This window comes from Pseudoalteromonas prydzensis, from assembly GCF_011050055.1.
Lineage (GTDB): Bacteria > Pseudomonadota > Gammaproteobacteria > Enterobacterales > Alteromonadaceae > Pseudoalteromonas > Pseudoalteromonas prydzensis_A.
In genome coordinates this window covers 1-57,671 of record NZ_DRGM01000210.1, presented here as the reverse complement: position 1 = coordinate 57,671, position 57,671 = coordinate 1, and the positions used below count along the sequence as shown (strand labels likewise).

Annotated in this window: 55 protein-coding genes, 2 tRNA genes and 1 pseudogene (1 of these 58 running past the window's edge); 28 read left to right on the top strand and 30 right to left on the bottom strand. The window is 40.8% G+C overall.

Annotated elements, in window-relative coordinates:
- Positions 1-574: the 3' portion of an AI-2E family transporter gene (locus ENH88_RS21615; RefSeq protein ID WP_304185511.1), read on the top strand. Its footprint begins 467 nt before the window's first position; only the last 574 of its 1,041 coding nucleotides appear in the window; its start codon lies off the left edge, out of view; it ends in the stop codon at positions 572-574.
- 9 nt (positions 575-583) lie between these two features.
- Here the strand turns inward: ENH88_RS21615 and ENH88_RS21610 are convergent, their stop codons facing one another.
- From ENH88_RS21610 to ENH88_RS21590, 5 genes are all read right to left on the bottom strand, one after another.
- Positions 584-991, bottom strand: a complete 408-nt coding sequence (locus tag ENH88_RS21610) for a hypothetical protein (protein WP_304185509.1) — start codon at positions 989-991, stop codon at positions 584-586.
- Positions 978-2,315: an ATP-binding protein gene (locus tag ENH88_RS21605; RefSeq protein ID WP_304185507.1), complete on the bottom strand. Its 1,338-nt coding sequence runs from the start codon at positions 2,313-2,315 to the stop codon at positions 978-980. Before ENH88_RS21605 ends, ENH88_RS21610 begins: the two co-directional genes overlap by 14 nt.
- Positions 2,309-2,983, bottom strand: a complete 675-nt coding sequence (locus tag ENH88_RS21600; protein ID WP_304185505.1) for a response regulator transcription factor — start codon at positions 2,981-2,983, stop codon at positions 2,309-2,311. The genes ENH88_RS21605 and ENH88_RS21600 overlap by 7 nt, the downstream gene beginning before the upstream one ends.
- A 3-nt stretch (positions 2,984-2,986) precedes the next feature.
- The gene (locus ENH88_RS21595; protein ID WP_304185504.1) at positions 2,987-3,250 is read right to left on the bottom strand and encodes a PepSY domain-containing protein; all 264 of its coding nucleotides are present in this window, start codon (positions 3,248-3,250) and stop codon (positions 2,987-2,989) included.
- 217 nt (positions 3,251-3,467) lie between these two features.
- A complete protein-coding gene (locus ENH88_RS21590) occupies positions 3,468-3,770 on the bottom strand; it encodes a YciI family protein (protein WP_304185502.1) in 303 nt (100 codons plus the stop codon).
- A 212-nt stretch (positions 3,771-3,982) separates the two neighbouring features.
- Between ENH88_RS21590 and ENH88_RS21585 the strand changes: the two genes are divergently transcribed.
- Complete coding sequence (locus ENH88_RS21585; RefSeq protein WP_304185500.1) at positions 3,983-5,407, top strand: sodium-dependent transporter; 1,425 nt, start codon at positions 3,983-3,985, stop codon at positions 5,405-5,407.
- Positions 5,408-5,469: 62 nt separating this feature from the next.
- Here the strand turns inward: ENH88_RS21585 and ENH88_RS21580 are convergent, their stop codons facing one another.
- Entirely contained in the window at positions 5,470-6,111 is a 642-nt protein-coding gene (locus ENH88_RS21580; RefSeq protein ID WP_304185498.1) for a CPBP family intramembrane glutamic endopeptidase, read from the bottom strand.
- A 60-nt stretch (positions 6,112-6,171) separates the two neighbouring features.
- Complete coding sequence (locus tag ENH88_RS21575; protein ID WP_304185495.1) at positions 6,172-6,765, bottom strand: inner membrane-spanning protein YciB; 594 nt, start codon at positions 6,763-6,765, stop codon at positions 6,172-6,174.
- A 173-nt stretch (positions 6,766-6,938) separates the two neighbouring features.
- Here ENH88_RS21575 and ENH88_RS21570 point away from each other — a divergent pair, with 173 nt between their 5' ends.
- Positions 6,939-7,208, top strand: coding sequence for an HU family DNA-binding protein (locus ENH88_RS21570; RefSeq protein ID WP_304185493.1), 270 nt, complete (start codon positions 6,939-6,941; stop codon positions 7,206-7,208).
- Positions 7,209-7,267: 59 nt separating this feature from the next.
- On the opposite strand, the gene trpA is transcribed toward ENH88_RS21570, so the two are convergent.
- The 6 genes from trpA to ENH88_RS21540 are packed head-to-tail and all read right to left on the bottom strand — an operon-like array spanning position 7,268 to position 13,913.
- Positions 7,268-8,098, bottom strand: coding sequence for a tryptophan synthase subunit alpha (gene trpA, locus ENH88_RS21565; protein ID WP_304185491.1), 831 nt, complete (start codon positions 8,096-8,098; stop codon positions 7,268-7,270).
- Positions 8,095-9,279, bottom strand: coding sequence for a tryptophan synthase subunit beta (gene trpB, locus ENH88_RS21560; RefSeq protein ID WP_304185489.1), 1,185 nt, complete (start codon positions 9,277-9,279; stop codon positions 8,095-8,097). Before trpB ends, trpA begins: the two co-directional genes overlap by 4 nt.
- Before the next feature lie 7 nt (positions 9,280-9,286).
- Positions 9,287-10,651, bottom strand: coding sequence for a bifunctional indole-3-glycerol-phosphate synthase TrpC/phosphoribosylanthranilate isomerase TrpF (gene trpCF / locus ENH88_RS21555; protein WP_304185488.1), 1,365 nt, complete (start codon positions 10,649-10,651; stop codon positions 9,287-9,289).
- The gene (trpD, locus tag ENH88_RS21550; RefSeq protein WP_304185641.1) at positions 10,644-11,672 is read right to left on the bottom strand and encodes an anthranilate phosphoribosyltransferase; all 1,029 of its coding nucleotides are present in this window, start codon (positions 11,670-11,672) and stop codon (positions 10,644-10,646) included. Before trpD ends, trpCF begins: the two co-directional genes overlap by 8 nt.
- Positions 11,673-11,728: 56 nt before the next feature.
- Positions 11,729-12,343: an aminodeoxychorismate/anthranilate synthase component II gene (locus ENH88_RS21545; RefSeq protein WP_414704877.1), complete on the bottom strand. Its 615-nt coding sequence runs from the start codon at positions 12,341-12,343 to the stop codon at positions 11,729-11,731.
- Position 12,344: 1 nt separating this feature from the next.
- On the bottom strand, positions 12,345-13,913 hold the full coding sequence (locus tag ENH88_RS21540) for an anthranilate synthase component 1 (RefSeq protein ID WP_304185486.1): 1,569 nt from the start codon (positions 13,911-13,913) through the stop codon (positions 12,345-12,347).
- A gap of 426 nt (positions 13,914-14,339) precedes the next feature.
- Here ENH88_RS21540 and rnm point away from each other — a divergent pair, with 426 nt between their 5' ends.
- The 5 genes from rnm (at position 14,340) to ENH88_RS21515 (ending at position 17,945) form a co-directional block, all read left to right on the top strand.
- Complete coding sequence (rnm, locus tag ENH88_RS21535; RefSeq protein WP_304185484.1) at positions 14,340-15,197, top strand: RNase RNM; 858 nt, start codon at positions 14,340-14,342, stop codon at positions 15,195-15,197.
- On the top strand, positions 15,190-15,810 hold the full coding sequence (locus ENH88_RS21530) for an L-threonylcarbamoyladenylate synthase (RefSeq protein ID WP_304185482.1): 621 nt from the start codon (positions 15,190-15,192) through the stop codon (positions 15,808-15,810). The genes rnm and ENH88_RS21530 overlap by 8 nt, the downstream gene beginning before the upstream one ends.
- A gap of 9 nt (positions 15,811-15,819) precedes the next feature.
- Complete coding sequence (locus ENH88_RS21525) at positions 15,820-16,647, top strand: segregation and condensation protein A (protein ID WP_304185480.1); 828 nt, start codon at positions 15,820-15,822, stop codon at positions 16,645-16,647.
- 161 nt (positions 16,648-16,808) lie between these two features.
- On the top strand, positions 16,809-17,363 hold the full coding sequence (locus tag ENH88_RS21520) for a cytochrome b (protein WP_304185478.1): 555 nt from the start codon (positions 16,809-16,811) through the stop codon (positions 17,361-17,363).
- 3 nt (positions 17,364-17,366) lie between these two features.
- Entirely contained in the window at positions 17,367-17,945 is a 579-nt protein-coding gene (locus ENH88_RS21515) for a YceI family protein (protein ID WP_304185476.1), read from the top strand.
- 37 nt (positions 17,946-17,982) lie between these two features.
- On the opposite strand, the gene ENH88_RS21510 is transcribed toward ENH88_RS21515, so the two are convergent.
- Complete coding sequence (locus ENH88_RS21510; RefSeq protein ID WP_304185475.1) at positions 17,983-18,828, bottom strand: TIGR02285 family protein; 846 nt, start codon at positions 18,826-18,828, stop codon at positions 17,983-17,985.
- Positions 18,829-18,955: 127 nt separating this feature from the next.
- Positions 18,956-19,099 carry a hypothetical protein gene (locus tag ENH88_RS21505; protein WP_167542961.1) on the bottom strand — a complete coding sequence of 48 codons (144 nt, stop codon included), beginning with the start codon at positions 19,097-19,099 and terminating at the stop codon, positions 18,956-18,958.
- Between the two features lie 443 nt (positions 19,100-19,542).
- Between ENH88_RS21505 and ENH88_RS21500 the strand changes: the two genes are divergently transcribed.
- From ENH88_RS21500 to icd, 6 genes are all read left to right on the top strand, one after another.
- Positions 19,543-20,094: a dienelactone hydrolase family protein gene (locus tag ENH88_RS21500; protein ID WP_304185474.1), complete on the top strand. Its 552-nt coding sequence runs from the start codon at positions 19,543-19,545 to the stop codon at positions 20,092-20,094.
- Positions 20,095-20,229: 135 nt separating this feature from the next.
- Entirely contained in the window at positions 20,230-21,120 is an 891-nt protein-coding gene (locus tag ENH88_RS21495; protein ID WP_349768660.1) for an acetoacetate decarboxylase, read from the top strand.
- 10 nt (positions 21,121-21,130) lie between these two features.
- Entirely contained in the window at positions 21,131-23,374 is a 2,244-nt protein-coding gene (locus ENH88_RS21490; RefSeq protein WP_304185469.1) for an NAD(P)-binding protein, read from the top strand.
- Between the two features lie 109 nt (positions 23,375-23,483).
- Positions 23,484-25,748, top strand: coding sequence for a TonB-dependent receptor (locus tag ENH88_RS21485; RefSeq protein ID WP_304185467.1), 2,265 nt, complete (start codon positions 23,484-23,486; stop codon positions 25,746-25,748).
- A gap of 30 nt (positions 25,749-25,778) precedes the next feature.
- On the top strand, positions 25,779-28,481 hold the full coding sequence (locus tag ENH88_RS21480; RefSeq protein ID WP_304185466.1) for a 7TM diverse intracellular signaling domain-containing protein: 2,703 nt from the start codon (positions 25,779-25,781) through the stop codon (positions 28,479-28,481).
- A 133-nt stretch (positions 28,482-28,614) separates the two neighbouring features.
- The gene (gene icd, locus ENH88_RS21475) at positions 28,615-29,874 is read left to right on the top strand and encodes an NADP-dependent isocitrate dehydrogenase (protein ID WP_304185464.1); all 1,260 of its coding nucleotides are present in this window, start codon (positions 28,615-28,617) and stop codon (positions 29,872-29,874) included.
- 1 nt (position 29,875) lies between these two features.
- On the opposite strand, the gene ENH88_RS21470 is transcribed toward icd, so the two are convergent.
- Positions 29,876-30,325, bottom strand: coding sequence for a hypothetical protein (locus tag ENH88_RS21470; RefSeq protein ID WP_304185638.1), 450 nt, complete (start codon positions 30,323-30,325; stop codon positions 29,876-29,878).
- A gap of 280 nt (positions 30,326-30,605) precedes the next feature.
- The gene (locus ENH88_RS21465) at positions 30,606-31,349 is read right to left on the bottom strand and encodes a YciK family oxidoreductase (RefSeq protein ID WP_304185462.1); all 744 of its coding nucleotides are present in this window, start codon (positions 31,347-31,349) and stop codon (positions 30,606-30,608) included.
- A gap of 250 nt (positions 31,350-31,599) precedes the next feature.
- On the opposite strand from ENH88_RS21465, the gene ENH88_RS21460 reads away from it, so the two are divergent.
- Complete coding sequence (locus tag ENH88_RS21460; RefSeq protein ID WP_304185461.1) at positions 31,600-34,068, top strand: VolA/Pla-1 family phospholipase; 2,469 nt, start codon at positions 31,600-31,602, stop codon at positions 34,066-34,068.
- 96 nt (positions 34,069-34,164) lie between these two features.
- Positions 34,165-35,181 carry a protease SohB gene (gene sohB / locus ENH88_RS21455; protein WP_304185460.1) on the top strand — a complete coding sequence of 339 codons (1,017 nt, stop codon included), beginning with the start codon at positions 34,165-34,167 and terminating at the stop codon, positions 35,179-35,181.
- 77 nt (positions 35,182-35,258) lie between these two features.
- On the opposite strand, the gene ENH88_RS21450 is transcribed toward sohB, so the two are convergent.
- Positions 35,259-36,590 carry a dicarboxylate/amino acid:cation symporter gene (locus ENH88_RS21450; protein ID WP_304185458.1) on the bottom strand — a complete coding sequence of 444 codons (1,332 nt, stop codon included), beginning with the start codon at positions 36,588-36,590 and terminating at the stop codon, positions 35,259-35,261.
- 205 nt (positions 36,591-36,795) lie between these two features.
- Between ENH88_RS21450 and ENH88_RS21445 the strand changes: the two genes are divergently transcribed.
- A complete protein-coding gene (locus ENH88_RS21445) occupies positions 36,796-40,221 on the top strand; it encodes a hypothetical protein (protein WP_304185457.1) in 3,426 nt (1,141 codons plus the stop codon).
- 259 nt (positions 40,222-40,480) lie between these two features.
- Entirely contained in the window at positions 40,481-43,183 is a 2,703-nt protein-coding gene (gene topA / locus ENH88_RS21440; RefSeq protein ID WP_304185456.1) for a type I DNA topoisomerase, read from the top strand.
- 127 nt (positions 43,184-43,310) lie between these two features.
- Here topA and ENH88_RS21435 read toward each other — a convergent pair whose 3' ends face one another.
- From ENH88_RS21435 to ENH88_RS21425, 3 genes are all read right to left on the bottom strand, one after another.
- Entirely contained in the window at positions 43,311-43,553 is a 243-nt protein-coding gene (locus ENH88_RS21435) for a hypothetical protein (RefSeq protein ID WP_304185455.1), read from the bottom strand.
- Between the two features lie 177 nt (positions 43,554-43,730).
- Positions 43,731-44,246 carry an ABC transporter permease gene (locus tag ENH88_RS21430; protein ID WP_304185454.1) on the bottom strand — a complete coding sequence of 172 codons (516 nt, stop codon included), beginning with the start codon at positions 44,244-44,246 and terminating at the stop codon, positions 43,731-43,733.
- Between the two features lie 16 nt (positions 44,247-44,262).
- Positions 44,263-44,586: an ATP-binding cassette domain-containing protein gene (locus tag ENH88_RS21425; protein WP_304185452.1), complete on the bottom strand. Its 324-nt coding sequence runs from the start codon at positions 44,584-44,586 to the stop codon at positions 44,263-44,265.
- A gap of 145 nt (positions 44,587-44,731) precedes the next feature.
- Here ENH88_RS21425 and ENH88_RS21420 point away from each other — a divergent pair, with 145 nt between their 5' ends.
- Together ENH88_RS21420 and ccoG are read left to right on the top strand one after the other, a co-directional pair.
- Complete coding sequence (locus ENH88_RS21420; RefSeq protein ID WP_304185450.1) at positions 44,732-46,150, top strand: sigma-54 interaction domain-containing protein; 1,419 nt, start codon at positions 44,732-44,734, stop codon at positions 46,148-46,150.
- A 144-nt stretch (positions 46,151-46,294) separates the two neighbouring features.
- The gene (gene ccoG, locus ENH88_RS21415) at positions 46,295-47,677 is read left to right on the top strand and encodes a cytochrome c oxidase accessory protein CcoG (RefSeq protein ID WP_304185447.1); all 1,383 of its coding nucleotides are present in this window, start codon (positions 46,295-46,297) and stop codon (positions 47,675-47,677) included.
- A 1-nt stretch (position 47,678) separates the two neighbouring features.
- Here the strand turns inward: ccoG and ENH88_RS21410 are convergent, their stop codons facing one another.
- The 3 genes from ENH88_RS21410 to ENH88_RS21400 form a co-directional block, all read right to left on the bottom strand.
- On the bottom strand, positions 47,679-48,104 hold the full coding sequence (locus tag ENH88_RS21410; RefSeq protein WP_304185445.1) for a hypothetical protein: 426 nt from the start codon (positions 48,102-48,104) through the stop codon (positions 47,679-47,681).
- Positions 48,105-48,279: 175 nt separating this feature from the next.
- Positions 48,280-49,194 carry a M14 family metallopeptidase gene (locus tag ENH88_RS21405; protein ID WP_304185443.1) on the bottom strand — a complete coding sequence of 305 codons (915 nt, stop codon included), beginning with the start codon at positions 49,192-49,194 and terminating at the stop codon, positions 48,280-48,282.
- A 112-nt stretch (positions 49,195-49,306) separates the two neighbouring features.
- A complete protein-coding gene (locus tag ENH88_RS21400) occupies positions 49,307-49,873 on the bottom strand; it encodes a hypothetical protein (protein ID WP_304185441.1) in 567 nt (188 codons plus the stop codon).
- A 520-nt stretch (positions 49,874-50,393) separates the two neighbouring features.
- Between ENH88_RS21400 and ENH88_RS21395 the strand changes: the two genes are divergently transcribed.
- Positions 50,394-51,677: a sensor domain-containing diguanylate cyclase gene (locus ENH88_RS21395; RefSeq protein WP_304185440.1), complete on the top strand. Its 1,284-nt coding sequence runs from the start codon at positions 50,394-50,396 to the stop codon at positions 51,675-51,677.
- Between the two features lie 62 nt (positions 51,678-51,739).
- Here the strand turns inward: ENH88_RS21395 and ENH88_RS21390 are convergent, their stop codons facing one another.
- The 6 genes from ENH88_RS21390 to ENH88_RS21365 are packed head-to-tail and all read right to left on the bottom strand — an operon-like array spanning position 51,740 to position 54,443.
- Complete coding sequence (locus tag ENH88_RS21390; protein WP_304185439.1) at positions 51,740-52,417, bottom strand: pseudouridine synthase; 678 nt, start codon at positions 52,415-52,417, stop codon at positions 51,740-51,742.
- A 2-nt stretch (positions 52,418-52,419) separates the two neighbouring features.
- Entirely contained in the window at positions 52,420-52,749 is a 330-nt protein-coding gene (locus ENH88_RS21385) for a TusE/DsrC/DsvC family sulfur relay protein (RefSeq protein ID WP_304185438.1), read from the bottom strand.
- A 3-nt stretch (positions 52,750-52,752) separates the two neighbouring features.
- Complete coding sequence (locus tag ENH88_RS21380; RefSeq protein ID WP_304185436.1) at positions 52,753-53,019, bottom strand: DsrH/TusB family sulfur metabolism protein; 267 nt, start codon at positions 53,017-53,019, stop codon at positions 52,753-52,755.
- Entirely contained in the window at positions 53,016-53,372 is a 357-nt protein-coding gene (tusC, locus tag ENH88_RS21375; protein WP_304185434.1) for a sulfurtransferase complex subunit TusC, read from the bottom strand. Before tusC ends, ENH88_RS21380 begins: the two co-directional genes overlap by 4 nt.
- Positions 53,369-53,722 (bottom strand): sulfurtransferase complex subunit TusD, encoded by a 354-nt coding sequence (gene tusD / locus ENH88_RS21370; protein ID WP_304185433.1) that lies wholly within the window; start codon positions 53,720-53,722, stop codon positions 53,369-53,371. The genes tusC and tusD overlap by 4 nt, the downstream gene beginning before the upstream one ends.
- A 55-nt stretch (positions 53,723-53,777) precedes the next feature.
- Positions 53,778-54,443, bottom strand: a complete 666-nt coding sequence (locus ENH88_RS21365) for a Bax inhibitor-1/YccA family protein (RefSeq protein ID WP_304185431.1) — start codon at positions 54,441-54,443, stop codon at positions 53,778-53,780.
- A 253-nt stretch (positions 54,444-54,696) separates the two neighbouring features.
- On the opposite strand from ENH88_RS21365, the gene ENH88_RS21360 reads away from it, so the two are divergent.
- The 7 genes and pseudogenes from ENH88_RS21360 to ENH88_RS21330 all read left to right on the top strand — a co-directional run.
- Positions 54,697-54,787 (top strand) — tRNA-Ser (locus ENH88_RS21360).
- A 53-nt stretch (positions 54,788-54,840) separates the two neighbouring features.
- Positions 54,841-54,931, top strand: a tRNA-Ser gene (locus ENH88_RS21355).
- Between the two features lie 143 nt (positions 54,932-55,074).
- Positions 55,075-55,470 carry a hypothetical protein gene (locus ENH88_RS21350; protein WP_304185429.1) on the top strand — a complete coding sequence of 132 codons (396 nt, stop codon included), beginning with the start codon at positions 55,075-55,077 and terminating at the stop codon, positions 55,468-55,470.
- Between the two features lie 125 nt (positions 55,471-55,595).
- The gene (locus ENH88_RS21345) at positions 55,596-56,057 is read left to right on the top strand and encodes a GAF domain-containing protein (RefSeq protein ID WP_304185427.1); all 462 of its coding nucleotides are present in this window, start codon (positions 55,596-55,598) and stop codon (positions 56,055-56,057) included.
- Positions 56,054-56,332, top strand: coding sequence for a hypothetical protein (locus ENH88_RS21340; RefSeq protein WP_064666123.1), 279 nt, complete (start codon positions 56,054-56,056; stop codon positions 56,330-56,332). The genes ENH88_RS21345 and ENH88_RS21340 overlap by 4 nt, the downstream gene beginning before the upstream one ends.
- A gap of 15 nt (positions 56,333-56,347) precedes the next feature.
- Positions 56,348-56,998 carry an RNA chaperone ProQ gene (gene proQ, locus ENH88_RS21335; RefSeq protein ID WP_304185424.1) on the top strand — a complete coding sequence of 217 codons (651 nt, stop codon included), beginning with the start codon at positions 56,348-56,350 and terminating at the stop codon, positions 56,996-56,998.
- Between the two features lie 46 nt (positions 56,999-57,044).
- A pseudogene (locus tag ENH88_RS21330) lies at positions 57,045-57,671 on the top strand (tail-specific protease); the annotation flags it as partial.

Genomic DNA, 57,671 nt, shown 5'->3' with positions numbered 1-57,671 from the left:
GTTTATGTTGTTTGAAGGGCCAATGCTCAGCCATAAAATACACATGGCGTTAGATGATCCTGATCGTAAGATGCAACAAATTGACCGCTTTTTGGAGTCAATTAATTCCTATCTAGCAATTAAAACGGTCGTCAGTTTAGGCACTGGCGTGCTTGCTGGTAGCTTGCTGTGGTTGTTAGATGTTGATTACTTTGTATTATGGGCTGTGATGGCCTTTATGTTTAATTATATTCCTAATATTGGTTCTATCATCGCCGCAGTGCCTGCGGTATTGCTGGCGTTGATCACGCAAGGACCGTTTGTTGCAAGTATGGTGGGGCTTGGTTATTTAACTATCAATACAGTAATGGGCAATATTGTTGAGCCTAAATACATGGGCAAAGGCTTAGGACTGTCAACATTGGTGGTATTTTTATCATTAATATTCTGGGGCTGGCTGATGGGCACGGTTGGTATGTTGTTATCAGTGCCGTTGACTATGATCGTTAAAATAGCGCTTGAAACCAGTGAAGAAGGGCGCTGGCTGGCAACTTTATTAGGTAATGGTGAAGAATTAGAGGAACAGCCTAAATAGCCATTTAGGTTAAATGGGCTGCTTTAATACCGCTATGTGCTGTTCTAAAATACGTAATTCACAGCGCTTATAGACAATTGCAGCTTGGGTTCCGTTGGGGATCTTTTGTAAATAGCGCCACTTACAGCTATCTTCTAAATATTTGCTTTGGCTTGCCATGCTGCGTTTGAAAATCGGTAACAACTGTGTGTTACCGGTTTCTGCTTCAATGTTATTTAGATCTAAGGTGATCTTATTTACCCACGTTTGCTGGATGCGCGTTAAGTTTGCTATTTGTTTATCTAAACATTGCAGATAGCTTTTGGCTTCATCAGGGGTTGCTTGATCAACTAAACTGCATGGCTCATCTGCCTGTGTTGTAGCACTAAGCAGTAAAAGCAGTGTGCAGCTTACCAAACGCCGATTATTTTTTATCATTATAATTAAACTCTAAAATAAATTTTGCGCCACCTAACGTATCAGCATCTAAAATAGTCAGGGTGCCGTGATACGACTTTACTAAGTCTGACACAATTGCCATTCCCACGCCGTGACCGCTTTCGTAGGTATCTAAGCGAGTACCTCGGGTGAGTAATGACTGGCGTTTATCAACGGGGACACCTGGACCATCATCACTGATTATAAGTGTAAGAGTGCGCTTTTGAACTACTTGTATATCGACCTGTGAACGGCAAGCTTTACAGGCATTATCAATTAAATTACCCAACAGCTCGAGTAGATCTGTTTTATCCCCTAAAAAGTAATTTTTTTCTGTTACAGCACAGGTAAAAATAATATCTTTGTCTCGGTACACTTTGCCCATTGCATTAATAATTGAATCGAGCACTGGCTTAATAGCCGTTTGTTTTTTCCAAGTATCGGAAGCACCGCTTGCTGCGCGCTTTAATTGATGTTCGATCATCACATTAATACGATCAAGCTGTTCTTGTGCGTCAGCATCATTTGCCAAAGGACTTGATTTAAGTACCGCAAGGGGCGTTTTTAAAGCATGCGCTAAGTCACTTAGTGAGGCACGGTAGCGTTCTTTTTGACGTTGTTGAGTTTCGAGCAGTAAATTTAAATCGGCTTTTATTGTTTGCAGTTCAACAGGGTACAACCCTTTAATTTCTTGAATATCACCAGATTCAATGGCTTTTATTTCTTTATCCAAGCGTTGTAATGGTCGCGCACTCCACACAAAACCTATCGCCATTAATGCTGCAATGGCAACACCCATGACATACATCCAGTTTACTAGGGTTTGTTTAAAACCATCCATTAACCGTAGTAAGGCATCATTGCGTCTTAATAAAATAAACCGGGCCTGTTCGGATTGATCAATATTATTTAAAATAACAGTTAAGCTGAGTTGCCAGTACACGTTATTTCTATATTCCACGCGACGAAAATCGGCAGCACCGGCTTTGGTTTCTATCTCGTCAGGCACAAAGTTTACATTTACCGCGGATTCAGAGTGCCAAACAGGCTGTTCATCACGATAAATCATTGCATAGGTATCAGAGTTTAAACGATTTAGCTCAGGCGCTAAAATCGTGCTTGGCATAATAATACCGCGCTCAGTAAAATCGACTTCTGAAATTAATGAATATAAATGGGCTTCGAGGGTTTTTTCGGTGGCTTCTACTAATGATGCATAGTACGCCTTGCCAATCGAAAAAAACAAAATAGGTAAGGCGACTAATAAAACAAAGACAAGGATAAATCCTTGCCTTACTTTTAACGGTATTTGTGATGCTACCACTGACTTTTAAGCCTGTAACCGCGTCCGCGCAGTGTTTCTACAGGGTTAAGTGTGCCATCAGGATCTAGCTTTTTACGTAAGCGCAATACGAATACTTCGATTACGTTTGAATCTAAATCAAAATCTTGGTCATAAATATGCTCTGTCAACTCAGATTTAGAGATCACTTTTTGTGGATTAACCATTAAATACTCAAGTACTTTGTATTCGTAGGCGGTCAGGCTTAACTCTCTATCATCAACCCACACTTGTTGTGAACGGGTGTGAATTTTAATTGGTCCGGCCGTCATTTCTGGGTTTGCTTTACCTGCACTGCGACGAATAAGCGCGTTACAACGAGCGATTAACTCTTCAACATGAAATGGTTTTGTTAAATAGTCATCAGCACCGGAATCAAGCCCTTCAACCTTGTCTTGCCAACGATCTCGTGCTGTTAAAATAAGGATTGGAATGGTGATCCCTTGGGCTCGGGCTTTATTGATAAGCTCAATACCGTCTATTTTTGGTAAACCTAAATCAACCACAGCCATATCAAGAGGGTATTCTGTGATGTGGAATAAACCCGCTTCGCCATCATGACAAAGGTCAACACTGTAGCGTTCTTTTTCCAATGCATTACGCAAGTTATCTGCTAAGTGTAAATCATCTTCAATTACTAAAATTCGCATTTATTAATCCTTTTTCACTTCGCCGGTCTTTTTATTGACATGAACGTCGACGACATGGCCGTCCGATTTTAAAATTCTTACGGTATAAATATCGTTAAGTACGGTAATTTTAAGAGTTTTACCATCTTCGGTTTTTTTAGCAAGCTCAACAGCTTGTTTTTTATTTATCTCAGTTTTGTTACCTTGAGGTGCAGCTTGGCTATTAGTCGAACAGACACTCAAAAATAGCACAATGATGGCGACGCTGAGAGCTAACACAGTACGCATGATGGGAGACTCCTAAACCAGACCTGAATAGTGTAATGAACCAAGTAGCTAAAATTCAAGTAAAACCACTAAATTCTATGATTCAATACAACGGATCTTAATTAACAACCCGTGAACAAACACTGAATTATTGTGATTTGGTGCAAAGTGATTATAGCAATTGAATTAATATCTTGGTCAAATAAAGACTAATATTCTATCTGGTTGTTGGTTTTATTTAGCTAGGGAACACTTTTTTAAACGGTTTTACTACTGAATTATCATAAACGCCACCGCTTACGTATGGATCTGCAGCAGCCCATTCACGCGCGGCTTCCAAAGAGTCAAACTCAGCAATCACTAAAGAACCAGTAAAACCAGCTTCACCTGGATCCGCACTATCAATCGCTGGTAACGGGCCTGCTGTAAATAATCGGCCTTGTTCATCTAATGCTTGTAAGCGTGCTAAATGAGCCGGACGGGCGGCTTTTCTGTGTTCTAAACTATTTTCAACATCAGTTGAGTAAATCATATACAACATGGCGTATTCTCTAATATTAATAGTATGAAATTGCTCTGATACTAGCACAGCAGATTTAATAGGCGAATAAATTACGATTAGTTTTCGCTTTATGGTCAATCAATAAGCGGGTTTACAGCACTAAACTATTTTTAAACGGAATCTGCTTGAAAACCTCACTGCAACACTGGTAGAGTCGCTTGAATGATAGAAAATAATAATAAGGTTTTTAAATGAGCGATACTCGTGAGCATTTTAGCTCCCGCCTCGGATTCATATTAGCGGCTGCTGGTTCAGCGGTAGGTATTGGTAATTTGGTTGGGTTTCCTGTCTCAGCTACAAAAAATGGCGGCGGTGCATTTTTACTCGTTTATGCGTTATTTGTGGTGTTTATTTGTTTACCGGTGATGATGGCCGAAATGGCGATGGGTCGCCAAGCGCAAAAAGATCCACTTGGCTCGTATAAATTATTATCGGGTAATGATAAAAAGTGGAGCTTTGCTGGTTTTTTAGCGGTATTAACACCGTTTATGATAGCCGTTTTCTATATGGTAATAACGGTCTGGATTTTTGGTTATTTGAGCCAAGTTGCCATTGGTAACTTAGATGTGTTGGCTGATCCAAAAAGCTTTGGGGTGTTTATTAACAGCTCTAGCGTGTTTGGTTATATGGCGGCAGTGGCTATCATAGTGAACTTAATTTTAGTTGGTGGTGTTAAACAAGGCATTGAAAAAGCTGCTAAATTCTTAATGCCTGCGCTGTTTGTTTTGCTAATTGCATTGGTGGTTTATGTGTTGACACTGGATAATGCGATGGCGGGTGTAAAGTATTATATTATTCCTGACTTTACCAAAATGAATGCCAGTGTATTGAACGGTGCATTAGCGCAAGCGTTTTTCTCGCTATCATTAGGTATGGGTATTTTGATGACATACGCATCATATATCTCGAAACAAGATGACATTGTGGGCAGTGCTAAAATGGTCGCATTAACGGATTCATTGGTGGCGTTTATTGCAGGCTTAATGGTGCTACCGGCGATTTTTAGTTTCAACCCCGATACTGACCCGGCTAAGTTATCAGATTCTTCAGTGTCGATGATTTTTGAATTCTTGCCGAAAATCTTACTCGCGTTACAAACCGATATTGGTTATATCGGTGCCTCGATAGTGGCATTTATATTTTTCTTATTAGTATTTTTTGCCGCCATTACATCGTTGGTATCGATTGTTGAAGTACCAACCGCAACACTAAGTGACCGTAAAGGCATTAGCCGTAAAATGGCATTATTGATTTTAACGGGCAGCATTGGCTTGCTTACCGTACTTTGTACCATGTCATTTGGTATGGTCGAGAGCTTAACGTCATTCACTAATTATGGCAGTGGTTCGAAAAGTTTGTTTGATATCGTTTATGATGTTTTTTACGACACTATATTACCGCTGAATGGGTTGATGGTGTGTTTATTTGTGATGTATCGCTGGAAAAAAGTACGTTTAAGTGAAGAGCTAAGCCAAGGGTGTCCAGGGTATGCGGGCAGTTTTACTGAAAAATACGTTAATTTTTCACTCTCAACTTTTATTCCAGTCATTTTACTGCTGATATTTGTAAATACCGTAGCCACTAAGTTTTTTGCGATGAGTATTTTCGGCTTTTAACGCAGTTGTGACTGTTTATCAAGAAAACCGTGCTGAGCAGCACGGTTTTTTATTAGCTAACGTTAGGCCATTGCGGCAGAATCTAAATACTGGCCTATGCCTAAGGTAAACATCCACAGTCCCCATAAACTATGCTCAATCACACACACAAAGGTAGAGCGACTTTGTGCGTAGGTAAATGAAAACAATAAGCCACCAATAAATGCCAGTAGAATTGCCACCCAGTTAGCATAAACAATATGCGCTAATGCAAACACAGTGGCGCTGATCACGATGCGTACGCTCTTCTTTGGCATGATGCGTTTATAGCGATGAAAAAAGTAGGTTCGAAATATTAATTCTTGCGGCAGCACCGATAATAACGGATATAACGCTAGCAACATCAGCCAGTCGTGGAACGAGTTACGCGGCAACAAAAACCAATTACCTTGATTGATGATCCCGTAAAATACTCCTGAGAAGAGCGCGCCAATAAAAAAGAAACTAAATAATCGGCGTTTCACGGCAGAAAATTCACCAAAGCTGGTGAGCCTAAAGCGCTTAAAGTGAGGATCGCCAAGTAGCAACATGCCACAGACGCTCATTAATACAATGAGTGCGGGGATCAACCAATTAGCAAGGTGAGCGCGAAGGTAAAAACCCAACAAAGGCAGGCAAACAAAGATCAGTGTAAATTCAAACCAGCGGTATTGATTGGCGTTCAAGGTCGTCTCAGCGTGATTTTGTATAATAGACTATCAAGCTCAGACGACAGATTTATGACATTAAGAAGCCTTGCTATCGTCGCTGTTAGGCTCGTCTTCATCAGGTAAATATTTATACAACATGATGATAGTGGCAAAAATACTGATAAAGGTAATAGCCATCAGCCCAAATACTTTAAAGTTAACCCAAAAATCGAGAGAGAAATTATAGGCGATATAAATATTTAGCGCTGCTATTGCTGCTGTGATCGCTATCCAAAGTAGGTTGAGTTTGTCCCACAGTGGTTCAGGTACGCTAATGGCTTGCTCTGTCTCTGTGGTATTATTTAACACCGCACTCAGTGCTTGTTTGACTAGATTTTTACCCATAAAGTAGCGGCTGATTAATAATGTTAAAGACAACACCGCATAAATGATTGTGGCTTTCCATTTTACAAATTGTTCATCATGAAATACGAGTGTTAACGTGCCCAAAATGACGGCGATGGCAAAAAATAACCACTGCCGTGTTGGTACCTTGCCTGTTTTAAAATAACAATAAGCAACTTGAATAAGCGTGGTGCCCATCAAAAGCGCTGTTGCCCAGTAAATATCAACTAACTTGAAGACCGCAAAAAATAAAACTAACGGAATAAACTCGATTAATGCATGCATATACTGCTCAAAATGTGATGCTAAAAAATAATTGCACAGGTTGTATCAACTTATTGTGTTATTTACAAGGTTGACTTAGTGGTTACTAACCCTTAGCCTGCGTGCCTTTGTATCAATCATTACCAAGATCCACTGAACAGTCACAGAGTAAGTGGTATTTTTAGGAGCATTTTATGAATAAAGCAGACCTTATCAATGCTATGTCAGCGCACAGTGAATTAACCAAGAAAGATTCTCAAGCGGCTTTGTCAAGCATGCTAGCTGTTATTACAAAATCATTGTCAGAAGGCGATCAAGTACAAATTAATGGTTTTGGTACATTTGCCTTGAGTTATTACCCAGCACGCACAGGGCGCAACCCACAAACCGGCGCGGTGATTGAAATTGCAGGGGCTAATAAGCCGGTGTTTAAAGCCGCTAAAGCATTGAAAGACAGAGTGTGAAGCGTTTATCTTAACCAACAAAAAGGGCCTGAATAGGCCCTTTGTATTTTTACAATAACTTACAGTGCTGTTGCAGCTTTCATACTCGCTACAAACGCTGTTAAACCGCTGAGCATCGCGTCTGGGTTGTCCAAGTTTGCTGCAATAATTTTAACCACGGCAGAGCCAGATATTGCCCCTGCAGCACCGGCATTGAGTGCTGCTTTTACATCCTCTGGGGTAGAAATACCAAAGCCAAGTAACGCAGGCGCACTGTGGTATTCTTTTAACTTAGTGACGATAGAAGAGGCTGGCATTTGTGCCTTGGTTTCAGTGCCTGTTACACCCGCGCGTGAAAGCAAATAGGTATAACCACGGCCATAAGAGGCACATTCACGTAATGTATCATCGGGTGCGTTAGGCGTGGCAATAAAAATTGGGTCGATGCCATTGCTCATTGCAGCTTTGCGAAACATTTTAGATTCATGCAGCGGTACGTCTGCCACTAAAATTGAATCAACACCCACCGCTTTGGCGTCTTTATAAAAAGCCTCTAAACCGCGTTTGAATACTAAGTTTGAATACAGTAATAAACCAATTGGAATATCAGCATTGTATTCACGTACTTGCTTAATAATATCAAAGCAATCTTGGGTGTTAATATTAACCTCAAGGGCGCGAATGTTCGCGGCTTGAATAACTGGGCCATCTGCGATTGGATCTGAAAATGGAATACCCAGCTCTAAGGCATCTGCACCACCATCAATTAAGCTTTTGATGATTTCAACACTGAGTTCTTTGTTGGGATCGCCAATGGTCACGAAGGGCACAAATGAGCCTTGATTTTGCTCGCTTAATGCGGCGAACATTTTTCCGTAGCGATCTGTTTTTAGCGGGGTTGCTTGGCTCATAGTTGATCTCCTTTTGAAAGTACATCCATAACGTGTGCTAAGTCTTTGTCGCCGCGACCACTTAAATTCACCACTAAAATGGTGTCTTCTGTTTGTTGCTCAGCATATTTTAATGCGTAGGCAAGGGCATGGCTTGATTCAAGCGCTGGGATAATGCCTTCGTTTTTAGCCAATAATTGGAATGCTTCTAATGCCTCTGTATCGGTAATGCCCACATATTGTGCGCGGCCCGTTTCATGTAAAAATGCATGTTGTGGGCCTACCGCTGGGTAATCAAGACCTGCTGAAACCGAGTAAGACTCTTCGATTTGGCCATCATCATTTTGCATAATATAGGTATAAGTCCCGTGTAAAATGCCTTTTGTGCCTTTACAGATAGTGGCACCATGTTCATGGGTATCAAGGCCTTTACCAGCAGGCTCTACACCAATCAGTTTAACGCTTGGTTCATCAATAAAATCAGTAAACATACCAATGGCGTTAGAGCCACCACCCACACAAGCAAGTACGGCATCAGGCAGGCGACCTTCTGCTTTTAATACTTGCTGCTTTGCTTCTTCACCAATTACTTTTTGGAACTCTCGAACGATAGTAGGGAATGGGTGCGGGCCTGCCGCTGTGCCAAGTAAGTAATGGGCTTGTTGGTAATTTGCAGACCAATCACGCAGCGCTTCATTTACGGCATCTTTGAGTGTGCCAGAGCCTGCGGTAACAGGAATAACGGTAGCGCCCATTAATTTCATTCTGAACACGTTTGGCTGCTGACGTTCAACATCTTTAGCACCCATGTAAATACGACATTTTAAACCCAATAATGCACAGGCTAGCGCCGTGGCAACCCCGTGCTGGCCAGCGCCGGTTTCAGCAATAACCTCTTTTTTGCCCATGCGTTTTGTTAGCAGTGCTTGGCCTAACACTTGATTGGTTTTATGAGCGCCGCCGTGCAGTAAGTCTTCACGCTTTAAGTATAATTTTACTTTTGGATTTTTAATTAAGTTACGCGTTAATGTCAGTGGTGTAGGACGCCCTGCATATTCATTAAGTAACTCTTCCAGTTCAGCTTGAAAAGCCGGATCTGTTTGTGATTTATTAAATTCATGTTCGAGTTGCTTTAGCGCAGGGACTAGCAATTCTGGGACAAACATGCCGCCAAATTCGCCGAAGTAAGCTGGATTATTCATAGAAACCTCAATATTTACGGATGCTGATAAACGCATCATTTAATTTGTTTTGGCATTTTTTACCGGCACTTTGCTCAACCCCTGAGTTTAGGTCGAGGCCATGAGCGCCTTGGTATAATGCACCTTGAATGTTGTTTGCATTTAAGCCACCAGCAAGCATAAATGGGCTGCTGGCATGTTCTAAAATTGACCAATCAAACGTGTTACCTGTGCCGCCCGCTTGTGTATCGCTGTGGGTGTCGTATAAGTGACGATCAACCCCATCAACAGGCGCAGGCAAATTGTCTTGCACGGCTTGTGCTTTCCAAATCTGGCAACTGCTTGGTAGTAAGGGGCGCAACTGGTTAATGTAGGTTTGGTCTTCTTGACCATGTAATTGTACGGCTGCAAGTTTTAAGCTTTGCGCGTGCTCTACGACTTCAGCAATGCTGGCATTGACAAATACACCCACGAAGGCAAGCGGGGCGCTTTGGGTAATTTGCAAAGCACAATCTAAGTCAACATAACGGGGTGATTTAGGTGCAAAAATAAGCCCACCAAATACCGCGCCGCTGTTATAGGCGTTAATGGCATCTTCGCTGCGGGTTAAGCCACAGACTTTGTTTTCGCCTAAAATCACGCTACGACAAGCGCGCTCTAAATCACGCTCAGCCATCAGTGAACTACCGATTAAAAAGCCATTACACAAAGGCGCAAGGCGTTTCACATCTTGATGGGTATAAATACCGGATTCGGAAATAACCACTTTGTTATCAGGAATTAGCTTTCGTAGTGCCTCTGTGGTAGCTAAGTTTGTGCTCAAATCACGTAAATCACGGTTATTAATACCAATAATTTGCGCATTGAGTGCAAGGGCTCGATGTACTTCAGCTTCGTTACTCACTTCGGTGAGGATTGCCATGTTTAAGCTGTGCGCGACCGCAGCAAGTTGTTGATACTGTTCATCATCAAGTACCGAAAGCATTAATAAAATAGCATCGCCGCCATAAATGCGTGCCATATAAATTTGGTATTCATCAATAAAGAAATCTTTGCAGATCAATGGCTGCTCAACTTGGCTGCGGACAAACTCTAAGTAATCAAAACTACCCTGAAAATATTTTTCATCGGTTAATACGCTAATACAGCTGGCGTAGTTTTTATAAACCCCAGTGATCTCGGCTAAATCAAACGGTTCACGAATAAGGCCTTTAGAAGGTGAGGCCTTTTTACATTCCAAAATAAACTGCGTGCCAGGTGCTGCAAGGGCTTTATAAAAATCGCGCTTTGTTGGCACTGCTTGATGTTTAAAGCTCTCAAGCGGGCGCTTGGCTTTACGCGCTGCGAGCTCTATTTTTTTATCTGCGACTATTTTGTCTAATACATTAGCCATTAGTTACCTCTGAATTTGTTACTGCTTTATTACTTTGCTCTACTATGGCATTTAATGTGCTTAATGCGCGGCCGCTTTGTAAAACCTCTTTAACTTGCATGGCTGCACTTTTAAAATCGTCGGCTTTATTGGTTAAATAAAGTAACGCGGCAACGTTGACAATGATGGCCGCATTGTGTGCGTCAGTGCCGTTACCCGCTAAAATCGCGCGACTTGCCTTGGCGTTATATTCTGGCCCTTCACCGGCTAATTGTTCAAGTGAATAGTTTGCAAGACCAAAATCCGCAGGGAGCAGCGTGTATTGAGTGATCTCACCATTATTTAGCTCTGCGACGGTGGTTTTACCATGCAAGGCGATTTCATCGGTGCCTGAGCCATGCACGACCATAGCACGCGGTGTGCCGAGCGTTTTTAAGGTTTGCGCCATTGGCAGGCATAAACTTTCGTCATATACGCCCAGCAGTTGTACATCAGGCGCTGCAGGGTTTGCCAATGGGCCTAATATATTAAAGATAGTGCGGGTTTTTAAGGTGGTACGTACGCCCATCGCATGACGAACTCCGCTGTGGTAATGGGGCGCAAACAAAAAGGTAAAGCCGGTTTGCTCTAAGCACATAACGGCTTGTGCAGGTGTCATATCTATATTAATGCCCAGCGCTTTGAGTAAATCGGCAGAGCCGGAGTTACTCGATACGCTGCGGTTACCATGTTTAACCATATTGACACCGCAGGCCGCAGCAAGGATTGCCGCGGTAGTACTAATATTGATGGTATTTGAGCCATCGCCACCGGTGCCACAGCTATCCGCTAAATTGCTTGCTGTTGTTGTAAATGGCACCGCGTTGGCACGCATTGACGCTGCCGCGCCGGCGATTTCATCGCTTACTTCACCTTTAATTTTTAACGCAACTAAAATAGCAGCCAGTTCAATGTCGTTTACATTGCCCTGCATGATGGCATCAAATAACTGCCGACTTTGACTAAAGCTTAATGATGATTGCGTTAATAACACATCAATCATTGCGCCAATGCTCGCCTCACTGGCTGATTGTTGGTTTACTGACATACGATCCTCTACTACTGTGCATTGGCTAAAAATTGCATACTTTGTTGAAGTAGCGCGGCGCCATTTGGCGTCAAAATAGACTCTGGATGAAATTGATACCCCAGCGCTTTATCGTCGTGGTGATAAATTGCCATCGGGATTGTTTCATAATGAGCTATCACGGCTACACTCGGTGGTACTTTAGTGGCCATTAGAGAATGATAGCGGGCCACTGGCATACGTTTTCCCATTCCGGCAAAAACAGGGTGTTCACCCAGCTCAATAATGGATGATTTCCCATGGACAGTTTCGCCAGCATGACCGATAACACCGCCATAACTTTGTGTCAGCGCTTGTTGACCTAAACATATCCCTAACATCGGGAAACGGCCTTTACATAACTCTATTAAGGCCATTAAACACCCCGCTGCTGTGGGCGTGCCTGGACCTGGTGAAAGGACTAAAATAACCGCTTTAGACTCGCCGCACATTTTGTCAAAAATCAGCTGTGCATCTATGTTGTTACGATATACCACTAAATCGCTGCCTAACATAGAAAGTTCATCGACTAAGTTATAACTAAATGAATCAAAATTATCTAAAAAGTAGATTTTTACATCGCTTAGCTGGTTAATTAATGCGCTCATTTTAGTGTCCTTGATAAGTCGATTGAATCGCTGTGATCACCGCTTGTGCTTTAGCGCGGGTCTCGTTTGCTTCAGATTGTGGATCTGAGTCATACACGACACCGGCACCTGCTTGCACATAGGCGATATTATTTTTAACAAAGGCTGAACGAATAACAATACAGCTATCCATAGCGCCATCACCGGTTAAGTAGCCAACAGCGCCACCATAACTGCCACGGCGCTTACCTTCGGTTTGACGAACCAGTTCAGCGGCGCTGACTTTGGGGGCGCCCACTAAGGTGCCCATATTCATGCAAGCTTGGTAAGCGTGCAGGGCGTCAAGCTGTGGCTTTAATGTGCCAACAACCCGTGACACTAAATGCATTACTTGCGAATAACGGTCTACTTTTAATAACTCTTTGGCGTGACGAGTACCGGGTACGCTAATACGTGCAACATCATTACGCGCTAAATCGACTAACATTAAGTGTTCAGCACGTTCTTTTTGATCATTACGTAATTCAAGTTCAATACGGCTGTCTAAGTCCGGGTTGATTTGACCATTAGCAAACTTACCTCGCGCACGGGTGCCTGCAATTGGATACACTTCTACTTGTTGAGTTTGCGGACAAAATTTTAATGCCGATTCTGGTGAGGCACCAAACAGTGCAAACTCGCTATCACGCATATAAAACAGATACGGGCTTGGGTTTTGTTTTTTGAGTTGGCTATAAGCATGCAGTGGGTTAGCGCACGCTAAAGAAAATGTCCGTGATGGCACGACCTGAAAAATATCACCGTCAACAATGTGTTTTTTCAACGTATTGACCTGCTGACAATAGTCGTGATCACTAATATCAACAGTTACTTCACTGCTGCCAGTGCTTAGCTCGGCACTAAAGCTATCGGCTTGGTCGCATAATGCATTTAAGCGCTCTAGCTTTTTACCTACTTCAAAGCAATTTGCATGGACATCAGGGCCATTAAATACATTACCGATCAACTCGGTGGTTTTGGCTTGATGGTCAATAACCACTAAGGTTTCAGCTAAGTAGAATACATAATCAGGGCAGCTGTTCTCGCCATCAGGCACCTCACTTAGCTGCTCGAAATTAGCCACCATGTCATAAGCAAATACACCGCCTAAAAATAACGAAAATGGATTTTTGGTGGTGCTGCTTATATTGTTGATACAACTGCGCAGCGCGCTAAAGGCATTATCAGCAATCAGTTTTGACGCTTCGTCAATGTTGTTGTCTGTGCCTTGGTATTCAATGTTCAGGGTTTGCCCGTTTAATTGCGCACGGCAATTGTTGAGTTTAGTTTGCAAATAGGGCAGTAATTGCTGGCCATTATTAGATTGTGCTGTCACTGTGACTGTTCTGCCAGTACAGATAATTTTCAGTGCACAATCAACCAAAATTAAACTTTTTACACTGTCTTTAGAATCGATTTCTGCTGACTCTAATAACAATGAATTATCTTTATCAAGCAACCCATACAATGCCAATGGGCTGTGAATATATTCTCGCACTTCGGTGATGCTGGTGACCTCACCTGGCGTTGTTGTTATGTGACTAAAAATCAAAGCTCATTCCCTCAAAAAAATAAACCCCGCAAGCTACGCTGTGCGGGGTTTGAATAACGATACTTAAATAAAATTAAGATAGACCATTACCGTCCCGCTATACCAGGCGCCACCACCAATGATGTGTAAAAGTTGCTACGTTATTCATGTTTGTTACCCCAAAATTTAAATATAAAAAAACCCGCAATAAGCGGGTTTAGAATGTGTTAGACACGACAATTCGTCACCCGATAATTTACGAGTGCCACCACCAGATAGTGTTTTGGATTGAATTGATCATTGTTTTTGTTCTTTGTGTGTCTTAAGTGGCTACAGTAAACCGTATCAACAGTATTAGTGTCAAGTATTTATTTAAAACAATTTATTAAAAAATTTTGTTATACTTAATAACAACTTTCGCACATTTAATATGAGCAGTCTTCTCTTTTGATAAAATACGATTTACATAGCCACACAACGCATTCTGATGGGCAACTCACTGTTGAGCAATTATTGTTGCGTGCAGTTGAAAAAAATATCGATGTGTTTGCGATCACCGATCACGATACTACTGCAGCGATAAAGCCAGCACAGGCTTATATACAAAGCCAAGCGCTGCCACTTAAATTGATCAACGGTGTTGAAATTTCCACCAAGTGGGAAAGTTTTGAGATCCACATAGTGGCATTAAACGTAGATATCGATGCGCCAACGTTGACCAGCTTATTGACGATACAACAACAAAAGCGCGCTGATAGAGCAATCGAAATTGGTCTTCGGTTAGAGAAAAATGGCTTTGCTGGTATTTATCAACAAGCACAAGCGCTTGCCGAAGATGCGCAAATAACTCGTGCACATTATGCTCGCGCATTAATTGCTCGCGGTGTTGCAACCACAATACCTGGGGTGTTTAAAAAATACTTAGGACGCGCAAAAACAGGTTACGTGCCAAGTGATTGGTGTGATATGCAAACGGCAATTGCTGCTATTCATGCCGCGGGAGGCGTTGCTGTTATTGCCCATCCTGGGCGTTATCAAATGTCGAATAAATGGCTGCGTAAGTTATTGAGTCAGTTTAAAGCGGCCGGTGGGGACGCAATGGAAGTTGCCCAGCCACAACAAGCGCCGAGTGAGCGACAGTTTTTAGGCGAATTAAGCCGCGAGTACGATTTACTGTGTTCGCAAGGATCTGATTTTCATTTTCCTACTAGTTGGCTAGAATTAGGAAAAAATTTATATTTGCCAAAAGATTGCCAAGGCGTTTGGCAAACTTGGGAAGGGCAAGCAGGAGACGCACATGAGTGATTTTTTTCATATCCATCCGGATAATCCACAACCACGATTAATTAACCAAGCGGTAGATATTATTAAGCAAGGTGGCGTGGTGGTGTATCCAACTGATTCTGGGTATGCAATAGGCTGTAATTTAGGTAACAAACAAGCCAAAGAGCGTATTGAACGCATACGTGGCATTGAAAAGCACCATAACTTTACCTTGGTATGCCGCGATTTATCTGAGTTATCGACTTATGCACGTGTAGATAACCAATTGTTTAGGCTTATTAAAAATAATACACCAGGGCCATACACGTTTATTTTTAAAGGTACTAAAGAAGTGCCTAAGCGATTATTAAACGATAAAAAGAAAACCATTGGTATTCGTGTCATTGAACACCCGATCACGTGTGCGATTTTAGCCGAATTGGGTGAGCCTTTAATGTCGTGTTCGCTTATATTACCTGGCGAGCAATTTACAGAATCGGATCCTGATGAAATACGCGATCGCATTGGCCCACTTGTTGATTTGATTATCCATGGTGGGTACTTAGCGGAGCAAGCAACCACAGTGATTGATTTATCAGAAGATACAGTTGCAGTACTGCGTGTTGGCTGTGGTGATACAGCACCGTTTGAATAACACCTCGCGATGACGCAGTTACCTACTGATAACGTTACGCAACAGCCGGCGCAGCAAAAGCTGCCGCTGGCTTTTTTGCATGGTAAAGAAGTCATCGCTGCACCAGAAGACTTATATATCCCCCCCGATGCCCTTGAAGTTATTTTAGAAACCTTTGAAGGCCCACTTGATCTGTTACTCTATTTAATAAAAAAACATAAACTCGATATTTTAGAACTGTCAATTTTTAGCATCACTGAACAATATGTTCGCTATGTTGAAATGATGAGTGAGTTTCAGTTAGAGCTGGCTGGTGAATATTTAGTGATGGCGGCGCTGTTAGCACAAATAAAATCGCGTTTGTTATTACCGAAACACGAAGAGCTGGAGGAAGAAGAAGATCCTCGTGCAGAGCTTATTCGTCGTTTACAAGAATACGAACAATTTAAAAAAGCGGCGGAAAATCTTGACGAAGTGCCCCGAGTTGGCCGCGATATATACATTGCTGAGGCGTTAGTGCCAGAGCAAAATGAACAAACACAATTACTCCCCGATGTTGATTTAAAGGATTTATTATTTGCGCTCAGTGATGTGATGGCACGAGCTAAAACCTTTGAGCATCATCAAATAACCGCCGAAGCACTGTCAACCCGAGAGCGCATGAGCTTGATTTTAGCGAAACTCTCCAGTGCAGGCACACAATTAGCGTTTAGCGAACTTTTTACCTTAGAAGAAGGGCGCAGTGGGGTTGTTGTGAGCTTTATCGCCATGCTAGAACTCATCAAAGAAAACCTGATCAGCTGTTTGCAAGTGGAGCCCACGACACAAATATACATAGGCTTAGTTGAAAATAATTAAACAGTTATTACCTCAAGTATATTTATCATCGATTAACTTTCTAACTTTCTAACTTTCAGCCCATCTGTGCGTATACGCACATAACTTGTTTGTTTATCGCTATTTTCTTTTATCTGGGGACGGGCTATGCTGTTGTTATTGTATAGCGGAGTGGGTAACACATGTTTAAAAATACAAAATCTTCGTATGGTATTGTTGCAATTGCATTGCATTGGCTCATGGCTGCAATGGTAATTGGCTTGTTCGGCCTTGGTTTATACATGGTTGAACTAACTTATTATGATAGTTGGTATAAGGGTTCTTTAGATTTACATAAAAGTGTCGGAGTTACGCTGGTAGCGCTATTAATATTTCGATTCGCTTGGCGTGCGCTAGGCACACAACCTGAACCTTTATCAAACAGTAGTCCGGTGTTAAATAAAGTAGCGCATACAGCGCATCTATTTTTATATGTGTTACTTTGTATCATCGTTATTTCAGGATATTTGATTTCTACTGCAGATGGTCGCTCGATTGAGGTGTTTACGTTATTTAGTATTCCCGCAATTGATTTTTCAGTAGCTAATCAAGCAGATATTGCAGGTAAAATTCACTACTATGTGGCGTGTAGCTTAATAGGACTTGTGGTATTACATGCACTTGGGGCGTTAAAACATCATTTTATCGATAAAGATAAAACCTTAATTAGAATGATCAAACCACAAAAGGATGATTAATAAATGAAAAAATTACTTTTATCAGCTGCTGTTGCGGCAACACTGTTTGGTACAACGGCTGCACAAGCTGCAGACTATGTTATTGATACCCAAGGTGCGCACGCATTTGTAAACTTTAAAATTAAGCACTTAGGTTACAGCTGGTTACATGGCCGCTTTAATACCTTTGATGGTAGCTTTAGTTATGACGCAGCTAAGCCGAATGCTTCACAGATCATGGTAAATATAGATACTAAAAGCATCGATTCAAATCATGCTGAGCGTGATAAGCATTTACGTGGCGGTGACTTTTTAAATGTTGATAAGTTTCCAACAGCGACATTTAAAAGTACTTCAATCAAATTTGATGAGGATGGCGATGAAGCTGATGTAACAGGTGAGTTTACCCTTCATGGTGTGACAAAAACGATTACCTTTGAAATCGATAAAATTGGTGAAGGTAAAGATCCATGGGGTGGTTACCGTGTTGGTTTTGAAGGTGAAACTAGCCTGAAATTAGCTGATTTTGGTATCGACTACGACTTAGGTCCTGCGTCTACGCATGTTGATATTGGTTTGTACATTGAAGGTGTACGCAAGTAATATCACTTTCAATTCAGTGATCTTGTAAACGCCTCACTTAGTTGAGGCGTTTTTGTAGGCGCTGTTCGAGTAACGGTTTTAGATTATCCGGTAACCAACGTAATAATACTTCTTGGTAGGCTGGTTGTTGTTTTACCTGCTCAAGCGCTGCATTCAATACATTTGCCTGTTCAATACCTTGTTTATTACTAGTACAACCAATATAACCATAACTAAGCTCAGCGGCTTCAGTGAGCGGCAATTGCATTAGCTCATCCTCAAATCCCATCGATTTTGCTAAATAATAATGTTCACTTGGATAGCCTAATAAAATATCAACGCGTCTTTTCTTCAGCATATAGGTCAAACTGGCTAAGGTATCTCGCCCCGGGCGAATAATAATTGAAGCATCTGCACTATTATTAATTACCGAATCAATAGTATCCCCGTATGAGCGACTCATAGAAATACCCAATGCGAGTTGATATTTATTAAGCAAGACTGCTAATGATACTGGCTTATTAAGATCAAGTTTGAGTTGCTGTGCAAGCTCTTTACGAATAGCAACGGAAGGCGACAGGCCAGCCGTGGAAGTTTGCTCGCTAAAGTAGATATGCTGCTTACGGTGTGGGCTTTGGTAAAGTGACAACATGCAATAGGTGTAATTAGGGTTTGTAAGCTCTTGAATGGTTCGACTCGATGGTAAAATAGTGCGCTTGAATGTATAAGCTGGAAGTTGTTGCTCAAGTAATGTAATAACACTTTCATCACGACCAGTGCCTGCATATTGATCGCTAAAAATATAGTAAGGGGCGAAGTCAGTAACTATCCAATTGATTGTTTTAGCATGCATAGGGCTGCTAACTAACAGTAATGAAAAAGTAACAAGAAAAGCATACTGCATTAATTCAACCACACAGAAATGAATCGTATTGTTAAGTGTAGCAGTTGTTCGCGAAAGGGTGGCATAAAACGCAAAACGCCAGCATTTGCTGGCGTTATTTAATTGCAATAATGCAGTTCAGTATCGCTTAATTGGCTTTTAACCATTTAACAAACTGACGTGCGTCACTAGCTTTAGTGAACAAGGCATTTTTTAAGCCTTGTGTATCAGAAAAAATAACACGTTGTTTATTTACTGAAATTGATTGCACTGGATGTGCGATTTGGATCATAGATCCGTTGTAACTATAAGACATAATAAAACTCACTTTTTTCTTGTTATCTTTAATGTGCGCTAATTTCTTTATTAGCTTTCAAAGCACAATTAGATAGACCGTGTTGTGTTTAGCTTCATTACAGTGTTGACGATCTTTATGACATTTATGCGACTATTAAAAATAATATGCCGTAGTCTGAATTGGGGTTCTCGCCGTACAATAACTTAGCTTTATAATATACGTTTTGCGGGGCTTACTGGATCAGGGTAAAGAGGTTAACCGCGAGGCTTTTTTAAGACCAAGAAGCGAATTTACCTCAATAATTTAATTTAAGCAAGCGTTATTTTGCTAGTCATGGTATTTTAATTGCTGTATTTTAAATAGGTAATTTGAAAAAGGCGTTTAGCGGTATTTTAACTGTTGTGCGGTAATTTAACTGTAAATAATAAGATTTGGCTATGGAATACATTATTGTTAGTGATATTTTTGGTAAAACCGCTCATTTGAGTCACTTTGCACGGCAATTTACCACTAAAAGCATTATTGTTGATCCGTACAATGGGCACTTGCAGCCAGTGATTGATGAGCAATTACAATATGATTTATTTATCTCTGAGTGTGGTCACGATAATTATTTTAACAAGCTTAATACTATTCTTAGCAGAGTAACTAAAGCAACGACGTTAATCGGTTTTAGTGCCGGTGGAGCAGCTGCATGGCGAAGTCAAGCAGCAGTAAAAAATCCACAGATAAAAAAATTAGTAGCGTTTTATCCTAATCAAATTCGCCATCATTTAGATTTAGTTGCAAATGTGACCTGCGAGTTTATTTTTGCAAAGCAAGAAGCGCACTTTGATGTTGGTCCTATTGCGGCTAGCTTAGAGCAACAAGCTAAAGTGAAATGTCAGTTAGTCGATTACGGTCATGGGTTTATGAATCCCTTGTCAAAATGTTTCGATAGCTTTGGTTATCAACAATATAGCCACTATCTGCTGACTGAAAATAATTAACTTAAATTACTACCTTGTAATAATTTTTGGCTATACTTATTTTTTTATCTAACAAAATAATTATAAATCATGACCGTACCACTGCCTCCTTATAGTCACTTTTTATCAAACCCTGTTGCAAAGCCACCATGTCGAATGACTAATGCAAACATGTATGGTTTTTTTGCAAAAATTGACCAGCTCAAAGTTCAACACTATATCGATGCGACACTTAATATCGTAGCAACGGATGAGCTGTATTTTAAAGGGATCGGTGCATACGCATTACTGACTTTTACGGATATAGAAAAAATAGCCTCATTAACGCCGCCCTTTAGTGAGCATGGCTGGATGCAAGAGACTGATATTATTATTTGGCTACCGATCGCAAAGGTAGAGAAGCAGGACAATGATGAAGATATTACCCATCTTTATTGGTATCCGGCGTTTATTTGCGTAAATAATGTTTATGCATTAATAAACGGTAGAGAAACATGGGGTTACAATAAATATTTATGCGATTATCAGATGCCTAGCTCAGTTGAGCAACTCACTGATTTCTCAGTATCGCTTGATTGCTTTAAGCATTTTTCGCCAACTTCAAAATTACAATCACAGCAGCTGTTTACGGTCACGAAAAACGCGACTATGCAAAGTGATGGCTTGTTATCTGCATTGGAAAATTTTGGTGAACAGGTTGCTAATTTGTTCGATGGAGATCATCTTGGCATTGATCTGTCGCTGTTAAAACAGCTGTTGCAGGGTTTTGTCAATCCGCAGATGGATCAAATACTATTCAAACAATTTCCCGATGGGCAAGGTGATAAGGCGGTCTATCAAGCTGTTATGCACTCTCCTTCAGAAATAAAAAAAATCCATCAATTTAAGCTACTCAGTGGTGATTATCAGCTACATTTGCAGCAATTAGATAGCTTCCCTTTAGCGCAAATGTTTGGTTTACAGCTAGGAGCACAAGCAGTGCATCTGCCGTTTTATATCAAAATGGATTTTGATCAACTTCAAGCAACACAAATACTCCCAGTGTAAAGGCATCAGCATGGCACAAGAAAAAATAGTTATTATTGGTGGTGGTGTTGCGGCAATGACGGCTGCTTTATACCTGACTGAACAACCTAATTGGCAGCAAAAAAGACACCTTACTGTGTATCAACAAGGTTGGCGTTTAGGAGGAAAAGGCGCCAGTGGCCGTAATGCCGCAATGGGGCAACGTATTGAAGAGCATGGTTTGCATGTCTGGTTTGGTGCCTATGTGAATAGTTTTAAAACCATTGAAACTGTCTATGACAAGCTACAGCGACCGCCAACGAGTGCGCTGAGCACTTGGCAACAAGCACTTAAACCGCATAGTTTTATTGCCCTTGAGGAGTACATTGATGAGCAGTGGCAAACGTGGCCTATCGATTTTCCCGTTTTACCGGGCAACCCAGCGAATGGTAGTTTAGATATTACCGTATGGGACTTTGTGAAAATGACCCTGGCATGGCTGAAAGAATGGATACCACAATTTGAATCTGCCGCTAGTAACCAAGCTAAAAGCACGCAATTAACGACGAAAAAATCACGAGATAGATACCTACTACGTCATTTTCATCAACAAATTCAAACGCTGGTTTCTGATGGCAGTGAGGCATGGCAAACGTTTACCAACGATATACAAAATCTCAATCAAGAAATCACTTCAACACCTAGTTTACTTGTCGATAAATTAAATAGCTTTGTGCAAAGTAACCACACACTGCAGCCACAAATTTCTGAGAAGAAAGATAGTTTAGTGATTTGGTATATCGTCAGAAAACTAAAACGCTGGATCAACCAAGAGTTAACCGAGTTGCTGGATGAGAATGCACAGCTGAGGCGTATTTATATTTGTGCCGATTTAGCGATAGCGATGCTGGTTGGATTGATTAAAGATAAAGTTTACCGTGATGGTTTTGCTGTAATTAACAAGTATGACTTTCGCCAGTGGTTATTAAAAAATGGTGCAAATAAACAATACAGTGTCGATTCTGCGCCTGTGCGAGGATTTTATGATTTAGTGTTTGCCTATCCTCAGGGGGATTTTAATAAACCAAATGTAGAAGCGGGAGTTGCTGCACTTGCGATGCTCAGAATTGCATTATGTTATCGCGGTGGGGTAATGTGGAAAATGCAGGCGGGAATGGGCGATGTTATTTTTGCGCCATTGTATGAACTATTAAAACAAAGAGGCGTTAAGTTTGAGTTCTTTCACCAACTGCAACAGCTCACCCCAGGGGCAGATGACAATGGCCAACACTGTGTTGCTACAGTGTTATTGCAACAACAAGTGAGTTTAAATACGAGTGCAGAATATCAGCCATTAGTTAATGTGAAAAATTTACCTTGTTGGCCAAGTGAGCCACTTTATCAACAAATAGACTTAGAACAAGCTGAGTTATTACAACAGCATAATATAAATTTAGAATCATTTTGGAGTGATTGGCCTGGGTGTTATGAAACGCATTTTGGCGCTTCGCTGCCCACTAAAACACTGCAGTTTAAGGAGGATTTTGATCGGCTGATCCTGGGGGTTTCGGTTGCATCACTAGAACATGTTTGCCCGCAATTATTAGCAATAGACGAAAACTTTGCTGCACAAGCGAAAAATGTGCTTACAGTAGCAACACAGGCGAGTCAGCTTTGGTTAACTAAAACAGATCAACAGTTGGGCTGGCAATATATGCCGCCAAGCGAAGAAGGGCCTATTTTGAGTGGTTTTAGTGAACCATTTGATACTTGGGCTGCAATGCAAAATTTAGTTGAAAAAGAGCAGTGGCCAGAAAACAATGCGCCACAGAATATTGCTTATTTTTGTAGTGCATTTCCCTGCCAAGCATATCCGCCGCAAAGCGATCACAGCTTTCCAACCAGAGCTACAGCACAAGTCAAAGCAAATTTAACACAATTGGTAACGACTAATTTGCAGCCGTTATGGCCGTTAGCATATAACAATAGTGACTTTGATTGGTCGGTATTGTATGCGGATGATGCAACGGATCAAGCGCGATTAGATCAACAATATTGGCGTGTAAATGTCGATCCTAGTGAACGCTATGTGTTGTCGGTTACAGGTTCTAGCCAATACCGTTTAGCAACGGATGGTACCGTGTTTAGTAATCTATTGATCACCGGTGATTGGATAAAAACAGGTGTTAATGCGGGCTGTGTAGAAGCTGCTGTGATGGCTGGCATGCAAACAGCGCGCGCACTATGCGGGTATCCGCAGCAGATCAGTGGTGAGGATGCGTTTAACTCGCTATAAAACTAACCACAGCATCGGTTATTTAGGCGACTTTAATCAATAAATTAGTCTATAATCACAACTAATTACAGTATGTTTACATATGTTCGGTATTAAGGTTTATTGTCTTATGAAAAGCCACAGTTCAGCTTTGTCAAATAGTATATTGCTACTGTGCTCATCGAGCCTGGTTTTATCTGCGCTTGCGCAAGCACAAGATGAGCATGTCGCCAAAAGTGGCCTAGAAGTGATTGAAGTGTATGCGCAAAAGCGAGCGCAAGCAATTGAAGATGTCAGTATTGCAATAAGTCAGGTAAAAGGGGATAGCTTAAAAAATCAGCATTACAAAGATTCAACTGAACTGTCGGTGTTCGCGCCTAATTTAAAAATTAGTCAAAATGCCGCAGAAGGTACGCCGCCTGCGGTTAATATCCGTGGTGTTGGTTTAGTTGATTATAATACTGCGAATACGTCTCCTGTGGCCATTTATGTTGATGATGTTGCCGTAGGCTCAGCAAGCAATCAAATTGTAAATTTTTTTGATATTGAGCAAGTGGATATTTTGCGTGGTCCGCAAGGCACTTTATTTGGTCGTAATGCAACTGGCGGAGCAATTTTAATTCGCACTAAACGCCCTGAATTTAACGAGTCGGGGTATTTAACAGCGGGTATAGCAAATAACAACGCATTTAACATTGATGCTATGTATAACAATCAATTGAGTGCTAATACTGCATTTCGGGTTGCTATTAATCATCAAGATTATGAATACTCAACAAACAACGTTTTTACCCAAGCACCGACGGCGGGAATGGAGCAAACTAATGCTCGGTTATCAATATTAAGTGATTTTGCTGATGTACAATTACTACTGCAAGGGCACTTAGAAGATTGGCAAGGAATTGTACAGCCAGTGGGGAACATCGGTGTAGTTGCTAACCCATTAACAGGTGAACTATGTAGCCCTAGTCAAGCGGGTTCAACAAATTGCTTCGACAACTTTGGCTTTAATGACGGCAGTGATGATTTTTATACCGTGAAAGTAAATAATGATTCGCCTCACAAAACGGATGGTAAAGGATTCAGCGCACATATTAAGTGGCAAGTAAATGAGAGCAATGAAGTTGTTGCTATTAGTAGTTATAAGCAATTAGAGCGCAGTCATGCGTTTAATTGTGATGGTTCACCAGCACGTTTATGTGAAGGGAATTTAGGACTTGATACCCACTTATTTAGTCAAGAGCTACGCCTGCAAACGCAGTGGGATGAGCACACTTTAACGAGCGGTTTGTACTACGCGGATGAATCAATTAAACAAGATAACATTAATGATATACTCCGCGATTTTCGGGGTATTCTAGCCTCTGACTTAACCGCTACCTTCTTTTACGATAATCAAATTGATACGCAAAATATTGCCGCTTTTAGCCAGTTCGATTACCAGCTTAATTCTGACTGGTTAATAAGTGCAGGATTGCGTTATTCGTATGAGTCACTTGATTATGACTCAGTCGCACAGCTAAATATTGTCGTAGATCCTACGGATCTAGCCGGCATCTTAGTGCCATTTTATCATGTACAAGGGCAGCAATCCGACAATGGTTTTTCTGGTCAATTTGCAGTGAACTACCTTATCAGTGATACAACCCACGGCTATTATCGCTTTGCTAATGGCGCCAAAAGTGGTGGCTATAATGGTGGTTTCTTATCTTCGCCTGAGCAAGCCGAATTAGCGGATTACGGTAAAGAGCGCTTAAATGCGCATGAGGTTGGTATAAAGTCATGGTGGCCAGCGCAAGGTGTCCGGTTTAATTGGGCCGCTTTTTATTACGACTATAATGATCAGCAAGTATTTATGAATCAGCCCTCTGAATCAGTGCAAAAACCACCGGTGCAACTACTTGAAAATGTGGGTGACTCTGTGATTTATGGGCTTGAAGTCGAAATTGATTATCAAGCAACAGATGCTGTTTCGATGCGTTTTGCACTGGGTTATATTCCCCATGCGGAATTTGAAGAGTTTGTAGATCCTTTAGGTAATAGTTTAACTGACAACCGCTTACCATTTACATCAAAATGGAATGTCAGTGCCGGCGTTGAACATCGTATAGAACTTGCCGGTAACCCTTTAACAACACAATTGCTTGTTGATTATCAGTCAGAGTATTACTTTGATCAAAACCAAAATCCGTATGCCATGCAAGATGGTTACAGCTTAGTAAATGGTAATATTCGTTATCAATTGGATAATCTGAGTTTGGTATTTTGGGGGAAAAACTTATTCAACACCGAGTACAGCAATTTAAAATTTGATTTAAGTTCATTTCTTGGCATGCTAGAAGACTTCAAAGGAGAAGGCCGTCGCTATGGTCTGGATGTTAGTTATCAATTTTAATAACTTGCTTATAAAACGAAGGTCTATTGTATGTTGTTAAAGGTAGTATATGGTCTGTGCAGTGTCATTTTTATTGGCCTATTAACAACTTATACTTGTGAAGTGCGAGCAACAACAACCCCTGATGTATTTATATATACTGAGCAACAGCAAGACATTAATTTGTTCCAAGTTGGTAGGTTACTAGCCGCTAGTAATGATGGTTTTCCGCGCTCTAGTTCGCAGCTCAAAAGCTGGCTTGATGATAAACAACCACAATCCACTACCACGTATTTCGGTGGCAGTTATTGGTTGGTTGTGGAGCTGGAAAATCAAACTCAGTTAGATGAATTAGTGTTGTTTCCTTACAACACCTTAGTGTCGCGTATCGAAACGCGCGTCTATGATATGACCGATCCTACGATTGCCTTTGCACGCTATTTGAGCGGTGGCGTCGAAAAAAACGAATTTGCTTTTCATTATGGTAATAAAATAACGCTTACCCCCGGCAAACGCTATTTTATGATCACTAAGTATGAAAGCGATTATTTTTATACCCCGCCAAAACTGGTATTAAAACCCTATTCAGACTTCTTTGCGCAGATCACCATCGAGAATATGGTGATGATGTTGTGCTTTGGGGTAGGCATTGCGCTGGGTTTGTATAACTTATTAATTTATTTTGGCGCACGGGATGTGACTCATCTTTATTACGCCTTGTTTACAGCCTGTTGGGTATTTGCTTGGAGCCAGTTTTTTCATATCCCCGATCAAATTTTTGGTTATTACAGCTCTCATTTGCACTGGGTTGGCTTTGTGCTAATACCATTAACGAACATTTTATTTTTCAATAGCTTACTTAAACTCAAAGAAAGCTTTCCGCAATTATCATACGCATCTTTTATACTCGCTGTGGTATCAACCGCAGGGGTGCCTTTTGCGATAATATGGCCAGGTTTTGGCTTTATCTGGGCGACTATAGTCACGGGGGCGACTTTATGCCTAGGTTTGTACATAGGCATACGCAGTTGGATGAGTGGCTTTAAGCCAGCCCGTTTTTTTGTATTTGCCTACCTTGCGATGGCCATACCGAACATGGTGGGAAACCTCACTAATTTAGGTGTTTTGCCACAAATTACGATTGATTTATACTTGCTCGGCTTAATAGGCACTGCGCTCGATGCTATGTTATTGGCTTTTGCAGTCGCGAATAAATTTAGTATTTTACACGACGAAAATGTTGAACTGACAAAAAACCTAGAGCAAAAAGTTCAACTACGTACCCAAGAGTTACAGCAATTAGCCGAAGAGCTGCGCGATGCCAGTGAAGCGAAAAGCCGATTTTTAGCAAATATGAGTCATGAAATTCGTACCCCCATGACGTCAATTATTGGCTACGCAGATGGCATTATCTTAGGTGATATCAAACCCCATGAACGCAATCATGGTATACGGGTTATTTTACAAAACAGTCGTCATGTCTTGGGCTTAATTAATGATATCTTGGATATGTCAAAAATTGAAGCTAATCGTCTTGAGATTGATTTAGTTGAGACTGACTTATTTGCAACCATAGCCAACATTGAGTCATTACTGGGTAAACAAATACGTGATAAAGGCCTTAAATTTAAAGTTGATTATCAATTCCCATTGCCCGATTGGATAATCTCTGATCCAACGCGATTACGGCAGATATTATTAAATTTAACTGCTAATGCATTAAAGTTTACCACGGTAGGGCATATTCAATTAGTGGTGAGTTGTACTGAAGAGCAGCTGGTGATTAAAGTGAAAGACACCGGCATTGGTATGACAGATGCCGAACAAGCTGATCTATTTACGCCATTTTATCAGGCCGATTCATCGATTTCCCGTCAATATGGTGGTACTGGGCTTGGCTTAAATATTTCAAAAAGTTTAGCTGAAAAACTAGATGGCACTATCACCGTTCATTCTCATGTTGGCAGTGGCAGTGAATTCTGTCTTACTATGGCGTTGTACATGCCAGCGCGAGTGCGCTGGATCACTAGTTTTGAAGAAATATCTGCAAGCACAGCAAAAGAGTTGCCGAGTCAGTGCCAACGAAACTTAGTTGGCGAAGTATTGGTCGCCGAAGATCATCCTGAAAACCGTGAGCTTATTAAGCGTATCTTAGAGCGTATGGGGTTGACGGTTACCGCAGTTGAAAACGGCCAAGATGCAGTGCAAGCGACTTTAGATCATCAATTTGATTTAATATTATTAGATATTCAAATGCCGATAATGGACGGCGAACAAGCGATACATATTATGCAGGCAACGGGTATAACAACACCGATTGTTGCGTTAACGGCTAATACCATGAAGCATGAAATTGATCGCTATTTAAAACAAGGCTTTATTGACCATATCGGTAAACCGATTGATCGCAGTGAGTTTAGTCAAAAAATCGCCAGTTATTTAGATATTGAAATGCATGAAGAAGTGAAGCTCCCAGAGCATGAATTTGCAGCACTCAAGCAAGTATACATTGATGGCTTAAAAGCACAGCGAAATACACTGACTAAGCAATACGCGGAGGGTGATATTGACGGCTTTTCGCAAAGTGTACATATGTTAAAAGGGACCGCAGGTATGTTCGATTGCGATACTTTATATCAACATGCACTCAAGTTAGATAAAGCATTGAAAGCAGACAGGGTTATTCTCGATAGCCAGTTAGTGTCTAATGTACTCACTGAAATCGACGATATAGTGTGCCACTCAACGCCGTAAAGTGTTATATCACGGCAATAGCGTCATTATTTTATTGTTGAATGGTAAGTATAACGCTCAGAGCCACGACATAGGATCATATCCATGGTTTAATTGTTGTATCAACACTCTATAACAAAAACATGGCAATAGTATGAGTTATCAACATATTGAAATTCCGCCTCAGGGTGAACAAATAACGATTGATAACAAAGGTGTTTGGCATATACCTGAACAACCTATCATCGCTTATATTGATGGCGATGGCGTAGGGCAAGATATTTCCCCATGCATGCGTAATCTCGTTAATCATGCTGTGCAATTATGTTACCAAGGGCAGCGTCAAATTCATTGGATGGAAGTGTTTAATGGTGAAAAAGCGGCGCAGTTGTACGATGGCGATTGGTTTCCTCAAGAGACGATCCATGCCGTTCGGCAATTTAAAATAGCAATAAAAGGGCCGCTAACGACCCCTATCGGTGGTGGTTTTCGCTCACTCAATGTTGCTTTGCGTCATGAAATGGATTTATTCGTTAATATGCGCCCTATCAAGGGCTACAGTGCATTGCCTTCGCCATTAAAGCACCCTGAAAATACCAATATCGTGGTTATTCGTGATAGCTCAGAAGATGTCTACTCAGGTATTGAATGGCAAGCGGGCAGTGTGGAAGCTGAAAAAATGCTGGATTTTTTATGCCAAGAGATGGGAGTAACCCGGCTGCGATTTGATCAGCAGTGTGGAATTGGCATTAAAAATATCTCTAAAGAAGGCTCAGAGCGGTTAGTACGTTATGCGCTGCATTATGCCATGGCGGAAAATAGCAGCTCAGTCACCTTAGTCCATAAAGGCAATGTACTTAAATTCACAGATGGTGCATTTAAGCGTTGGGGATTTGCTTTGGCGGAACGAGAATTTGCAGCGCAAGCACATAGTAATGGACGCTGGCTAGAGATCCCCCGCGAAGGACAAACGCCGCTTATTATCAAAGAAGTGATTGCCGATAATATGCTGCAGCAAGCGTTAATGACCCCAGAGCAATTTGATGTAGTCGTAACCACTAATCAAAATGGTGATTATTTAGCGGATATGTTGACCGCACAAGTAGGCGGCATTGGCATTATGCCAGCGGCTAATTTGAATAACGAAGTGGCTTTTTTTGAACCTACCCATGGCACATTTGCGCGGATCGCGGGGCAAAATAGTGCTAACCCCACAAGCAGTATGTTAAGTGCGGTGATGATGCTGCGTTTTATGGATTGGCATGAAGCCGCACAGGCGATTGAAAATGCATTAGCGCAGACATTAAATACGGGTGAAGTGACATTTGATTTACAGGAGCAACAGCAAAACTCGACTATCCTCAGTTGCAGTGATTTCACACAAAGGATAATCGAGCGTTTAAGCAATTCATGATTTACGCTGCGTTGGCGTTTTTAAGCGCTGCACGATATGTACAAGGTCGGTTAGTCAGTGCCGCAGCACGTTGATAAATTGCCTTTGCGCCATGTTCATCGCTTGGTGTTCCGCTTAAAGTATCCATTAAAGCAACCACAATAATTGCTGGAACCTGACAGCAATATTCATCTAATACGGCGGTTGTGGTTTGCGCATCAACATGGCAATGCGGATGATTTTGTTCAACTTGATAAGCATGCAGTAACGTTTGAACATCTAAACTATCATTTTCAAGGTGTTTGTTTTTACGGCATTGACAGCCAAACTCATCTACTAGTGTTGCTAATGCTTGATAAACATCAGCACAATCAAGGGTAACTTGCTGACAAAGTTGTTGTTCAATGAAGGTGTGTAAATGACCGTCGATGAATAATCCGTCTTGTTGGGTAAAGCTTGCTGTAGTTTGCATCATAATGTTGTCTCTTAGTTGTTGTGTAACGCATTGGGTATGAGTTCACTTTAGTGCTAAGTTCACTATTTATGAAATTATTGTTTTCAATAACTGATATTGATTTAATCAATAACAAGTTGAGCGCTGAATTAAGGCTGATAGCCAAGCTGCTGTGAAACGTTGCATTCTGCATCTTAAACTGACGAAAGGGGGGCGTTGTAGCAACACGCCAGTCAGTATTTACCAACTGGCATGATGACAATGAACGATGTGTTAAATAATAAACGAAAGAATTAGCTTATTTTGTTTGTGCGTCTAATGATTGGCCATTCACGTCTTTTGAATCATCACTCATTAAGTATAAATAAGTTGCCATTAAGTCTTCAGGACAGGCTAGTTTATCGCGATCTTCACCTGGGTAGACACTGGCGCGCATTGCCGTATGGGTTGCACCTGGGTTGATACAATTGATGCGAATATTGGTTTTACCGACTTCACACGCCCATGTTTGCATCATGCCTTCAACGGCAAACTTTGAAATGGCATACGCGCCCCAAAATTCACGACCTTGGCGGCCAACGCCAGAAGAAGTAAAGATAATTGACGCAGCAGGCGATTTACGCAAAACAGGAAACATGTATTTTGTGATCATCGCTTGAGCAGTAACATTCACTTTGATGATGTTATCAAACGTTGAAGAACAAAAATGTTCAAGTGGACCTAATGAACCAATAATACCTGCGTTATTAAGTAAACCATCAAGCTTACCGAATTGTTGTTCGATAGTAGCGCCTAAATCACGGAAATTTTGTTTACTTGCGCCTTTTAAATCCATCGGCACTATTGCCGGTTTTGGACCGCCAGATGCCACTATTTCATCATAAACCGCCTCGAGCTTGCTGGTGGTTTTACCTAATAAAATAACCGTTGCGCCATGTTTTGCATAGGTTATTGCCGCTACGCGGCCAATGCCATCACCGGCACCAGTTACTAAGATCACTTTGTCTTGTAGGGCATTATCAGCCGCTTTATAGGTTTGCATAATAAAGGTCCAAAAAATCAATTTGGTTGATTTTAACATAGCAAAACACCAAGTTATCGAATTTATTGCAAAATAAGGTGGCGAAATTTGAAACTTTACGTTAACTTTAACTGGTCTAATGTCTTATTAATAACCTAATTACATTATTTTAACTAAATATTACGCGAAAACTTAAAAGAATTAGTAACAAAATTAGCTACACTTATTTATCAACACACATAAAAAAAAGATTACGTGCGGAGCAAACAATATGAAAAAAATGCTACTCTCACTTGCAATTACAGCGGCTCTAGCTGGTTGCGGCGGCGGTGAAACGTTAGAAGATGTTAAAAATGATACACCACCAGTTATTCCATCAGCTACAGTGAAGTTTGATCCCGCAAATGGGGTTATTTCAGTACCAAATGACTTATTAATGAGCGGTACAAAAGATGGCACTATTAATATCCCCGGTGAGTTGGGTGCTAATGGCGTATCAGTGCCAAGAAGTGCCTATGCTAACCCGTCACTGGCACTAGGTGCACTTGATGGCTGGTCTAGCCAAGTTCCTTATAAAGTAGATCTTACCTTTCCTGCGAATGTTAGCCTTGATGAAAGTTCGGCTGGAGCGCCGGGATCTGTGCGTATTTTTGAAGTTGTTATGGGCGCGAGTTTAACAGATGCAGATTGCGCAGCGGTACCTGCTGGAGCTGGATGTAAATTATTAGGTGAATTAACCTTTGGCGTTGATTTCATCACTAAAGCAAGTGGCAATGCGGTTGCTATTATTCCACTAAAACCGTTTAAAGCTGGCAGCTCTTATATTAATGTGCTGACGACTGAGCTTAAAGATTCATTAGGGCGTTCTATCGAACCTTCATCAACTTATGGTTTGGTTAGTGAGGAGACGCCACTGATCACCGAGAGCCAGTTAGCGCTGCAAGGCGTGGTAAACAGTTATGAAAATGTGGTCACCTCAGGTGGCACTATTAGTAAAGATGATATTATTTTTAGTGGGGCGATGACGATTCAGTCTGTTGGTCCGGTACTTGGTACTATTAAAAAGTTACTAGCAGCGAGCTTGCAAAACCCAGCTTTGCCAACACCAATGGTTCAAATCCCAGAGCAATCAATGTTAACGGTTGAGCAAGTCTTTGCTTCACAAGGTGTTACTGGACTTTCGCCAGCATTTGCAGGTGTTCAATATCAAAAAGGTAGTGTGACACTGCCTATGTATTTATCTCAACCTGAAGGGAAAGAAATTGCAAACTTGGCTGACACATATTGGCAAGGCATGTGTTCAAGCCCAGTTGCCGTTCTTAATCAGCAAGCAGCTGATCAAGCGCTGCGCGAAGCAGGAAAAGAAGATGAAATTGATCCTACCATGTTTGATGTTGGTTCATATGAGCCGCTTTGCCAAGGTTTAAGTGAGGGGAGATTACATGATTACCCGAAAATTGATATTACTCGTCACTTAACAAAATACAATCCGATCCCTAAAGTACAAAGCCAGCAAGAAGTGCCTGTTCAGATAACAAAACCTATTTTGCCTGTAATAAATTTTATCAGAACACAAAGTCTTGGTATGTCGGCACTTGAAATGCCTGCGGGTGGTTGGCCTGTTGTTATTATGCAACACGGTATTACTTCTAAAAAAGAAGATATGTTGGCATTAACGGCTAGTTTAGCGATTCAAGGCTTTGCAACGGCCTCAATAGACCATCCAGTGCATGGTGAACGTGGTATAGACGTGGATGACGATGGTAATGATGATTTTAATGCATCAACAGGTTCTGTTCTGGCGTATATGAACTTGCAATCATTACTAGTAGCACGTGACAATTTAAGACAGTCTGCAGCTGATTTACTTGCTTTACGTCTAGGTCTAAACTTTACAAACGATACATCACTTAACACTTCTGATGTAGTGTTTATTGGCCATTCACTAGGTTCGGTAGTTGCTCCCGCTTTTGTTACTCAAGCTAACACACCTTTAGATAGCCAAGTTGATGGTTTGTTCAAAGTCAATAGTGTCGCACTTGCCAGTGGTGGCGGCGGCATTGCCAGCTTCTTATTAGAATCAGCGAGTTTTGGCCCATTTGTGCAAGGCTCTGTATTATTAGCCGCAGGCACTGCTGAATCAGCTGAGTTTGCAACCTTCCTTGAAACGGATGCTGTATCTAACTGTGGTGCTGTTATTGCTGATCAACAAGCTTATGTAAGCTGTGCTTACCCTGAATATATTGCTTCTTTGACCGTCGCTGACGAAAACGCCAAAATAGCCAATATTCAAGGTGTAATGACGCAATTTTCATTTGCGGCACAGACGGCACTTGATAGTGGCGATCCAACAAATTATGCCGCAGCGGTTCAAGCGCTTGGTACGCCAGTGTATATGAATGTGGTGGTTGGCGATGGTGAAGGGAATAAACCAGATCAGGTTATTCCGCCGACAACAGTGAATAATCCACTTGCTGGTTCACTTCCTTTAGCTAATTTAATGGGTTTAACGACTGTAACGCAATCGCAAGCACCAACGGATGAAGGGATGAGCTATTTAGTGAAATTTACTAAAGGGCATCATAGTTCGGTACTTACACCGGCAGCAAATGCAGCTGCTGGGGCTACGGCACAAGGCAGTGCTGCAGCGACAGCTGAAATGCAATTGCAAATTGCCACTTACTTGGTAACCCGAGGTCGTGCGTTATCTATTCAAAACACTGAGATTGTCACTGATTAACTTTCTAGAGTATTAAGATAAATGAAAAGCCACTGAGAAGTGGCTTTTTTTTGTTTGAATGGTAAATTAGGTGAAATTTTTATTTGGAGAATACGATTGGAATTTTTATATGAGTACGGGCTGTTTTTTGCCAAAACGTTAACATTTGTGATTGCTGTGGCAGCGATCATCGCCATAATTGTTGCAGCTGCGGTGAAGCCTAAAAGTAAAAAAGGTGAAATTGAGATTGATGATATATCAGAGCAACTCGATGATTTAAAAAATAACTTTATTGAAAGCACCTTATCAAAAAAAGCCTTAAAAGCGCACCATAAAGCACAAAAAAATGAGGCTAAAAAAGCGCATGAAGCAGATAGCAAACCACGTTTATATGTACTTGATTTTAATGGCAGCATGGATGCCCACGAAGTAGACTGCTTGCGTGAAGAAATTACCGCGATCGTATCAATTGCCGATCCTCAGAAAGACAAAGTACTGGTTAGATTAGAAAGTGGCGGCGGTGTAGTGCATGGTTATGGCTTAGCTGCATCACAGCTGCAACGCTTGAAAGATAAAGGTATTCACCTTACTGTTGCGATTGATAAAGTGGCAGCCAGTGGTGGCTATATGATGGCCTGTGTGGCCGATGAAATAGTTGCCGCACCGTTTGCTATTGTTGGCTCAATTGGTGTGATAGCGCAAATTCCAAACTTTAATAAAATTCTCAAGAAAAATGATGTTGATTTTGAACAGATCACGGCGGGAGAGTTTAAACGCACGTTAACGTTATTTGGTGAAAATACCGATAAAGCCCGAGAAAAATTTAAAGATGAAATAGAACAAACCCATGATTTATTCAAACAGTTTGTCAGCAGCCAACGTCCTAGCCTAGATATTAATTTAGTTGCAACAGGCGAGCATTGGTTTGCAACTCAAGCAATTGATAAAGGGTTAGTTGATAAAATTCAAACCAGTGATGACACATTACTAAATCATCAAGATGAGCGACAAATTTATAAAGTGCAATATAAAGTTAAAAAGAGCCTCAGTGACAAGTTTGCTATTGGCTTGAGTAACACAGTTAATAAAACGGGTATATCGTTAGTTTCCCGTTTTAAAGGCTTAAACCCATAAAGGTTAAAGTTATTAAATGAAAAAAACCCGCAAATTTGCGGGTTTTTTTATAACAATTGCATAGCCATTTAAAATGGCTAGTCAGTGGATTTATGATAGTCCTCTAAATCTTTAGCAGCGTCAGGGTCGTTAAATACGTCTTCATCCAATTCACCTTCAGATTTAGCCACCACACAGGTCACCATACAATCGCCCGTAACATTGACCGCCGTGCGAGTCATATCAAGTAATCTGTCAACGCCAATAATGATGGCAATCCCTTCAACAGGCAAACCAACTTGATTAAGAACCATGGCAAGCATTATCAAGCCTACGCCTGGCACACCTGCGGTGCCGACAGAGGCGAGCGTTGCAGTTAGAATGACCATTAAGTAATCTGAAATGGTTAGATCAACACTGAACACTTGAGCGATAAACACCGTTGCAACACCTTGCATAATTGCCGTGCCGTCCATATTAATGGTTGCACCTAGGGGTATTGTAAATGAAGCGACTGAGTTCTTTGCGCCTAACTTTTTCGTGGCTGTTTCTAATGTGATAGGCATTGTTGCACTTGAACTGGAAGTACTAAAGGCAAATAGACACGCGTGTTTCATTTTCTTCAAGAAGATAATTGGATTTAAACCGGTTAAAAACTTTAATAATAATGTGTAATTTACCAGCGCATGAATAAACAAGGCCGCCACTACAACACCAAAGTATTTGGCTAAGCTAACGATTAAGTTCAGCTCAATGGTGGTAAATAGTTTCGCCATTAAACAGAACACCCCATAAGGTGCTACGTTCATTAATAGGGTAACTAACTTTAAGATAACAGTATTTAAATCTTCAAAAACGGCTGCGACTCGTTTGCCTGCGCTGCCACTGAGTGCCATGGCAATACCAAACAGCAATGCAAACACAATAACCTGTAACATGTTACCACTGGCCATCGCATCAATTGGATTGGTTGGAAACATACCAATGATAACTTGCGCAAGGGTTGGTGCTTCTTTTGCGCTATAAGTAGCGTCAGAAGGTAAATTAATGCCTTCACCGGGATTAACTAATAATGCCAAGGTAATTGCAACTGTAATCGCAATAGCAGTAGTAATAAGGTATAGCCCGATTGATTTACCGCCCAAACGGCCTAGTTTTTTCGGGTCACTTAAACTACAAGTACCGCAAACAAGCGATACAAATACCAGTGGCACAACCAACATTTTCAAACTGGCGATAAATATTTGTCCACCAATATGAAATAAACCATCAACAAAAAAGCTTTTAATTGGCAAAGAGAATAATCCAAGTGGGATTAGATAATCGTCTTCGCCAGCTAATATTGCTTGGAAAATAAAACCTACAGCAACCCCCAAAAACATACCTATCATGATGCGGGTGGTTAAACTCATTGAACGGATTTTTGACATAGTAACAATCTATTTTTTATAAATTTGCCATAGCCTACCAGCATGTAGATTTTTATACAGAAAAAAATGATAAATATGAAAAAAAATATCGCTCAAAAAAAACCATAAAAAAGTAATAAAAGTTGTGATTTTAAAGCTTGATATAGGTTAATATTGGGTAAATTTTATATTTAAATAATTAATAACAAACGCTAGGGAGAGGGCAATGCCTTTAATGCGATGGCTCAGTGTCGTAATGTTAAGTTTTTTGATCACGGCGTGTGGTGGCGGTGGATCACTTGAAAAGGATGGTGGAACAATTGGCGGTGATGGAACTGCTGTATACACAATTACTGTTCAAGGTTTTTCCATGAGCAGTGGTGAGCAAGTGAATGCAGTAGCAAATGAAGCACCATTAGAGCTTGTATCACAGGTGATGAAAAATGGTGCTGCTGTGTCTAATCAGCGAGTGAACTTTACATTAGCTGATAGCATTGGTTCACTGAATCCAACTTCTGGTTCTGCATTGACAGACAGTACTGGTACGGCACGTATTCAGCTTCTTGCTGGTACCACTGAAGGGGCTGGTCAAGTCACGGCAATTTTTACAGATGGCGAACAATCCTATTCAGCTACGTTTGCGTTTACATCCGCAGGTGACGGTGGTGATTCCGGGGGCGATGGGACTTTCGCCCTTGCCTTACAAATTGTTGATCAATCCGGTTCTGCGTTTACTGAGGAAAACCCGGTAAGTAAAAATAACAAAGGAGTTGTAACTGCAACTCTTACAGAAAGTGGATCTCCACTAGCAGGGCAACTGATCAGTTTTACATCTAACTTTACAGGTAAGATCACTCCCGAGTTAGGTACGGCGTTAACGAATGAAAATGGTATTGCTAAAGTAACACTTAGTAGTGGTTTATTAAAAGGTGCCGGTCTAGTTGTTGCTACTTATGAACCAGAAAACAGTAATTCAGTCACACAAACAATTGGCTTCATATCAAGCGGTGATGATGCGTCTGTTGCTACTGCAGTTGCAAATGTTGATGTGAAACTTTTGCAAGGTTGTGTTGATGGCTGGGATGCTAACCGCAACACAGTTTCATTGGAATCGACTTACCTTACGTCAGGTTGTACAGAGGTGAATCAGTTTTCTTCTGAAGAGCTAATCGATGTATTAGTAAAAGTAACAGATACAAGTTCAGGTGATGGTTTTGCTGGTATTATTAGTGAAACAACAACAGATCTTGGTAAGTTGTTACCTGAATCAGGTAAAGCATTGACTGATAACTTTGGTTTTGCGTTGTTGAAATTGCAGCCTGGTGCTAACAGTGGGGCTGGTGAGATTACAGCGACAGCAAAATCGGCATCTAATCAAAAAGCATTTGAAATTGCGACAGCAGACCTTAGCGTTACTATCACTAATGGCTTGTATAATAAACTTGATGCTAATGGCAACGTTATCGCGGATGAGTTTATCCCTCTCGCTGCAGGTGCGACGACCGTAATTACAGTTAAAATATTCGATTCAGAAGGTAATTTGGTTGTTTCTAATCTCGATGTAGAATTTACCTCTGGGTGTGTTCAGAATGAGTTATCGGTCATGGACACTAGTACGACTAGTATCAGTGGCGTGGCAACAACTACGTACCGTACAAATGGTTGTAGTGCAGCTCAAGGAGATACTATTACAGCGACAGTGTTAACTGGCGGAGCACCCGTTGTGAAAACAGTTAATATCCCAGTATCAACTGCTGCAATTGAATCTATCGAATTTGTTGGTGCTACTGAATCTGTGATTGCGCTAAAAAGTACCGGTGGCCAGTCGCGCTCAGAAACGTCTGAAATTACATTTAAACTAAAAGACAAAATTGGCAAAGTAGTGGCAAGTAAACGGATGGATTTTCGTTTAAGTGCGACAAATGGTGGTATTAGTTTATCCCATGACCGTGTTTTCACAGATGCAGAAGGTTTAGCTCGAGTACAAATTAACGCGGGTTATGTCCCTGCGGCTGTCCGTGTGCAAGCATGCTTTATCCCAGAAGAACAAATACCAGAAAACCAAACGGACGATGTCACCTGCTGGCAAGATGTTTACCTTGAATGCCAAAAAGATCCAGCAGTACGTGATCAAACTGTTTCATGTCCTCAAGGTGAGATGTTGCTAGTTGGTTTAGACGAGCAAGTTATTACAGTATCTGATTTAGTGTCTATTAGTTCAGGCCTGCCAGATGGCAACAGTTTTACAGCCGGTGCAGAAATAATAAATATTGAAGCACTTGATTATATTGGTGATATAAACAATATTTCCGTGTATCTAGCTGATCACTTTAATAACCCTGTTCCTGATGGTACTGCTGTCTATTTAACAACGGAAGGTGGCGCTGTTGGTACTCTTGATGGTGAAGCATTTAACCCGCAATTAGAATGTCGTACCGTTGATGGTGAATGTAATGCGCAGTGGCGTAGTCAAAATCCAAAACCATTTACAGAAGTAAAGTGGGGCAATCAAATTAGTTCGATAAACCCAAAAACTAATGCAATAAATTGCGACTTGTATATGGGGAATCTTCCCGCTCCTTGTTTAGCAGGGATCTTAAATAATAGAGTAAGCCCACTTGGTGTGCCATTAGGTGGCCGTGTAACTGTACTAGCTACAGCGAAAGGGCAAGAGTCGTTTATTGATATAAATGGTAATGGTCGATTCGACACTAATGAATACTATAGCGGCTATGATTTACCGGAAGCGTTTGTCGATCATAACGAAAATGGTACTTATGATGGCTTGGCTGCGATTTATGATCCTGTCACCGCACAAACAGTTAAAGATGCTAGTTTTTGTAATGAAGGTGATGCGAACGATCCATGTAGCCCTGCAAATACTAATGGGGCGCATTTTGAGGAAAGCTTTGATATCGATCTCAATGAAATGCATACATTAGCTGATGGTAAGTACAATGGACTATTGTGTACAGAAGCCGCAACATCACCAGCAGCCGATGCAACATTTGCAAGTTTATGTAGTAAAGATTTAATTGATGTGCGTGATTCGTTTGTGATTGTTATGTCGGGTAGTGCAGTCTATAGCCGTTTCGTTGTTGCAAAAGCAGAGTTAGAAAGTCAATTCGCTAGTTCATTAAATGAATTTGAGGTTGATGGAACAGGTGCACCAATTTTAGATGGAAATGGTAACACCATACTGACAGCTAATGCTGTTCAGTTGGCATTGGACATTCAAAGTTGTAGCTCGATTTATGAAGAGGCAGGTAATACTACTACAGATTTAGTCGTTGCATTAGAGCTTACAGATAACACTGCATACTGTGACTTAGGTACCATAGACCTAACCCCATCAGCAGATGGCGGTAATGAACTAGCGGCATTATCTTTTGCACTGTATTATTCGGATCGGTATAACAACCCAATCCCATCAGGCACGGCTATTTCAATTAGCACAGATAATGGTAAATACAGTGGTATTGATGGATTTACCATGCTAGAAAGTGCAGCAACAGCAGCACATTCAATTCCACTTTCGATCAGCCGTGAGGCTGAACCAAATAAAAGTGAAAGCGGCTTTTTATCTGTAAGTTTCATAACTCCTAAAGAAGTAGAAACGGTCGCACAACTTGCGATTAGAGACGCTGGTTAATTTTATCCTAACCGATATAAATTAATAAATGCCAACCTTAAGGTTGGCATTTTTGTTGCTATTCTATATATTCCACTGCAAATACCGAAAAACATCGTTTTGTCTAAATTAACGACAATAATTGTTTAATTATTCATTAAAAGCAGAAAAGTTTGTATTAAAAGCTTGTAACAATTGGTGTTTGTAGATATACCTATAAATATTCGCGCCCGTAAATGGGCAAAACACATTTAAAATACTTGGTTAGAAATAGGCAACTATGGGCAAATCGCTAGTAATTGTAGAGTCTCCTGCTAAGGCTAAAACAATTAATAAATATTTAGGAAACGATTTTATCGTCAAGTCCTCGATTGGACATGTACGAGATCTTCCTACCTCCGGTTCAGGCAAAACCAAAACGGCTGCTGTAAAAACGCCTGCAGAAGTGCGCAAAATGGCACCAGAAGAAAAGGCCGCGTACAAAAAACAGCGTGATTATACTAATCTAGTTGCTCGAATGGGGATTGATCCAGAGCAAGGTTGGCAGCCACATTACGAAGTATTACCAGGTAAAGAAAAAGTTGTTCAAGAATTACAAAAGCTTGCTGAAAATGCTGACCAAATCTATCTCGCAACGGATTTGGATAGAGAAGGGGAAGCCATTGCTTGGCACCTGCAAGAGATCATTGGTGGCGAGCCAGAGAAGTATAAGCGCGTCGTATTTAACGAGATCACAAAAAATGCCATACAGGCTGCCTTTGAAGCACCTGGAGAGCTAAATACCGACATGGTCTATGCCCAACAGACTCGTCGCTTTTTAGACCGTGTGGTTGGTTTTATGGTGTCGCCATTATTATGGGCTAAAGTGGCCCGTGGTTTGTCTGCAGGTCGCGTACAGTCTGTTGCTGTGCGTTTATTGGTGGAGCGTGAGCGCGAGATCAAAGCATTTATCCCTGAAGAATTCTGGGATATTCATGCGGATGTTAAAAATACTGAATCTAACCTTCGTTTAGAAGTCGTTAAACAAGGCGATAAAGCCTTTAAACCAGTTAATCAAGCCCAAGCTATGGCTGCAACCGCAGCACTAGAGCAAGCTGAATATAAAGTTGTTAGTGTTGAAGAAAAGCCCAGTAAAAGTCGCCCAAGTGCGCCACTTATTACCTCAACCATGCAGCAAGCTGCCAGCACTCGCTTAGGCTATGGTGTTAAAAAGACCATGATGTTAGCGCAGCGCTTGTATGAAGCCGGTTACATCACTTATATGCGTACTGACTCGACGAATTTGTCGAAAGATGCAGTTGCAATGTGCCGTGATTACGTAAGCGAGCAATTTGGCGATAAGTATTTACCGAAAGAGCCTATCAATTATAGCTCGAAAGGAAATGCTCAAGAGGCGCATGAGGCGATCCGTCCTTCCAGTGTTAGTGTATTGTCTGGGCATTTAGATGGCGTAGACCCAGATGCTAAAAAACTTTATGAGCTAATTTGGCGTCAATTTGTTGCCTGTCAAATGGTTGCTGCTGAATATGACTTAACAACCTTGACCGTTAACGCCGCTGATTTCCAGCTCAAAGCGAAAGGGCGTGTGTTACGTTTTGATGGTTGGACAAGAGTACAACCTGCAGTGCGTAAGAAGAATGAAGAAGACCAATCACTGCCAGCAATAAAACAAGGCGAGATATTAAGCCTGGTTGAACTTGATCCTAAACAGCATTTTACTAAGCCGCCAGCGCGTTTTAGTGAAGCGAGTTTAGTTAAAGAACTTGAAAAGCGGGGTATTGGTCGCCCATCTACCTATGCATCTATTATCTCAACGATTCAAGATCGTGGCTATGTGCGCGTTGAAAACCGCCGGTTCTTTGCAGAAAAAATGGGTGAGATTGTTACTGATAGATTAGTCGAAAACTTTACTGATCTAATGAACTTTGACTTCACTGCAAAAATGGAAGGTCGCTTAGATGATATCGCTGAAGGTGAGCGCGTTTGGACTCAAGTACTCGATAAATTTTACGCTGACTTTTCTACGCAACTGACTTTAGCCAGTGGCGAAGAAGATGAAGGCGGAATGCGCAAAAATGAAATGGTCGAAACGGACATTGACTGCCCAACCTGTGGCAGAAAAATGGGTATTCGCACCGCTTCAACAGGGGTGTTTTTAGGCTGCACAGGCTATAACTTACCACCTAAAGAGCGTTGTACCACAACGATGAATTTAGTATCAGGTGATGAAGCGGTTGCTGCTGATGTTGAAGATGTTGAAACCGAAACATTAATGCAAATGAAGCGTTGCCCAATTTGTGAAACGGCGATGGATTCGTATCTTATTGACGAAACGCGCAAATTACATGTTTGTGGTAACAACCCCGCGTGTAAGGGCTATGTAGTCGAGCAAGGCACATTTAAAATCAAGGGTTATGATGGCCCTATCATTGAATGTGATAAATGTTCATCGGATATGCAACTTAAGTCAGGACGTTTTGGTAAATATTTTGGCTGTAGTAATGATGAATGTAAGAACACCCGTAAATTACTGCGTAACGGTGAAGCAGCACCACCGAAAGAAGACCCAGTACAGTTACCAGAGCTTGAATGTGAAAAATCTGATGCGTACTTTGTGCTACGTGACGGTGCGGCCGGTATTTTCTTAGCCGCTAATACCTTCCCTAAATCGCGTGAAACACGTGCTCCTAAAGTAGAAGAGTTACAGCGTTTTAGAGATCGTATCTCACCTAAGTTTTATTATCTTGCCGATGCACCAGCGAAAGATCCTGATGGCAACTTAGCAATTGTTCGTTATAGCCGTAAGAATAAAGAACAGTATGTAATGACTGAAGTTGATGGCAAAGCAACAGGCTGGACTGCGCATTTCAATGCAGGAAAGTGGGTTGCAGAGGCGAAGAAGAAAGCTGCACCGAAAAAGAAAGCTGCGGCCAAAAAAACGGCGCCTAAAAAAGCAACTAAAGCGAAAAAAGACGCTGAGTAAAATGAGCAGCAAACGCGCTTTTTAGCGTATTTGCTAGGTTCATACCTCATAACAAAAAAACCGGAACGCACACCCTTGTGTCAGTCCGGTTTTTTTATAGCAAAATTTCGCAATGGCAATTTTGAGATTAAATTTTTACGTCAGTGACTTTTTTGTAGCCTTCAGACTCAAGCTCATCATTAACGCATTTTAACACGTATGGTTTAAGCTCTTCATTGCTGATGTCGTCGTCTTTAGCCCAGTTTAGACACATTTCTGTGTATTCTTTAATTGTTTCGGCTGGAGCGTCAACAGCATCATCTGCAACGGCAAATGTTGTATAAACGGCAAACAGAGGTGCGACAATAAGTGTTAGCAATGCTTTTTTCATTCGTTCATTCCTAAAAAAGTAGTGACTGTTGTTTTATGGATTCAAAAACAACAGTGATCCAATCAAGCAATACGCTGTTGGTAAGTGGATTTTTAAACGAAATGACAATAAAAGATAACGAAATATTTTTATCGTAAAGACAAATAGAGTGTAATAAGAGACTGTAAGATTGTGTTGTTATTTAAAGATACTCAACCACATAGCCTTTAAACTCGGTTCTTGTGCATACATATTCATGCCCATTTTAAAGGTGCGCGCGGCAAAAATACGTAAGTAATAAAAGCAGCCGATGCTCAGCAACAGTGATAACAGAGGTTGCCAAAATGCGAGCTCAACCAGCGACATACGTACTGGCATGACAGCAAATGCGGTAATTGGTAAGTAGCTCAGTACAGTTGTTAATAAACTATTTGGTGCATCAATAACAAAGAAAGCAATACCGATAGGGGCCACAGGCAGCATCATTAACGCGCTTTTACTACTGTGGTTAGGATCATCAATGCCCGCAGCAACAGCGGCCATAAATGCGGCGCAGATGCTAAGTCCAGCAATCGCAAAGGCAAAAAACCAAGGCAGTAATGACCAATTCACAAAATGTAAATCAAGCGCTTGTTGTTTAATCACCACAGTAAAAAACAGCATAGATAATACAATCGACAATAGCGTGCTAAGCATGGTTTTGACTGCAAGCAATATTTGCCCCAGTAACTTACCATCGAATAGCCGTGATCAATTGGATTTTTTGCTGATTTCCTTTCGAAAGTGTTTTTTCTGGGTAGAGGCCACGCTCCTCTGGCAGATAACCAAGTAAGTGGGCTGGGATCGACGCATATGTGTGCCCTGAATCAGTCAGTTCAATGGAGCCACTGTTTGCGCTAGAAAAGCCAACGAGCATTTTGACTAACGAAGATTTACCCGCACCATTGGGACCAAGTAATGCAAAAATTTCCCCAGGTTGTACAGTAAAAGACAGCTTATTCACGGCGACAACGCTTTGGTGGCGTTTCTCAAGATTGTTAATGATTAACGACATGTGTTCACTACACTGTTTTTTCTTATCTTAATAGTTAAAAGCTATTTATGTAACAGTTTATAAACAGCAAATTGTAAGTAAAGGTGTAAAAAGGCATCCATATAGGCATAATGCTCGTGATATTTCACGAATTTGGTGCACTGCAATGATAAAACAATTTTTAGACGATCCAAGCTTATTGCTAAACGCTGTGGGTGAGGGCATTTATGGCTTTGATCTAAGCGGTAATGCGGTGTTTGTAAACCCAGCCGCAGAGCGAATGACCGGTTGGCGAGCAGATGAGCTATTAGGTAAAAAAATTCATCAGTACCATCATCATAGCCATGCCGATGGTCGCCCTTATCCAGCGGATGAATGCCAAATATATTGTACTATGTTTGATGGTAAACACCGTCAAGTTAAAGGGGAAGTGTTTTGGCGTAAAGATGGTAGCCGCTTTGCTGTAGAATATACATCAACCCCAGTATATAAAGATCAGCAATTGATTGGTGCTGTCGCGATATTTCGCGATGTATCAAAGCAGCAACAAACCGAGCAGGCTCTACGCGATGCGTTAGCGCAAGTTAACCACTTAAGTGAGCAATTAAAAGAGCAAAATAATTATCTAATTGCAGAGCTTAATGAAGACTGGCAAGAGTCTGGTTTAGTTGGCAAAAGTCATATTTTTCAAACTATGCTAGAGCAAATAAAATTGGTTAGTCCAACCGACAGCACAGTATTGATCTTAGGCGAGAACGGCACGGGTAAAGAACTTGTCGCGCGCAACTTACATCGTTTAAGTGCACGTAGTAAACAATCGTTTATTAAGGTCAATTGTGCAGCATTTACGGCCAGTTTATTGGAGTCAGAGCTATTTGGTCATGAGAAAGGTGCGTTTACTGGGGCCAATGAACACCGTAAAGGTCGATTTGAATTAGCCGATAATGGCACACTGTTTTTAGATGAAATTGGAGAATTGCCACTCGAGGCACAAAGTAAATTACTGCGGGTACTGCAAGAACATGAATTTGAGCGAGTAGGCAGTAGCCAGACACGTAAAGTGAATATTCGGGTGATTGCTGCCACTAATCGTGACTTATGGGAGATGGTGCAATCAGGACGTTTTAGAATTGATTTATATTATCGGTTAAATGTTTTCCCAATTACAGTGCCACCATTAAAACAGCGTAAAGAAGATATTCCCTTGCTATGCAGTAACTTAATTGCACAGCTAAATAAACGCCTTGGTAAGCAGCTCAAAGGAGTGAGCAAAAAAGCCATAGCACAGTTACAAGCTTATGACTGGCCAGGCAATATTCGCGAATTACAGAATGTACTAGAGCGCGAGGCGATTTTGTCTAAACAGTCGGTATTACAGCTAAGTCAACCACTGCGTAGTGGAGCAGCTTTGATCAGTAATACAGCGCTGAATTTAGATGAGGTACAGCGGTTACATATTCTAGCGGTGTTAGAGTTGTCAAATTGGCAAATTTCTGGCAGCCAAGGCGCTGCAGTTAAGTTAGGTATGCCGGAGAGTACGTTGCGCTCAAAAATGCGCAAGCTTGCAATCAATAAAATGTCGTGATATATCGCGATTTCCGTTATATATCGCGAAGTCGATTTAAACATTTTATTTAAATTCTTTAATATTCATATAGTTATTTTATCTTTCAGTTTGGTCTGAAAGTTGCAAAAGAGTACTTAACCGTCACATTAAGTACTCGTAATTATGAAATTTGATATTAAAGAAGAAGATATGATCATCAAGCCCTATAACCATGAAGGGCCTATTTATATTCGTGAGCAAAAAGGATTTTTTCAGCGTATTCGCCGTAACCTGGGTTGGTTACTGATGCTGACATTTATTGTTATTCCTTGGCTCCCATACCATGGTCAGCAAGCGGTACTGCTCGATGTTGCGAGTCAAAAGTTTACTATTTTTGGGCTGACCTTACTGCCTCAAGACTTTATGATCTTGGCGTTGCTATTTATGCTAGGTGCCTTTGCGTTGTTTTTTGTTACCAATTGGCTTGGCCGGGTATGGTGTGGTTATACATGCCCGCAAACTATTTGGATGTTGATGTTTTCGTGGGTGGAGCAACGAATTGAAGGAACGCGTAATCAACGTATTAAATTAGATAAATCTGCCTGGACATTATCAAAATGGCAAAAGAAAATAATCAAACACAGCGCTTGGTTGATCATTTCTTTATTCACTGCCACATCGTTTATGGCGTATTTTATTCCGGCTAAAAGTCTGTATGGGGATATGTTTACTCTGCAATGGTCGGGGATCACTAGTTTTTGGGTATTTTTGTTTGCCTTTTGTACTTATGGAAATGCTGGTTTCTTAAGAGAAAAAATGTGCACCGTTGCTTGTCCATATTCACGATTTCAGGCAGTAATGTTTGATAAAGATACATTACTTGTCACTTATGACAGTGCGCGAGGGGAAAACCGTGGTCCACGTAAACGTAAGGCCGATCCGAAAGCGTTAGATTTAGGTGATTGCGTAGATTGCAATTTATGTGTGGAAGTGTGCCCAGCAGGGATTGATATTCGCAACGGCCTTCAATATGAATGTATTAACTGTGGTTTATGTATCGATGCCTGTGATGACACTATGGATAAATTTGGCTATCAAAAAGGCTTGATCAAGTACGCAAGCGAAAAACAGATGGCTGGCGAGCAAACTAACCCATACCGGTTAAAACTGGTCGGTTATGGTGCGCTCACGGTTTTATTAATGGTCAGTATGTTAGCGTGGTTAGTGCAACGCACGCCAATCGAAGTGTCAGTACTACGTGATCGTAACGCATTATATCGGGTAAATTATGAGGGCTTAGTTGAAAACCCCTACACCCTGACAATTATTAATAAAACTCAGCAGTTAGTGCATTACCGAGTCGCGATCAGCGGCCTTGATGTGGCTAAGTTACAGAGCCCTCAACTTACAGCTGTCGAAGCTGGTCAAATGAAGCGCATCCCAGTCACTGTTGTTGCCGATGGCTATGATTTACCAAATAAGCTCAATGCACTTGATTTTGTGATCACAGCCGAAGAAGACCACAGTATTAAGGCATCAATAGGCAGTGTTTTTTATCGAGACTAAGTTACGCAAAGTGCAATTGAGCTGCTTTATCGGCCATTGTTTGGTTAACAAAGGTTTTAGCTTGCGCTAAACATTTAAACAGACGATGGCGAATATCCACGCTCAGACCTGCATTGTGAATAATGCGTTGCATTTGATTGATTACGATAGCTGAATCAAAAATATAAGCGCTGGCAATGCATCCATTACGAACCATGGCAGAGACTAACAGTGTAAGTTGTTGCTCTGCTTGGGGAGTTGCAGCCAACAGATTTTGAGAATTACTAATATATCCCCATGGTTTATTGGCAAGCTGACTAACTTGTTCAAATAAGCCATTGCTAAATGCGGTCACTAAGCTTGCATTAAGATTGCCGCAGAAATCAGCGATGATAATATTTTGCTCGCGGTGTAAACTAACTTGACCATGTTTATTGCTAAATTTCAACGTGCTTCCTTGTGAGAAAATTTAAGAGCGCGAATTTTATACAATTTAAACGCGGAGTCTAGGTATTTTTTAATTTTTTATAAATTTGCATTAATTAATCAGTGAACAATATATAACCAGATTAAAAATGTCAGAATAGGGCCTAAATATAATTACCAATAGACCCTCGCGATAATTATTTTGTGAGCAGGTGATCCAATGCACCTTTGATCGCTGCAACTTGAGCTGTAATACATAGCTCCTCTGTTGCCGTTGGACTATCTGGGTACACCTCAGTCGTCGTGACATACTGTGCATCTGTAAAGCCCATACATAAACCGAGTTCTCGTGCTGCGTAATTGATCACACCATGTTGCTCTAGTGGCACACCAATGAGTTGATTGTTTTCATCACTGGGCGCGATTTGAGTTACTTTAGTGACAGTGTCAATAATCGCCTTTTGGAATTGTGGTTCAGGTTTATTGCTATCAGCGACAAGATAAAACCCGTCAGGAATATTCCAATTAGTGTTCACCTTGCCGTCACGAGCCGCAAGTGCAGGGCGAAACTCACTGTTGTCAGTGTCAGTTGTTTCATGCAGATCAATATGCGCTAATAAAGGTATATTTTGTGCTTTAATATAATTTATTAGTGCAGCTGACTCCGGTGCTGGGCTTGGTGAATAAAACGAACGGTTTGGATCTATGGCGGCTGGATTCCAACGATTAATGGTTTCATATCCCCATGGGCTAATACAAGGGGCAACCAGTAAGTTAAACTCTTTTGTATATTTCATACCTAGCGTTTTCATAAAATGTAATGCGCCATGAACACCGCTTGTCTCATAGCCATGCACGCCACCGGTGATCAAGATGCTCGGTTTATTCGATGCCCACTGTTTTGATTTAATAATAAAAAGAGGATAGCGAGTAGGATCAAAACTGAGCGCACCATATTGCTCAACCGCGAAATCATTATCCAGTTCGTTGATTAAAGTGACAACTTGTGATTGATAACTGCGTTTAATCGTTTGTTGGTTAAACCAGCACTGTTTATCTTTCTCATGCCAAGGCGTGCCTTGAGTACCTATTGGATAGTTATTTTCGCTCATAGAACCTTCATTTATTACAATAAAGGTTTAGCTTATCGCTGTGCTAACTTCACTGCAACTAGCTGCGACTAACACACAACGGTGAATTATCAATATTAAGCTTTATAAGCGGTTATCTGGACTCATATAAATTGGCATGTTGGCGCTTATGGGCTTCGAATAAATAGGCCCTGAGATGTTCTTTCCCTTGATGAATATGAGTGATCTTGGCGGCCATGCCTCGCTTACTAAAACGTACCGGCTCGATGTCGATAGTAATATTTCTCTTGTTTGGCAGGGTTAATTTTATTTGTTGATCAACCGCTAAAGGAGCCTTTTGAGTCGTAGATTTTAGAAAAAGCCCAGTACTTGAGATTGATTCTACTTCAAAGCCTTGGCTCTGAATATTGAGATTATCACCACGCCAACAGCGTTTTATTCCTCGTGTATCAATAACTTCAGGGGCGCTTAGTACTGGGGTCAAAACGCCTGTTTTATCAATTTTTATTGCAAGTGGAAACCATAATTGATAATCGCCAACTTCAGCCAGTAGTGTTAATTTTGTATTGTTTAGTAATTCAGCAATATTGGCAGGGACAGCGCTTTGTAATGTCAGCGTATGATTGTCCTGCAATTTTGCAGGAGTCGTCACTTGAAAAAGATCCGTTATAAAATTTAGTTCTTCATTGGTCATATCCATATAGCACCTGATCCCATGCACGCGATAATGCAATTAACACCGTATTTTCAAGTCGATAATCTATACATACAATTATGTATAACGGCAGCGCAGTAACATACTTGAGTTATTTAAGAAAATAAGCATATTGTGCGCCATAAAGTCGTCTTTTTAGATTGTTAAAATGTACAGGGGTTAGCACTTTTATACAGAGTCAGGTGATAAATCTACCCTTATTTATTCTTATATGAGAGATTTTTTATTGCTTAAATAATCATCGGCTAAATTTTAGTGCTAGAATTCACATAAATAACTGGACCTGATAAAGTTATTAAGGGTATTTTAAAGTTGTGATTTTTTTAACTGCAATTATAAAAATAGTTTTAGCATTGCTACCTTACTTTTATCTCGTTTACATTAATCAACTGCTCTTTACTAATCTTTTCACGCCGAATACTTTCATCTGCTTACATTCCTTTAAATTATTCTGGTGTACTTTTAAGTGCACGGTTTTTACGCGTACGTAATTAATGGGCAATATATGGACAATATTTTCTATCAACAATCAATAATTAACTTCGTTGCACAATATGCCTGCAACTCTAAATCACAATTAGTAACGATGGTTGATGATACGCGCAGTACTTTAAGAGTTGATGCGTATCGGGTGTTTGAAAATACCCTTTCAAATTATCAACAATGGGGTGTAATTGAATACAGTAGCTTAGATAGTCTGCTCAAAAGTGTTGCTGTGAATTTGAAAACGACAAGTGAGTCTGAGTCTTTTCTTGTTTCACAGCTAGCAACCTGGTGGCAAGAATGGTACTTCGCGCTATCGATGCATACAACAACGAGCCAGCATAATTTTGTTTCGGTACACCATAATATTGAACATTTAACGCAACATAATAAACCATCAACCCGTCAGCATGATTTGAGCGAATACGTTAATTTATTTACGCAAGTGCCCATACCTTTATGCAATGTATGTATGCACACCGAGAATATAATCCGCATAAACCAACGTTTTGTTGATGTGTTTGGCTACACTATTGACGATATTCCAACACTCAATGATTGGTGGCTTAATGCTTACCCTGATCCACACTATCTGGTGTGGGTGCGACAAACGTGGCAACAAGCTCTTAGCTTTGCGTTAGAAAATGATACTGATATTCAACCACAAGTTTATTGTGTTACTTGTAAAGATGGCTCCCATATAATGATGGAAATTTCGGGAAGATATTTTAAACACGAATTTTTAGCTATTTTTAAGGATGTAACACAGCATTTAGCTGTTGAAGATACACTTCGCGACATGGCTTTTGTAGACTCATTAACTCAAATTGCCAATCGACGTTGCTTTGATGACAAGTTAGTCAATGAACTTGAATTAATGCATAAAAAAATAAAACCGTTATCAATGCTCTTAATCGACATCGATTATTTTAAACAATACAACGACAACTACGGCCATATTAAAGGCGATGAATGCTTGTATCAAATTGCACAATGTATTGCGGCGACGATGAATCACGAAAAGGACTTTGTTGCACGTTTTGGCGGTGAGGAATTTGTGGTGCTACTGCCAGAGGCTGATCCGAAAAAGGCTTTACATAGTGCATTACAAATCCAGCAAGCCATTAATCAGTTAGTTATTAAGCATGAATATACTGATATTGGTTATATAACACTAAGCATGGGCATTAAAACTTTGCATAATCCCCAAACTGGCGATTATACCTATTTTGTTGATGCGGCAGATAAAGCCTTGTACCAAGCAAAAGGACAAGGCCGTAATTGTATTGTTGTTAGTGAAGATTGATAGCAAAATCAGCCAGCGCTGCTAGGCGCATTTAAAATAGCAGCGCTCAAATTTAGCTTACTTTATTGTTCATCAGCGATTACTTTAAAATGGCCATTATCAATTCCTTTTAACGTGTAGTCACCAATACGATAACGAATTAAACGTAAAGTAGGGTGGCCAATATGTGCTGTCATCCTTCTTACTTGGCGATTACGCCCTTCGGTAAGAGTAATACTGAGCCAACTCGTTGGAATGTTTTTTCGCTCTCTAACGGGAGGATTACGTGGCCATAAAGTTGGCTCATCTATACGTTTAACAATAGCGGGTAATGTGAGTCCATCTTTGAGCTCGACGCCTTGGCACAGTTGTTTAATTGCTGCATCAGTTGGCTCACCTTCAACTTGTGCCCAGTAAGTTTTACTGGTTTTTTTGTTTGGCGCTGTTAAAGTGTTTTGTAACTTGCCACAATTAGTGAGCAATAGCAGGCCCTCACTGTCTCTATCTAATCGTCCTGCAGCATACACATCTTTAATGGCAATAAAGTCAGCTAAGGTTTGTCTGTTTGCTTCATCAGTAAACTGGCACAACACATCAAAGGGTTTATTAAATAAGACAATTTTGCGCTCACTTGCGGCAATGGCTGGTTTGATCTCGCGCTTTATTGAGTTATTCACTTTTTTGGTTGTAATTGCACCGCGATTATAACTACGGCCGCTATTTCGACGTTTTGCTGTATTATTTGGTTTAACAGTTGTCATTGTTAAATGCACCGTGCCGGTTTTGGTAAACCGGCTATTTTAGTTGCTTGCTTAGCAGGGCCTTTAGGAAACAGTTTATAAAGGTAGATACTATTGCCTTTATCTTCACCTAGCGCTTTTGCCATTGCTTTAACTAACATTCTTATTGCTGGGCTAGTGTTGTATTCTAAATAGAAATTACGCACAAAATGGATCACTTCCCAGTGTTGAGAGGTTAATTCAATGTTTTCTTGCTCGGCAATAACGCAGGCTAATTGTTCATTCCATAACTGGTGATCAAGTAAGTAACCTTGTTTATCCGTGTCGATAATTTGATTATTAAATTCAAGCATGCGTTACCACGTAATAGAGTGAGATGTTGCTAATGTTAGCGCGACAAAGTCGTCATAACTAAGCGAATGATCGGGCTGATTGATTGTGATATCTCGTACCTTGGCGTCATCAGCAAGTATTAATAAGTGCGTTGCAAGTTGTCTAAATTGGCTAATAGCAAAGCATGCGTCACTTAATAATAGTACTTTGTCCGTTGGCTGGATCAGGTTAACTAATTGATCTGTGTTGTAATAGCCAAGTGGCTTGGAAAATATATGTAAGGTGCTCATAAGTTCACTATCTGTTGTTGCTGGGCAATCAGTTGACTTTGCTGCTGATAATTAAGCGCTTTTACTTCTACTACTAGGTTATGTTTATCAAGGCCATACTCGAGCAGAGACTTTTCACATACATAAATGTTTTCAACATCGTAAATTTCTAGTGTTTTAATGGTCTTAAAGTAATTTTTTAAACCTATCTGTTCAGGTTGTTGATGTTTTTTTAAGGCAAGTACCGCAGGACCGCTAAATAACCAGCTAATATTTTGCTCAACAGCAGCGAATATTAATGTCATATCTAATGCATCACGAATATGTAAGTCATCAAAAGGACTATGTTGGCTTAATACAAGTACATTGATCATTTAAACTGCACCCATTTGTCGGCATCACTAGCTAGCATGGCAAATTCAGCAAGACCTGCAACAGTGAACACGCCGGTATTGTTTATGTCTACACCACGCTTTTCAGCGGCAGTAACGCATAACATTAAATTGACCCCTTGCTGATGTAATTGTTGCCATAACGCATTAATCGGTAATTCATCAGCAGCCAAATCTAGTTGCTCGTTGGCATGAAAAACGCCGTTCTGATACAAAAAAATGGCATCGATGTTATGCCCTTGTGTTAAACATGCTTGTGCAAATTTAACCAAACGTTGCGTGGTATCATGATCCGATGGTGCATTGTGCAGAGAAAGTACAAATCGTGCCAAAACTATTCCAATAAAAAAGCCCCTAAAGAGGGGCTATTTTAACAGAACTATTTAATTAGTCATTATTTGCGCCAAGTAGTGCAAGCAATGAAGTAAATAAGTTATATACACTTAAATATAAAGAAACAGTTGCACGAATGTAGTTAGTTTCGCCACCGTTAATAATGCGGCTAGTATCAAATAAGATAAGACCAGACATAATTAATACAACCGCTGCATTGAGCACCATAAACATCAATGAACTACCAATGAAGATATTCACGATACTGGCGATGATCACAACGATAAGACCCACGGTTAAAAAACCACCCATAAATGAGAAGTCTTTCTTAGTGTTAAGTGCATAAGCAGACAGGCCTAAAAAGATCAAAGCCGTAGAACCTAACGCTTGCATAATAAGCATAGGGCCATTCGGCATAGCAGCATAATGGTTAAGCAGTGGACCAAGGCCAGCGCCCATTAAACCCGTGAATGCGAATACCCATGCAACGCCTGATGCACTGTCAGCTTTTTTATTTACCACAAATAATAGGCCGAAAGAAACAAGCGTGAAAACTAACCCCATAAAATAAGGGAGTTGTAATGCCATTGAGATACCAGCCGTCACAGCACTAAATGCTAATGTCATAGCCAATAAGAAATAGGTGTTTTTAAGTACCTTGTTTGTTTCAATGGTCGACATAACCGGTCTAGCGGTATTGTACGAATGATTAAATGCCATTTTAGAGCTCCTTTAGAAACCTGTTTTTAAGTTGTGATAATTAAACTGAAGTTAGATTACCAATACTTCTATATTAGGGCAAACCTTTGTAGTTCAATAGACCGATAATTAAAAAGAAAAGTTCAATTTTGCATGGTTTTTACTCTGCGCTGTGTTAAGAGTGTACAAATTAATGGTTTTTTAAGCAGTTAAACTTTTTTTTGAAAAAAAAGCTTCACAAAGACCACTGCCTTCTCTATTATGCAGGCCGTGCGGAGAGATGGCAGAGTGGTCGAATGCACCGGTCTTGAAAACCGGCAGGGGTTTATAGCCCCTCTAGGGTTCAAATCCCTATCTCTCCACCACCTAATTTAAAATAGTTGTGAGTACACTCTTACTCGTAACTTAAAGCAGTTTCGGAGAGATGGCAGAGTGGCCGAATGCACCGGTCTTGAAAACCGGCAGGGGTTTGTAGCCCCTCTAGGGTTCAAATCCCTATCTCTCCACCATATAAAATAGCCCGCTGATTAAGCGGGCTTTTTTGTGCCTAAAGTTTTTATTATTGAAAATTACGACCATAGTCTCTATTTCGATGTTGTAAAACATCATGCATCCTTAGTATTTATTCTAAGCCTGATTTTAAGGACGTATTATGAAGCATCGGCTTGCAAAAAGTGTTGGGTTATCATTACTTTCACCTGTGATCATCGGCAGTGTGTTAGGCGTTTATTATGCATTAACGCTCAATACCGATCCGCTGACTACCTTTTTCCAGTTACTCATGAGTGCGATAGCCAATGCACATATTGTCGGTTTAACCATGGCTGCGTTTGTCGTACCTGGGTATTTATTGATGTATAAGTACGCAAAAGTAAATTACTCAGGGGTACTGACATTAGGCTTACTTGGTGGTGCAATATTTAGTTATTTACTCAGCGCCACAGGCGGTATGGTATTTTTGATTAACACTGTAATGTCTGCACTTGCAGCAGGGTTATTTTTATATGGCCTAAGACAAGGTGCAGTAAAACAACAACCTCCTCAATAGCAGAATTATTAACCAAGCTTGCTGAAATTTAGGGCAAATTGTTTTTTTTTGCTTTGAAAAGGTTTCAATTATTGGCGACAAAGAGTACCTTTAGCTACTGTATGTTTGATAAGAAGTAGTTTGGTATGCAAAAGCAAGAATTTTACCAGTCATTAGTTAAACAAACTGAATCGCTAATTACTGGTGAGCCTAATATTATTGCCAATATGGCGAATATCAGCGCGCTGTTATTTACGTCACTTGATGATGTCAATTGGGCTGGGTTTTATTTAATCGACTCACCCACTGAATTAGTGCTTGGTCCGTTTCAAGGTAACCCTGCATGTATCCGTATTCCTGTCGGAAAGGGTGTCTGTGGGACTGCCGCTGCAACTGCGCAAACTCAACTTGTTGAAGATGTACATGCATTTGCAGGACATATTGCCTGTGATGCAGCGTCTAACTCTGAGATAGTAATACCTGTCCATAAAAATGGTGAAGTATTTGCAGTCTTAGATATAGACAGTCCAAGTATTGCTCGGTTTGATGCGGATGATCAGCAAGGTTTAGAAGCACTCGTAGCGTGTTTTGAGGCAACAATTGCATGAAAGACTTAGTAAATGTACAGGATTATCTGTTTGCCATCACCGATGTGGGTGATTGGGAAGGGGATGAAGAACATGTAGCGGAAACGCTCAACGATTTAATTCATATTGCCTGGGATCGTCTCCCTGATGACACGGAATGTGAATTAATTGATGAAATAATTAATGGTATTTGGGAACACCTTCGAGGTGATATGGCTGTAATTGAAGCCGACTTTGAAGAGCTGGTCGACTGGGTAACACACTACGTCGATTCGTCCCTTGATGAAAAGATGTGAAACATAGGTTCTAAAATGGAAACCACAAACAAGCTAAAAGATATTAATGAAGTGTTGGAATTTTTATATCAAGAATTCCCACAATGTTTTAAACAAAAAGACGGTATCAAGCCGCTGAAAGTAGGTATCTTTAAAGATATCGCTGAGCGAATTGAAGGGTCTGAAAAAGTTAGTAAAACGCAGGTTCGTCAAGCGCTTAGAAAATACACGTCGAATTGGCGTTATTTAGAAGCGGTGACTAAGTCTGAGTTTCGTATTGACTTAGATGGTAATCACGGCGCCAAAGTTGAGCAAGAACATATTGATCATGCTCAAAAGGCCCTTGAAGAAAGCCGTGCGAAAATGGCTAAGCGTAAAAAAGCGCAGCGCCCACGTAATGATTCAGACACAAAACCTTACAAAAAGAAACCTGGCCAATTCAGCAAGTCAGCTGATAAAAACGTTAAAGTTAACACTGCACCAGCGAAGGCTGCGCCGGTTAAACGTTCAGGTAAAATTGAACCTTTACCAGCAAGTGAGGTCAAGGTTAATAACAAAGTTAAAGTTAAACTTGGCCAAGCTCTTGTTAATGCCGTAATCACTGAAGTGAACAAAGATGATGTTCATGTTGAGTTGGTAACGGGCATGCAAGTTAAAACTAAAGCAGACAGCCTGTACATTATCTAAAAGCTGTACATTATCTAAAAGCTGTATATAAATTAAGGAGTTGTGTATGAGTCAGAAGTTTACGCTCATTCCGTTAGTTGCGGCCCTGTATTCGGGTTTATTATTTGCATCAGATGTTGCTGATGTCGCTGAAGTTGTTACGGCAAAAGACTTGCCAGTCCTTGCACAAGAAAGTCAGCATAGTACGGCTAGCAAACGGGTGACGAACTTATTTACTCGTGCACATTACAAACCTATTCGTTTTGATGACGCACTTTCAAGTAAAGTGTATGACCGTTATATCGAATCCCTTGATTTTAATAAAAGCGTCTTTTTGGCTGCGGATGTTGCCTCATTTGAGCAATACCGCAACCAATTTGATAATGCGCTGACCACAGGTAAGCTTGATTTTACCTTTGATATTTTCAACCTTAGTATGAAACGTCGTTTTGAACGTTATGAGTATTCGTTAAGTTTACTAGAAACAGAAATGACGTTTGATGAGGCTGATGAATATTACTTTGATCGTGAAGATGCTGAGTGGCCACAAACGCAGGCTGAGCTTGATGAGCTTTGGCGCGAGCGTGTTAAATATGATGCACTACGTTTAAAAATGACCGGCAAAGATTGGGCTGGTATTAAAAAAGTACTGACTAAGCGTTACCACAATGCGCAAAGACGTCTAGTACAAACC

Bases quoted from the DNA above. Each gene is read 5' to 3' on its own strand.
- ENH88_RS21385 (WP_304185438.1), bottom strand. From the start codon at position 52,749: ATGCTTGAATTTAATAATCAAATTATCGACACGGATAAACAAGGTTAC.
- trpB (WP_304185489.1), bottom strand. From the start codon at position 9,279: ATGAATAATCCAGCTTACTTCGGCGAATTTGGCGGCATGTTTGTCCCA.
- trpD (WP_304185641.1), bottom strand. From the start codon at position 11,672: ATGATTGATGTGTTATTAACGCAATCATCATTAAGCTTTAGTCAAAGT.
- proQ (WP_304185424.1), top strand. From the start codon at position 56,348: ATGGAAACCACAAACAAGCTAAAAGATATTAATGAAGTGTTGGAATTT.
- ccoG (WP_304185447.1), top strand. From the start codon at position 46,295: ATGAAATTTGATATTAAAGAAGAAGATATGATCATCAAGCCCTATAAC.
- ENH88_RS21575 (WP_304185495.1), bottom strand. From the start codon at position 6,765: ATGCATGCATTAATCGAGTTTATTCCGTTAGTTTTATTTTTTGCGGTC.
- trpCF (WP_304185488.1), bottom strand. From the start codon at position 10,651: ATGGCTAATGTATTAGACAAAATAGTCGCAGATAAAAAAATAGAGCTC.
- ENH88_RS21380 (WP_304185436.1), bottom strand. From the start codon at position 53,019: ATGAGCACCTTACATATATTTTCCAAGCCACTTGGCTATTACAACACA.
- ENH88_RS21595 (WP_304185504.1), bottom strand. From the start codon at position 3,250: ATGCGTACTGTGTTAGCTCTCAGCGTCGCCATCATTGTGCTATTTTTG.
- ENH88_RS21600 (WP_304185505.1), bottom strand. From the start codon at position 2,983: ATGCGAATTTTAGTAATTGAAGATGATTTACACTTAGCAGATAACTTG.
- icd (WP_304185464.1), top strand. From the start codon at position 28,615: ATGAGTTATCAACATATTGAAATTCCGCCTCAGGGTGAACAAATAACG.
- ENH88_RS21460 (WP_304185461.1), top strand. From the start codon at position 31,600: ATGAAAAAAATGCTACTCTCACTTGCAATTACAGCGGCTCTAGCTGGT.
- ENH88_RS21485 (WP_304185467.1), top strand. From the start codon at position 23,484: ATGAAAAGCCACAGTTCAGCTTTGTCAAATAGTATATTGCTACTGTGC.
- ENH88_RS21590 (WP_304185502.1), bottom strand. From the start codon at position 3,770: ATGTTGTATATGATTTACTCAACTGATGTTGAAAATAGTTTAGAACAC.
- ENH88_RS21515 (WP_304185476.1), top strand. From the start codon at position 17,367: ATGAAAAAATTACTTTTATCAGCTGCTGTTGCGGCAACACTGTTTGGT.
- ENH88_RS21545 (WP_414704877.1), bottom strand. From the start codon at position 12,343: ATGAGCGCATTAATTAACCAGCTAAGCGATGTAAAAATCTACTTTTTA.
- trpA (WP_304185491.1), bottom strand. From the start codon at position 8,098: ATGAGCCAAGCAACCCCGCTAAAAACAGATCGCTACGGAAAAATGTTC.
- ENH88_RS21610 (WP_304185509.1), bottom strand. From the start codon at position 991: ATGATAAAAAATAATCGGCGTTTGGTAAGCTGCACACTGCTTTTACTG.
- ENH88_RS21530 (WP_304185482.1), top strand. From the start codon at position 15,190: ATGAGTGATTTTTTTCATATCCATCCGGATAATCCACAACCACGATTA.
- ENH88_RS21570 (WP_304185493.1), top strand. From the start codon at position 6,939: ATGAATAAAGCAGACCTTATCAATGCTATGTCAGCGCACAGTGAATTA.
- ENH88_RS21525 (WP_304185480.1), top strand. From the start codon at position 15,820: ATGACGCAGTTACCTACTGATAACGTTACGCAACAGCCGGCGCAGCAA.
- ENH88_RS21500 (WP_304185474.1), top strand. From the start codon at position 19,543: ATGGAATACATTATTGTTAGTGATATTTTTGGTAAAACCGCTCATTTG.
- ENH88_RS21510 (WP_304185475.1), bottom strand. From the start codon at position 18,828: ATGCAGTATGCTTTTCTTGTTACTTTTTCATTACTGTTAGTTAGCAGC.
- ENH88_RS21505 (WP_167542961.1), bottom strand. From the start codon at position 19,099: ATGATCCAAATCGCACATCCAGTGCAATCAATTTCAGTAAATAAACAA.
- ENH88_RS21365 (WP_304185431.1), bottom strand. From the start codon at position 54,443: ATGGCATTTAATCATTCGTACAATACCGCTAGACCGGTTATGTCGACC.
- ENH88_RS21470 (WP_304185638.1), bottom strand. From the start codon at position 30,325: ATGCAAACTACAGCAAGCTTTACCCAACAAGACGGATTATTCATCGAC.
- ENH88_RS21495 (WP_349768660.1), top strand. From the start codon at position 20,230: ATGACTAATGCAAACATGTATGGTTTTTTTGCAAAAATTGACCAGCTC.
- ENH88_RS21340 (WP_064666123.1), top strand. From the start codon at position 56,054: ATGAAAGACTTAGTAAATGTACAGGATTATCTGTTTGCCATCACCGAT.
- ENH88_RS21350 (WP_304185429.1), top strand. From the start codon at position 55,075: ATGAAGCATCGGCTTGCAAAAAGTGTTGGGTTATCATTACTTTCACCT.
- ENH88_RS21400 (WP_304185441.1), bottom strand. From the start codon at position 49,873: ATGGATATGACCAATGAAGAACTAAATTTTATAACGGATCTTTTTCAA.
- tusC (WP_304185434.1), bottom strand. From the start codon at position 53,372: ATGATCAATGTACTTGTATTAAGCCAACATAGTCCTTTTGATGACTTA.
- ENH88_RS21490 (WP_304185469.1), top strand. From the start codon at position 21,131: ATGGCACAAGAAAAAATAGTTATTATTGGTGGTGGTGTTGCGGCAATG.
- ENH88_RS21520 (WP_304185478.1), top strand. From the start codon at position 16,809: ATGTTTAAAAATACAAAATCTTCGTATGGTATTGTTGCAATTGCATTG.
- ENH88_RS21345 (WP_304185427.1), top strand. From the start codon at position 55,596: ATGCAAAAGCAAGAATTTTACCAGTCATTAGTTAAACAAACTGAATCG.
- ENH88_RS21405 (WP_304185443.1), bottom strand. From the start codon at position 49,194: ATGAGCGAAAATAACTATCCAATAGGTACTCAAGGCACGCCTTGGCAT.
- ENH88_RS21465 (WP_304185462.1), bottom strand. From the start codon at position 31,349: ATGCAAACCTATAAAGCGGCTGATAATGCCCTACAAGACAAAGTGATC.
- ENH88_RS21480 (WP_304185466.1), top strand. From the start codon at position 25,779: ATGTTGTTAAAGGTAGTATATGGTCTGTGCAGTGTCATTTTTATTGGC.
- ENH88_RS21425 (WP_304185452.1), bottom strand. From the start codon at position 44,586: ATGTCGTTAATCATTAACAATCTTGAGAAACGCCACCAAAGCGTTGTC.
- ENH88_RS21450 (WP_304185458.1), bottom strand. From the start codon at position 36,590: ATGTCAAAAATCCGTTCAATGAGTTTAACCACCCGCATCATGATAGGT.
- ENH88_RS21395 (WP_304185440.1), top strand. From the start codon at position 50,394: ATGGACAATATTTTCTATCAACAATCAATAATTAACTTCGTTGCACAA.
- ENH88_RS21445 (WP_304185457.1), top strand. From the start codon at position 36,796: ATGCCTTTAATGCGATGGCTCAGTGTCGTAATGTTAAGTTTTTTGATC.
- ENH88_RS21585 (WP_304185500.1), top strand. From the start codon at position 3,983: ATGAGCGATACTCGTGAGCATTTTAGCTCCCGCCTCGGATTCATATTA.
- ENH88_RS21435 (WP_304185455.1), bottom strand. From the start codon at position 43,553: ATGAAAAAAGCATTGCTAACACTTATTGTCGCACCTCTGTTTGCCGTT.
- ENH88_RS21390 (WP_304185439.1), bottom strand. From the start codon at position 52,417: ATGACAACTGTTAAACCAAATAATACAGCAAAACGTCGAAATAGCGGC.
- ENH88_RS21420 (WP_304185450.1), top strand. From the start codon at position 44,732: ATGATAAAACAATTTTTAGACGATCCAAGCTTATTGCTAAACGCTGTG.
- topA (WP_304185456.1), top strand. From the start codon at position 40,481: ATGGGCAAATCGCTAGTAATTGTAGAGTCTCCTGCTAAGGCTAAAACA.